The following is a 57671-nucleotide window of genomic DNA, read 5'->3' on the forward strand; positions in this document are numbered from 1 at the left end:
CTCACCCATGTAGGTCCAGTGGGTTCCGGCATCCGGAGCCGGCAGGTTACGCAGCTGGTACTGTTTGATGGTGTATTCCGGCGTTTGATACTGCGCCGGCGCCGTGTCGCCAATCTTGAATTTCGTAAAGTCAGCGATGAACTCTTGTTCTTCATAGGCCTTGATGCCCGATGGCGCAGCGGCCGTTTGCGGGGCAGCGAATGCGGATCCCGCCAGAGACAGTAATACACCCAGAAGCAGCAATTTACGCTTAGCCATTTTTTCTCCAGTGATATCGTTACAGATACTTTTCGTCTGCAGGTCGTGCAAAGCGGAGCAGACAGTCCATTTTAAGTATCAACGCAGGGTATGTTTGAAAAAAAATGTAACAAAAGTGGACGGTGTTGTGTAGTCAAACTGGATGATGTTTATCATTGTGGTGAATATTTTCTGTGTTATGTATTTTTAATATTTATTATTTCATTCATTAATTCTGAAAATAACTTTCTAAGTCAAAATTGGACTTCTATACGAATGCTTTCTCACTCAACAAGATTTAATATCGTCGTCGGGTGAAACGTACTCACTTACTTTTTAGAAGGCTGAGTATTCTCATTGTTTTTACTAGAGAGCTGATGGGTTGCGGTTAATTATGCCATAAACTCATGTTAAGAAAAATAAATAATTAAATTTCATGGTGTTAGCTCGAATCTCTTTGCGGGTTTAACAATAAACATAACGTTAAAAAACTAATATTTATATAAATGAAAAATATAACTGCGTTTTCTCTGTTATTTCTCACTGTTAGTCAGTTGGCAGGGTGTGTTTTTTCCTCAGGTCAGAACTTAAGCGTATCCGGGAAAAAAGTCATTTCTGTGGAAGAGAACAATTATCAGCTTGATAAGCGCGTGGAGATTTTTCCACTGACGCCGGGATTAATTGAAAAACTACTTCCGACCGTGTCGAAATCTCAGGCAAATCCTAATCTGGATGAGCAGATCAAAAACTGGGAATACCGTATTGGCACAGGCGACATCCTGACGGTCACCGTCTGGGATCACCCTGAATTAACGACGCCCGCGGGACAATATCGTAGTGCGAGCGATGCCGGCAACTGGGTCAACGCCGATGGTACGCTCTTTTATCCCTACGTCGGTAAGCTGCGGGTGGCGGGAAAAACGGTTTCACAGGTACGTGAAGAGATTACATCTCGACTGGATAAAGTCATTGAGAGCCCGCAGGTGGACGTCAGCGTTGCCGCCTTCCGTTCCCAAAAAGCCTATGTCACCGGAGAGGTCGAAAAATCAGGCCAGCAACCCATAACCAATATTCCGCTGACGGTGATGGATGCGGTTAACGCCGCTGGCGGTCTTTCTGCGGATGCCGACTGGCGTAACGTCGTGCTGACGCATGATGGCAAGGACTCCCGCCTTTCGCTCTATGCACTGATGCAGCATGGCGATTTGATGCAAAATAAGCTGCTTTATTCAGGCGATATCCTGTTTATTCCCCGAAACGACGCGCTGAAAGTGTTCGTGATGGGCGAGGTGGTTAAACAGAGCACGCTTAAGATGGATCGTAGCGGCATGACGCTGGCCGAAGCCCTGGGCAATGCCGGTGGGCTTAACCAAAATATGGCTGATGCAACCGGCATTTTTGTTATCAGGCAGGTAACGGAAAAAGGCGACACGGGCAAAATTGCCAACATCTATCAACTCAATGCGGAAGATGCCTCAGCCATGGTGCTGGGTACGGAATTCCAGCTGGAACCGTATGACATTGTCTACGTCACCACGGCACCGTTATCACGCTGGAATCGCGTGATCTCCCAGCTGGTGCCTACCATCAGCGGCGTCCATGACCTGACCGAAACCGTTCGTTACATCAGATCGTGGCCGCAGTAATGTTCCAGTCAATCTTAGTGGTCTGCACCGGCAATATTTGCCGTTCACCGATTGGTGAGCGGCTGTTGCGACAGCAATTACCCGGCAAGCAGGTGAACTCGGCAGGTATTTTGGGGCTTGAGGGGCATCCGGCGGATGCGGCTGCGCAGGCTGTGGCCCGGCGTCATGGCGTTTCGCTGGAGGGGCATATTGCCCGCAAGGTGACGCGTAACCTGTTGCAACAAGCCGATTTGATCCTGGTGATGGGGCCGGAACACCTCCGTTTCATTGCCACAATGGCCCCGGAGAACCGGGGAAAATCGCTGCTCTTTGGACAATGGCTGGACATCAGGGACATTCCCGACCCTTACAACAAAAGTCGTGAAGCCTATGAATATGTTTTCGAGCAATTGGGAAAAGCCAGTCAGGAATGGGCTCGTCGTTTGAGTCAATAAGGAATGATGCCGTTATGTCGTCTTCTAAATCAGAGAAATATAAGGCTGCGACACCGCAGAATAATGAGATCGATCTTCTTCAGTTGCTTGCTGAGATGTTTGATCACCGGATGACGATCGCGTGTGTCACGCTCCTGCTCACGGTATGTGCGGGGATATATGCGTTCAGCGCCACGCCAGTTTATCAGGCTGATGCCCTGATACAGGTTGAAGCGAAGCAGAATAACTCACTGCTCAAGAACCTGACTCCGTTCGGGCCCGATCTCTCACCTGACGTCGCGCCGGAACTTTTACTCCTTAAATCACGGATGATCCTGGGAGAAACCATCGATCAATTAGGGTTGACGTACTACGTCAGGCGGCGCGTGTTTCCCGTCATCGGGCCTTTGTTAGAATACGTGCAGGGACGTAAATCCGCTGAAATAACGATCGGCGCGCTGACTATTCCCCTTCTGGAAGGTAAGCCACAAACGCTTTTACTCACCGTACGGGAAAAAGGGCGATATCGTCTTGAGGGAAAAACGCTTGAAGCAGACGGCATCGTGGGGAAAACGCTGGTTAAAAATGGATTATCGCTTCTGGTGACATCCCTCAGCGCGGAACCAGGCACCCAATTTACCCTCGAAACCGTCTCAAGGCTTGACGCCATCAACGCCATTCAGAACAGGCTTACGGTTGTTGAGTCGGCGAAACAAAGCGGTATGATCGCATTAACGTTAATGGGTGAAGACCCCGCCAGGATCGCCACGGTACTTAATACCATTACTGAAAATTTTCTCAGCCAGAATATTGCGCGCCAGGAAGCGAAAGATTCCCGCAGCCTCACGTTCTTACAGGAGCAATTACCTAAGATCAGCCGGGAGCTGGATGAATCCGAAGCGAGACTGAATGCCTACAGAGAGCAACGCGATTCTGTCGACTTATCTCTGGAGGCAAAGTCAGTGCTTGATCAGGTGGTTAACGTGGAAAACCAGCTTAACGAACTGACGTTTCGCGAAGCAGAGGTTTCCCAGCTTTTCAAAAAGGACCATCCCACCTACCGTGCCTTGCGGGAGAAGAAACAAACGCTTGAGCGGGAGCGTGCGCGCCTGAATAACCGCGTCTCATCCATGCCTTCCACGCAGCAGGAAATCTTGCGCCTGAGTCGTGACGTTGAATCCGGGCGTACCATATATCTGCAGCTGCTGACGCGTCAGCAAGAGCTGAGTATATCGCGCTCCAGCGCTATCGGGAACGTGCGGATCATTGACCCCGCCATGACGCAGCCAGAGCCGATCAAACCGCGCAAAGCACTCATTATCGTACTGGGCATGCTGATCGGGTTGATGCTTTCTGCCGGAACGGTTTTAGTGCGCTCAGCCTTTAGGCAGGGCATTACCTCGTCTGAACAACTGGAAGCGCAGGGGATACCGCTTCTGGCGACGCTTCCGCGCTCGGTATGGCTCTGGAAAAAAACGCACCTGCGCAGGAAAACCCTGTTTGCTTCCCGATGGAAGCACAGGACGTCGAATGTTCCTTTTTTGCCCGTTGACCGCCCGGCAGATATGTTTGTCGAGGCAGTGCGCGGGCTGCGCACCAGTCTGCATTTTACCATGATGGATGCCACAAACCGGATCGTCGTGGTGTCTGGCCCCACGCAGGACTGCGGAAAGACGCTGGTCAGTACTTCACTGGCGTCGATTGCCGCTCAGGCCGGACAGCGAGTGCTGTTTATTGACGCTGATATGCGCAAGGGATATGTCCACAATGTTTTCCAACTGCGCAATCATCGGGGATTATCCTGCGTGCTCGGAGGAGCCGCTGAGTGGCAGGAGGCGGTTCAACGCGTTGAAAAAGGCGGTTTTGATGTATTGACCTGCGGACCCCAACCTTCACATCCCGTGGAGCTGCTCATGAGTGAACGCTTCCAGGCCGTAATGTCGCAGATAGACAAACTGTATGACATCGTGATTGTCGACACCCCACCCGTGCTTGCCGTAACGGATGCCTTGCTGATAGCCAGAGCAGCGGCTACCACGCTTCTGGTCGCCCGCTTTGGTAAAACCAGCGTCAAGGAGATCGAGAACTGCCTGAAACGTCTGCAGCAGATGGGTGTGCAGGTGAATGGCGCGATCCTCAATGATATCGTGAAATCGGCTGCGCTCTATTACAACTCGGGATATAGCCATTACGACTACGGTTATACCCAGGAATAAACCTGACGCGACATTTCTTTACAGCGTGATGGCGTATTGCCCGTTAAGATGACCTTCGTTAAAACATGAGGTCACAATGGATAACCGCAAAATCAGTCGACTGCGCCGCTGGGTGCGGGAAGGGATCATATTCGTTCTGCTGACGCTGGCCGTAGTGTGGGGTGTTGATCGGTACCGAAAACCGACACTCCCCGCCAGTTTTAGTGCAACACCGATGCAGAGCATCGACGGCAATATTCACGATATCGCGGCGCTGAGCCAGGAACGCCCGCTGCTGATTTACGTCTGGGCCACCTGGTGCAGTATATGCCGTTACACGACGCCTTCGGTCAATAAACTGGCGAAAGAGGGGGGCAACGTCGTAAGCATTGCCATGCGTTCCGGCGATAACGCAAAGCTTGCGCGCTGGGTTGAAAAGAAACAGCTGAAAATGCCGGTGATCAACGATGAAAACGGTGCGTTGTCGCAGCAGTGGCAGGTGAGCGTAACGCCGACGCTGGTCATTGTGTCGAAGGGTAATGTGGTCAGCACCACGACGGGCTGGACGAGTTACTGGGGATTAAAATTAAGGATGTGGTGGGCAGGCGTATAAAAATAACCCCTCTCCCGGCGGAAGAGGGGTGTTGTATTACTTAGCCAGAACTTCCTGCGCGGTGCGCTCAACCAGAGACAGCAGGATTTTAATATCTTCCAGCGTCACGGTTGGGTTCAGCAGCGTCAGCTTCAGGCAGGTGACGCCGTTGTGCTCGGTCACACCAACGTTCGCACGGCCGGATTCCAGCAGCGCATCACCAATTTTCTGGTTCAGCAGGGCGATGCCCGCGTCATCCATCTGCACCTTTCCGCGGAAGCGGAACAGAACGCTTGCCAGCTGTGGCTGCATAACCAGTTCCAGAGCAGGCTGCTCTTTCACGTAGGCTGCAACCTGCTGCGCCAGGGTCACGCCGTGGTCGATGATCGCCGCGTATTGCTCCTGACCCAGCGCTTCCAGGCTCATCCACAGCTTCAGCGCGTCAAAACGACGGGTGGTCTGCAGAGATTTGGACACCAGGTTAGGCACGCCGGCTTCTTCGTCGAATTCGGAGTTCAGGTAGGCCGCCTGATAGCGCATCAGCTCATAGTGACGTGCTTCTTTCAGCAGGAACGCGCCGCAGCTGATGGTCTGGAAGAACTGCTTGTGGAAGTCCAGGGTGACGGAATCCACCAGCTCGATGCCGTCCAGGTAGTGACGATACTGCTCAGACATCAGCAGCGCGCCGCCCCAGGCCGCATCAACGTGTACCCAGATGTTCTGCTTCGCGGCCAGCTCTGCAATCGCACGCAGCGGGTCGATAGCACCGGCATCGGTGGTGCCTGCCGTTGCGACGATCGCCAGAATCTGCTCGCCGTTCGCGTTGCACTGTTCGATTTTCACCGCCAGATCGGTCAGAGCCATGCGGGAGAATTCGTCCGTTTTCACCTGCACGACGGACTGGTAGCCGAGACCCATCAGCGCCATGTTTTTCTGCACGGAGAAGTGTGCGTTTTCAGAGCACAGTACGCGAATTTTGCGCAAATCGCCGACCAGGCCGTCCTGCTGAACGGAGTGACCCTGACGCGCAAAGAACGCATCGCGAGCCAGCATCAGGCCCATCAGGTTGCTCTGGGTGCCGCCGCTGGTGAAGACACCGGCGTCGCCGGCCTGATAACCCACGCGGGTACGCAGCCACTCGATCAGCTTGATCTCGATAATGGTTGCGGACGGGCTTTGATCCCAGGAGTCCATACTCTGGTTAGTGGCGTTGATCAGCACTTCCGCCGCCTGGCTTACGACCAGGCTTGGGCAGTGCAGGTGCGCCACGCACTGCGGGTGATGAACGGACAAGCTGTCTTTCAGAAAGAACTCCACGGCGCGTTCAATCGCCGCTTCGTTGCCCAGCCCTTTCGGGTTGAAATCCAGCTTAATACGCTCGCGCAATTCCGCGACCGTTTTGCCCTGGTACATCTCAGGCTGTTTCAGCCACTGCATCACAGCCTGAGTGCTTTGTTCGATCGCCTGCTGGTAAGCTTCAATGCTCTGCGCAGAGGAGAACAAAATTGGGTTTGAATCAGACATCGTAATCAATAACTCCGGTTACGCCGGGCGAACGCCCGCAGCAAGCAGTGCCTGCTCAAATTTATCCAGGAAGATTTTCAGCTCTTCGTCGCTGATCAGCAGAGACGGCAGCAGACGCAGAACGATACCGTTACGGCCACCGCGCTCCAGAATCAGACCGGCTTCGAAGCACTTCTTCTGAATCAGTGCAGACAGCTCGCCGTCGCCCGGGAAGCAGCCCATGTGGTCAGCGGCTTCGTGTGGCTTAACGATCTCAATACCGATCATCATGCCCAGACCGCGCACGTGGCCGATAACAGGATAGCGTTTCGCCATCTCTTTCAGCTGGCCTTTCAGCCATTCGCCCTGAGCGGCAACTTTGCCCGCGATGTTCTGATCTTTCAGGATTTTCAGCGTCGTCAGACCGGTTGCCATCGCCAGCTGATTGCCGCGGAAGGTACCGGTGTGGTGGCCTGGCGCCCATGCGTCGAACTGCTTTTTGATACCGAGCACGGCCAGCGGCAGACCGCCACCTACGGCTTTAGACATCACAATAATGTCTGGCTCAATGCCCGCGTGTTCGAAGGCGAAGAATTTACCGGTACGGGCAAAGCCAGCCTGAACTTCGTCGAGGATCAGCAGAATGCCGTGTTCCTGAGTCACTTTACGGATGCGCTGCAGCCACTCAGCCGGAGCCGGGTTCACGCCGCCTTCGCCCTGAACGGCTTCCAGAATCACCGCAGCAGGTTTACGCACGCCGCTTTCAACGTCGTTGATCAGGTTATCGAAGTAGTACGTCAGCGCTTTCACGCCCGCTTCACCACCGATACCCAGCGGGCAACGGTACTCGTGCGGGTAAGGCATGAACTGCACTTCTGGCATCATACCGTCAACCGCTTCTTTCGGAGACAGGTTGCCGGTCACGGACAGCGCGCCGTGGGTCATACCGTGGTAACCACCAGAGAAGCTGATGATACCGCTACGACCGGTCACTTTTTTCGCCAGCTTCAGCGCCGCTTCAACGGCGTCAGCACCGGATGGACCGGTGAACTGCAGGCAGTACTCTTTGCCCTGACCAGGCAGCAGAGAGAGCAGGTATTCAGAAAACGCGTCTTTCAGAGGCGTAGTCAGATCCAGGGTATGTAACGGCAAGCCGCTGGTAATGACATTTTGGATGCTTTTCAGCACATCAGGATGGTTATGGCCAAGCGCAAGGGTCCCCGCGCCTGCTAAACAGTCAAGGTATTCTTTATTATCTGCATCGGTGATCCACACGCCTTCTGCTTTAGTTATGGCTAAAGGCAGTTTGCGCGGATAACTCCTGACGTTAGATTCAAACTCGGCCTGACGGGCCAGATAGGTTTCGTTGCTTTTGTGGGCATCTACGGTGTCAATACGGACTTTATCCGTCATCATATCACTCCTACAACCGCCGCTTCGTTATGAGCCACGATTGAATAAAAAGTTAAAAAACAGATGGGGGCCTGAAAAAAACGCCGCCAATATAGAGCCTTTTGCCACGGGGCTCAATGGTTAATTTGTTTACTGTTTTGTGACATGGCGCTCAGGGGAGGGTATATCCCCTTTTTAAGAAAGAAAATTGCACTTTATGGTAAACAAAAACAGACTGTTACGTGTGTTCTGTCCTGACTGTAAATTCATAAAAAAGAGTGTGACAAATCGTGCCATTCGCTGACCGAAAAGGAGGCAGACGGCCTCCTTGTTCGCTTTATTTCTGCGACACCTGCAAAATGCCGTGGTTACGCCCCGTCGTCTTATTCCAGGACGCCGCCGTAATGCCGTTCTCATTAAGGCTTAGCGATATAACAAAACCATTACCGTGAATCTCATAGAAATGAGCATTCAGACATTTCACGATGGCCTTTTTGCCGTTAATGGTGGCGTTAAAAAAGCCGTTTGAAATCGTGGCGTTAACCGCATCCGATGTGAAAGTGGCTTCACGCAAAGGGTCGTGGACCGCAGCAGTTGTGTGCTGTGCCGTATTTTGGGCTTTTGTTTTGTGAATATCACAAGAGCCGTCATTCGCGTTCATCTCAGTACATCCTGAACGTTCTAATTGAGCACGATAATGCGCGTTAATCGCATGAGCCGGTGTTGTCGCTACCGTTAACATCAGTGCAATCCATATTAATTGAGTTTTCATGGCTAAACTTTTGTTCACCTTATAAAACGCACAGATAATAGGAGACGTACATCATGCCGATCCAAATACCGACGCCAATGAGCATCAGATACAGGGTCGCTGAAATAATGATATGTCTGAGCATGTTTTTTCTGTCATCGCTATTCTTGCCGGAGGCAAGGGGGTTATTAACGTAATGGCGCCAGTTAATAATGCTTAAGTTCTATATCGTTAAAAGCCCATTCCGACGCCAACTGACGCTCCCATATTATTGGCGGTATCATCAGAGAAGCTCACTTTCGCGATCACATGTGAACTAAAGTTAACGGATGCCCCAACGGCAAGGGCGCTTTCACTATTGTATGTGGCTCCGCCAGCAGAGAACATAACATGCTGATTCGTTTGTACCTGCGGTAATCCAGCCATCGCCATGGCACCTGAAATACCGGCATTAGCTTGCTTCTTATTATTATCTACTTCATCGTGCAGTGATTTAAATTGCTGGTTGGTATTGTTATTCATTGCCTGTAACGTCTGTTTCGTTGCCAGCAGATCCTGTGCGGTGGCGGTAACTGCCTGGGTATTATTAGCCACTTTAGTTTGTGTTGCTGCGTCTACCTGCATGTGCGTCACGGTGGTCGTCACGCCATCTTTGCCATCTACGCCGTTAGTGGGTTTAGGAGCACTTTCCAGGCTATCAAGACGGTTATCTTGCACTTTGTTAACGTTTTCCATATTGATAATTTCTGTGCCGTTCGTCATGACGCCCTGTAAAGCCGCATCGCTTTTTTGATTGGCGGTATCTGCAAGCGCACCAGCAAGCAAGGCTTTTTGATAAGCGTCATTTGTGGCTTGCTCAATAACCAAAACACCTAATTTAGTGGATTGAAGGTCGCTATCCACCTGCGTTAAGCGATTTTCAGTTGAGAGATCGCGAGCAATGCTATCGACCCTGTTTTGCGTAATTTGGTCTTGATGGTCATTCACAATATCTGTGATTGATGCGTCATCCCAAACGGCAGCAGCAGCGTTGGTAATATTCACGGCGCTACCGGCGACCACCCCAAATACAAAAACAGGAATAACAGATTTATTGAAAATTTTCATTCGAAGGACTCACATCATTAACGTATTAAAAAACAAAATTAAGCAGAACAGTTTTGGCTTTAGTGGCATGTGGATATCTGTATTTCCATATCTCAATACAGGATATTCAATGCCCGGACCTTTTTTAGTAGCGTGAATAAACTATCGATTAAACCCAAATTGATGATTTTGATCTAAATCATAAATGATATGAATAAATGAAAGGGCAGGGTGCGGTATCGAGGAGGTTTATTTAATGTATACATTAACTTATGGATTATGCGATAAATCCAGGGGAGCGTTAAGCTATTGATCAAAGTACAAATGTTTAATAGAGTTAAATAAATTAATACTGTCTTATTCTTTCATGCGAAAGAAGTTTCCCTATCTTATAAAAGCGTAATGAGCACGTAATAAAAAATAAAAATAATAGTCTCAGTAAAAGTACGTAATAAAGTTTTTCAATAACGTATTAACAATTACTGAACCAGAATTAACTAAAGCGTAATAAATGTTGGCAAATAACGGGAAAGAGCGCCTGGAGATTTCCGCGGTGACAACGGCGTGATAAATCGAAACTCCTTGCGCCTGGCCTGGGGCCGCGGTTACACTACATAACGTTAATGAGTTTCATAACTCACTGTTTTAAAAGTATTTTGACTCGGGGTGCCCTTCCTTGTGAAGGCTGAGAAATACCCGTATTACCTGATCTGGATAATGCCAGCGTAGGGAAGTCAGATGCCTTCCAGGTCATCGCTTCTTCACGCAAGGCAGGAGCGAAACCATGCAGCCTGACCTGCTCGATTTACACGTTTTACACCACTTCCGAACCCGTTCTCCGCTGACCCACTGTATGACCAACGATGTCGTACAGACTTTTACGGCCAACGTTTTGCTGGCGCTTGGCGCCTCACCCGCGATGGTGATTGAGGCCGAAGAGGCTGAACAGTTTGCCGCGATTGCCGATGCGCTGCTGATTAATGTTGGCACGCTGACCTCGCCGCGCGCCCAGTCGATGCGTCGGGCAATAGAAAGCGCGGTGGCGGCAGGCAAGCCCTGGACGCTGGACCCGGTTGCCGCGGGCGCCCTGACGTTCCGCACCCGTTTTTGCCATCAAATCCTTGCCCTGAAACCGGCTGCTATTCGCGGCAATGCCTCCGAGATTCTGGCCCTTGCCGGAATGAGCGCGGGCGGGCGCGGCGTCGATACAACCGATACCGCAGCCAGCGCGGTGCCTGCTGCGCAGGCGCTGGCGCGCCAGACCAATGCCGTTGTGGTCGTCACCGGTGAGGTGGATTACATCACTGACGGGCAACGCACCCGCACGGTAACGGGCGGCGATCCGTTGATGACGCGCGTAGTGGGAACGGGATGCGCGCTTTCTGCCGTTGTGGCGGCGAGCTGCTCGCTGCCGGGCGACCGGATGGATAACGTCGCTGCCGCCTGCGGATGGATGAAGCGGGCCGGAACGGTGGCCGTTGCGCAGTCACGTGGGCCTGGCAGTTTTGCCAGCGCGTTTCTGGATGCGCTCTATACGCTGGAGGAGCAGGCATGAAGCGGATTAACGCCCTGACCATTGCCGGCACCGATCCCAGCGGCGGCGCGGGTATCCAGGCCGATCTCAAAACCTTCTCGGCCCTTGGCGCGTACGGCTGCTCGGTCATTACCGCGCTGGTGGCACAAAACACGCGCGGCGTTCAGTCGGTCTACCGTATCGAGCCGGATTTTGTTGCCGCGCAGCTGGATTCAGTGTTCAGCGATGTGCGCATCGATACCACCAAGATCGGCATGCTGGCGGAGACGGATATTGTGGAGGCGGTGGCCGAGCGGCTTAAACGCTATCAGGTGCAAAACGTGGTGCTGGATACCGTCATGCTGGCAAAAAGCGGCGACCCGCTGCTCTCCACCTCCGCCGTGGAGACGCTGCGTACAAAGTTACTGCCGCAGGTGGCGCTTATCACGCCCAATCTGCCGGAAGCCGCCGCGCTGTTAGGCACATCGCATGCGCAAACTGAACGCGAGATGAAAGCGCAGGGAAACGCGCTGCTGGCGATGGGCTGCGGGGCGGTGCTGATGAAGGGCGGTCATCTGGATGATGCTGAAAGCCCGGACTGGCTCTTTACCCGCGACGGCGAAGTACGTTTTACCGCTCCGCGCGTGCAGACCAAAAACACCCACGGCACGGGCTGTACGCTCTCCGCCGCGCTGGCGGCGCTGCGCCCGCGGCATGACGGCTGGGCCGATACGGTGCGCGAAGCGAAAACCTGGCTCTCGGCGGCGCTGGCAAAAGCCGATACTCTGGAAGTGGGTCACGGTATTGGACCGGTTCATCATTTTCATGCATGGTGGTAACCCAGTATACTGGCAGGAAACACCACGCCTGAGAAAACAGAGATGGAACAAGCGCATACCCGGTTAATCGCTCAACTGAATGAACGGATCGCCGCGCCTGACAACACGCCGCTGTACCTGAAATTTGCCGAAACGGTAAAAAACGCGGTGCGCAGCGGGGTGCTGGAGCACGGGAATATTTTGCCCGGCGAGCGCGATCTGAGCCAGTTAACCGGTGTGTCGCGCATCACCGTACGAAAGGCGATGCAGGCGCTGGAGGAAGAGGGCGTAGTTACGCGCTCTCGTGGCTACGGCACGCAAATCAACAATATCTTTGAATATTCGCTGAAAGAGGCGCGCGGTTTTTCCCAGCAGGTAGTGCTGCGCGGCCAAAAGCCTAATACGCTGTGGGTCAACAAGCGGGTGGTGAAGTGCCCGGAAGAGGTCGCAAACCATCTGTCGGTCCCTCCGGACAGCGAGGTCTTTTTGCTCAAGCGCATTCGCTATGTGGATGACGATGCGGTGTCGATTGAAGAGTCCTGGGTGCCGGTTGGCCTCATTCCCGATCCGGATGCGATTGGCATTTCGCTGTACGATTACTTCCGTAGTCAGAATATTTTCCCGCAGCGCACCCGTTCACGGGTTAGCGCCCGCATGCCGGACAGCGAGTTTCAGGCGCACATTAAGATGGACGAAAAAATACCGGTGCTGGTGATCAAGCAGGTCGCGCTTGACCAACAGCACCGGCCGATTGAGTACAGCATCAGCTACTGTCGCAGCGATCTATACGTCTTTGTGTGCGAGGAATAATTCGTCGCGAGTCGGGGCGCAGTCCCCGCCGCGGTGGCTGACTACCCAGGACGCCACGGCATTCCCCAGCAGAACGGCGTCTGCCAGCGACCATCCCGCCGCCAGCCCGGCAAGCGTGCCGCCCGCGTGGCTGTCGCCAGCGCCAATGGTGTCCACAACCGTCGCCGGGAACGCCGGAACAACGCCCGCATCGTCGCCGTCATACCACGCGGCACCGTCTTTATCATGACGCACAATCAGCGCGGCGCCGAAGCGCTGCTGCCACTCCGCACCCAGGTTGTCAGCCGCTACGCCCAGTCGTTCGGCTGCGATCTCTGCTTCCTGACGATTAAGCGACACGATCGGCCTGCAGGCCATAATCCGCGCCATCAGAGCGTCGGGAATATCCGCGATGCGGGGGCCGAAATCGATAAAGGCCGTCACGTCCTGTAATCCCTCCAGCCAGCGTGTCAGCAGTTCGCCGCACGGCGAGGCGAGCTGATAGCCGGATAAATAGACCAGGCTGTTCGACGGGATGTTAAGCACATCAAGCCAGCGCTGCTGCCACTGGTTCTCCACGCCGCTAAAGGACATAAAGGTGCGCTCGCCGTCTGGCTCCACCAGCGCCAGGCACCAGCCGTTGTCGCCGGTTTCGGCCTCAATGGCGCTGTGCAGATCCTGCTTCGCCATCGCGTTGCGGATAATATCCGCCCAGACGCCGTGGCCGACGGGCAGGGCGTTTTGCGACGCAATGCCGAGCCGTTTCAGAGCGATGGCAATGTTCAGCGCGCAGCCGCCGATATTCACGCCCTGCTGTTTGAGTTCGATATCGCACCCGCGCCAGGGCAGGGCGTAGGCGTCGGCGATGACGTCAATCACCGCCGCGCCCAGCACCGTCACCGGCCGCGCGGCGTGCAGAGTGTCGAGACGTTGGGCAAACGAATTCATACGCCCTCCCTTTGCTCCCGGTAGTGCAGCAGTTTCGCGCAATAGTGGCCGAAATCGAGCCGGTTAACGGCGTCGAGCTCGGCCTTCAGCGCCGGGTCAATGGCCTGGACGCCGTGGAGCGCGCCGCAGATGGCCGTCGCCATCGCGCCAATGGTGTCGGTGTCGCCGCCCAGATTGGCGCATAAAACCGCGCAGCGGTTCGGGTCGGTTCCCGCCAGTTCGACCATCGCAATGGCCGCCGGAACGGACTCAATGGTGCTGGTTCCGGCCCCCACGAGCTGGTACACCTGCTCGCTGGCGGACTCAACCCCGTTGGCTTCCCGCACGGTCTTAAGCGCCAGCTCAATACGTGCCGCCAGCGATGCGCTGAAGGTGGTGGTTTTCGCCTCCTGCGCATAGCGGGCGATACCCGGCAGCGCATCGACGATGTTCTGCCAGCTTTCGCCGTCGATAGCGCGGGAAACCGCCCAGGCAATCACCACCGCGCCGGCAATGGCGAGGTCGGATTTATGGGTCGGGCTGGAGGCCAGCGCCACCTGCTCAACAAAGTGTTCCAGACGCGTGGCCGGGAGCAGGCAGCCCAGCGGGGAGGCGCGCATCGCTGCCCCGTTAGTCACGCCGTTGTTGTCCAGTTCGCTAACCGGCTTGCCGTCGCGAATCGCGTTAAGCGCGATTTTGGAGGTCGGGCCGAGCACGTTCTTATTAAACGCGTCGAAATCGAGCGCCCAGCGCAGAATATGCTTGCCGATAACGTCTGCGTTAATCTCCCCGTCGCACTCGATGAGCGCGTCCGCCAGGCACAGCGCCATTGAGGTATCGTCGGTGAACTCTGCCTGTTTGAAATAGCAGGCCGCATTATTCTCTGCCGGGCCGGGTAAAAAGCGGTCGATCCAGCCGAAGTGCGCCTTGACGCGCTTTCTCGGCCACAGCTCCGACGGCATGCCCATCGCATCCCCTAACGCCTGCCCGTAAAGGGCACCGAGAACACGTTCTTGTTTCATTTAACTTCCCCTTGTGTCAGCGCGGCATCGCCATCAACCACCGCAATGGCGGCGATCTCTTTATCCGATTCGCGGAAAAACAGCATAAACAGCACGGCAATCACGGCAATCATGATTGCACCAAACGTCCACATTCCGGCCCAGTTGAAGGTCAGCCCATTCACCGGCTCTTTGTATGCGAACATTTTTTCCATCATCACGCCGCCCAGGCGGTAACCCAGCAGGCTACCAAAGCCCTGACAGCACAGCGTAATCAGGCCCTGCGCGGCGGTGCGCATGTGCACCGGCGCTTTTTTGTCCACGTAGATGTACGCGGTGACGTAATAGAAGTCGTAGCTCACGCCGTGCAGCAGAATGCCGAGGAACAGCAGGGCGTAGGTAAAGTACTGTTCCGCTCCGCCGTAAACAAAGAACCCGTAGCGGATGGCGGCGGTAATCAGGCCCAGCAGTAAGACCTTCTTAATACCAAAGCGTTTGGTAAAGAACGGCAGGGCGAGCATAAAGAAGATTTCGGAGAACTGGCCGAGCGTCATCCAGCCGGTGGCGTTTTTCATCCCCACTTCGGTGAGATAGCCGTTGGCGAAGATGTAATAGAAGGCCAGCGGCATGGCGAACAGGAACGAGCAGAAGAAGAATACCAGGAAGTTTCTGTCGCGCAGCAGGATCAGCGCGTCCAGCCCGAGCATCACTTTGAAATCCAGCTTGCCGGTACTTTTCGGCGGCGTATTCGGCAGGAACAGGGCAAACACGCCGAGCAGGGCGGAGCTGGCTGCCGTCATCAGCAGCGGGATATTGGTATCGGAAATATCGCTGTAGCCCAGCATCTGCGGCAGGAATCCGCACGCCAGCCCGGAGGCGATCCAGCCGATGGTACCCATCACGCGGATGCGCGGGAAATCGGCCTCAACGTCGTCCACGTTGGCAAAGGCGATACTGTTGGTCAGCGCGATGGTCGGCATATAGGTCAGGGAGTAAACCAGCAGCAGCGGGAAGAAGGTGCTGAACTGGGTTTGCTGCGCGGCGAAGTACATCAGAATGGCTCCGGCGAACATCAGCACTGACAGCACTTTCTGCGCGGCGAAGAAGCGGTCCGTCAGCGAGCCGACCAGAATCGGGGAGAGGATCGCGGCAATGGCGGTACAGGCGTAAGACCAGCCGATTTCCCCGGCGGTAAAACCGCTTTTGCTCAGCCACAGCCACAGCGGCACAAACCACGCGCCCCAGATAAACCATTCAACAAACATCATGAATGACAGTTGGACTTTCGTTTTCATTTTTTAATCCTGCATGTCAGAGAGGGTACGCCTTTAACATACCACTCAATAATACCTTTTAAATACCTTTGTGGCGATTGTTTGATCAATGTAACAGTTTTGTTGTACACGAATCGAGCCAGCAGATTGTGCTGAAAAAAAAAGCAAAGAGTGGAAAATCTGTTAAGTCGGTACCAGGCTTAGTCTGCCCATAAAAGATGGGACTGGATAAACACACACCGACACGACGTCGGACTTACGGGAGTATCACATGACTGATATTGCGCAGTTGCTTGGCAAAGACGCCGACAGCCTTTTACAGCATCGTTGTATGACCATTCCAGCCGACCAGCTGTATCTGCCTGGTCACGACTACGTTGACCGCGTGATGATCGATAACAACCGTCCGCCTGCGGTCCTGCGAAATATGCAGACGCTTTACAACACCGGGCGGCTCGGCGGCACCGGGTATCTCTCTATTCTGCCGGTGGACCAGGGCGTGGAACACTCTGCGGGCGCCTCTTTTGCGGCGAACCCGCTCTACTTCGATCCGAAGAACATTGTTGAGCTGGCGATTGAAGCGGGCTGTAACTGCGTGGCGTCCACCTACGGCGTGCTGGCCTCGGTTTCGCGTCGCTATGCCCACCGCATTCCGTTCCTTGTGAAGCTGAACCATAACGAAACCCTTAGCTACCCAACCGAATATGACCAGACCCTCTACGCCAGCGTCGAGCAGGCGTTCAACATGGGCGCGGTGGCGGTAGGGGCGACGATTTACTTCGGCTCCGAACAGTCCCGTCGTCAGATTGAAGAGATCTCCGCGGCGTTTGAGCGCGCGCACGAGCTGGGCATGGTCACCGTGCTGTGGGCATATCTGCGCAACAACGCGTTCAAGAAAGACGGCGTGGATTACCATGTATCCGCCGACCTGACCGGGCAGGCGAACCACCTGGCGGCGACCATCGGCGCGGATATCGTGAAGCAGAAAATGGCCGAGAATAATGGCGGCTACAAAGCGGTGAACTTTGGCTACACCGATGACCGCGTTTACAGCAAGCTGACCAGCGATAACCCGATCGACCTGGTGCGCTACCAGCTGGCGAACTGCTACATGGGCCGCGCGGGGCTGATCAACTCCGGCGGCGCGGCGGGCGGTGATACCGACCTGTCAGACGCGGTGCGTACGGCGGTGATCAACAAACGCGCGGGCGGCATGGGGCTGATCCTTGGCCGTAAGGCGTTTAAGAAATCGATGGCCGACGGCGTGAAGCTGATCAATGCGGTTCAGGACGTCTATCTGGACAGCAAAGTCACGATTGCCTGACGGCTCCATCTCCCTCTCCCCGGTAAGAGAGGGTTGGGTGAGGGCATCATTGCTCACCGTGTGATACATCAGCGCAAAAGCACGCAGTCCGGCGGTAGCCGGCACTGCAGCGCGCCGGGCAACACCTCAATGCGGAACTGCGTTCCGCTCAGCGGCTCTCCGTCGAGGTTAAAGGTCATCCCGTGCGGCGCATTCACTTCAAACCACGCCGATTTCCCGGCGATGATATTTGGACTCTCTTCCGGCTGCGTCAGCGTGGTAAACAGCGCGGGCAGCAGGCCGTCGCCCGTGAAAATACGCAGCTGGAGCTGACCGTCATTGATCAGCGCCTCCGGGCAGAGCTGCTGTCCGCCGCCCGCCTGACGCCCGTTGCCAATCCCAATCACCAGCGCATCACCCTGCCACTGAAAATCCTCGCCGCGAATTTCGCAGCGGTCAGGCTTGAGGGTGTCCATGCGCATCAGGCCGTGGATCAGGTATGACACGCCGCCCAGCGCCGCCTTCAGCTTTTCCGGCGTTTCGCTGGTGATGCGCGTGCCAAACCCGCCCGTCGCCATATTGATAAAGCAGGTTTTATCATTCACCTGCGCAATATCCACAGCGGTGGCCTTGCCGAGGATCGCCAGCTGGAGCGCTTTCTCCAGCTCTTCCGGGATCCCGGCGCTGGTGGCAAAATCATTGGCGGTGCCGAGCGGTAAAATACCCATCACCGGCCGGTTTGCCGGGGGCAGGTCGATAAGCGCTGACGCAATCTCATTGATGGTGCCATCGCCGCCGCCGGAAATGATGGTGCTGACGCCAAGCCCGAGGGCTTCATTGATATAGCGTGCCGCGTCGCCTTTTTCCCACGTCACCCTGACGTGAATGCGCGCGCCGTCATCGCGCAAACCCTGAATTGCCTGACGCAACAGATCGTTGCCCGCGCTTTTGCCATTGAGAATCAATAAACTGTCTGGATAGGTTGCCATCCGCGCTGCTCCCTTTTTTAGCGTTAGTAAGAGTGTATAGCAGAGAGGAAAAAAGCGGGTAAGAACAGGATGAAAGGAACAAAATATGCCCGAAAGCGCGTTACACTCCAGCGATGATAGTAACGTAATCACAGGAAAGTGATGATGAATAAAATTTTGGTAAGCGCGTGCCTGATGGGCTTTAAGGTTCGTTATAACGGAAGTGAAAAAGCGCGAATGAACGAGCTGCTCGCTCGCTGGCAGCAGGAAAAGCGTCTGGTGATCCACTGCCCTGAACTTGCGGCCGGGATGCCTGTCCCTCGTCCTCCGGCAGAGATTATGTCCGCTGATGGCAAAGACGTAATGCACGGGCAAGCCAGAATTAGTGAAAATACAGGGCAGGATGTGACTGAGCAGTATCAGCTTGCAGCCTGGCTCGCGCTACGCGCTGCTCAGGAGTCGGGGTGTAGCGCAGCGCTATTAACCGATGGCAGCCCCACGTGCGGCAGTCAGTTTATTTATGACGGATCTTTTCGCGGGATCCATAAAGCGGGGAGGGGTGTGGCTGCATCGTTGCTCGCAGAGCATGGGATAACCGTGTTCTCTGAGGGGCAAATCGACGAGCTTATTGCCTGGATTGAGGAGAGAGAAGGCAAAAAATAAGCCCGCGTAAGGGAGATTACGCAGGCTAAGGAGGTGGTTCCTGGTACAGCTAGCATTTATGGGTTATGTTTTTCAGCGGGGGGATAATACCCGTATTGAACGAAGCGGTATGTGATCCGATTCTAAGAATTATCCCAGCGCGAAAAAATTTCCCTGATTAACTATTTGCCGTGTGGGTTTCGGGTGCTTTCACCGTTGAAGTTACGCATCAATAGCGCAAACTTCAGCTCCACCTCTTCCGGAACCGGCAGCCAGACGGTATGACCATCACCCGGCGCCACGTCAATCGCTTCGCCTTTGCCGTTTTCCAGATGTTCCAGCGTAAAGTTCATGTTGCCCTGCGGGGTCATCAGCTCCAGGCTGTCGCCTTTGGTGAACTTGTTTTTCACCGCGACGGCCGCCAGCGCGCCTTTGCGCTCGCCGGTGAAGTCGCCGACAAACTGCTGGCGCTCGGAAACGGAGTAGCCGTGCTCGTAGTTCTGGTAGTCATCGTGAGTATGACGACGCAGGAAGCCCTCGGTATAGCCGCGGTGCGCCAGGCCTTCCAGGGTTTCCAGCAGGCTGGTATCGAACGGTTTACCGGCCGCCGCATCGTCGATGGCTTTGCGGTACACCTGTGCGGTACGCGCGCAGTAGTAATAGGATTTGGTGCGGCCTTCGATCTTCAGGGAGTGCACGCCCATCTGCGTCAGACGCTCGACGTGGGCGATGGCGCGCAGATCTTTCGAGTTCATGATGTAGGTGCCGTGCTCGTCTTCAAAGGCGGTCATGTACTCGCCCGGACGTTTGGCTTCTTCAATCATAAACACGCTGTCGGTTGGCGCGCCGATGCCCAGCGTCGGCTCAACGTTGGTTACCGGAATAGGCTCGTGCTTGTGCACGATATTACCGACGTCATCCTCTTTGCCTTCCTGGACGTTATATTCCCAGCGGCAGGCGTTGGTGCAGGTGCCCTGATTCGGGTCGCGCTTGTTGATATAGCCGGAGAGCAGGCAGCGGCCGGAGTAGGCCATGCACAGCGCGCCGTGAACGAAGATTTCGATTTCCATATCCGGCACCTGGGTGCGGATCTCTTCGATCTCTTCTAGCGAAAGCTCGCGGGACAGGATGACGCGGGTCAGCCCCATCTGCTTCCAGAATTTCACCGTTGCCCAGTTGACGGCGTTAGCCTGTACGGAGAGGTGAATATCCATCTCCGGGAAGTTCTCCCGAACCAGCATGATTAAACCCGGGTCCGACATGATCAGCGCGTCCGGCCCCATATCCACCACCGGCTTCAGGTCACGGATGAACGTTTTCAGCTTGGCGTTGTGCGGCGCGATGTTCACGACCACGTAGAATTTTTTGCCCAGGGCATGCGCTTCGTTGATGCCGAGCTGCAGGTTCTCGTGGTTGAATTCGTTGTTGCGCACGCGCAGCGAGTAGCGCGGCTGGCCCGCATAAACGGCGTCGGCACCATAGGCGAAAGCGTAACGCATATTTTGCAGCGTTCCCGCCGGGGAAAGGAGTTCCGGTTTAAACATGTTTGTTCTCGTTCTGATGACAGGTCAGATCCGCGTGCACCAGGTGCAGCGGTAAGGGGAGATCCCCCACTTTAAGGGCGGGCATTGTAGCGCCGCGGGGCAGGGAGGTAAAGCGTCGAGTCGTATCACCGCCCATCCGGCGTTTACGCATATTTTTAGGTATTGTCTTTACCATCTGGCTTGAAAGACCGAGGCAATGCCGTTTCCCGCTTTCAGTACAAGCGTGGACTGAACGTCATTGCTTTTGCTTAATTCGAATCAACCAGATACAGGAAAACTAACTGATATTGAGATCGTGTATAACTTTTGAGCGTCATCAAGTCGTCTGTTCAGGAACCTATCTGAATACGTAGCTTGATTAATGAAGAGAAAAAGACGGAATCTGTTTATGAACCGTTACCATTTGTCAGGGGAAGAGTATGGCGAGGCTGGATTTCTGTGAACTTGCTTCTGCAAGCGCAGATACTGCAGATAGCGACCAATTTGAGAAGTTCGCAAAAATATTCATGGAAAAAATTTTGGGAGGGATTGTAACTAAAGGCCCAAGCCGGGGGGCGGATGGTGGCATAGATATACGGGTTGAGTTTGATATTGCCGGATGTCGAATTGCCAAACTTGTTAGCTGCAAACACTACGCTCCTTCTAAAAAGTCCGTTGGTCGCAGTGATGAAGAGGACATTCAGGACAGACTTGCTGAATTTGAATGTGATGAGTTTGTTGGATTTTATTCCACCATTGCATCGTCCGGACTTGAGCAAAAACTGGAGCGACTGAAAGCTAAAAAAGGGATTTTGTACCAGATTTATAATTCAGAGGATATTGAAACCTTATTACTGGAAAATCATGCGGGCTTTCAGTTAGCAAAGCGTTTTTTTCCTCGTTCAGTACAAAATATATTACCACAATTTATTGCTCTACTGCCCACCTTCACATCCTGTGACGCAGTGCGTCATTCTTCAGGTTGGATAGTCCCGGATGTTTATAGTGACTACGAGCCACGGGTCTACGCCTGTAATGCTAATTTAGCTGCACAGTATGCAAATGAGAAGGCGATGAATGATATCCATGAACCTATGTTCTTGCAGGCATGGAAAGATGCCGTCCATATGTTTTCAGATTATTTCATTATCCCTGCTGCCGGTATTAACAGTGTAAGCAATATTAATGAATTACCACCGGACTGGGATACTTCAGACGATATAATAAATTTATCCGCCGGGAAACGATGGGCACTTTTGGCTATCTGGAGTTTTTTTGATGATAAAAAGGTTAATGCTATTTTGAAGAAAATGCATAAACATCCTTCTCAGCAAGATTTGAACGTTATTAGCTTCGCTTTCCTGGCGATGATAACTGGCACCGAGCGTCGCGATGTATTAGCGCGACTTTTTGCTTATGCTACACCTTTTCGTTCCTGGTAAGGCCACAGTTTTAATGTCTGGAGTCTCTGCCCCGCAGTGCTGCGGGGCAATATTCTCACATTATCCTGCACGCATCCGCTTCCCAGCGATACCCTACGCCATACACCGCGCGGATAAACGACTGCTCGGCGTCCAGCGCCTCCAGCTTGCGGCGCAGGTTTTTGATGTGGCTGTCGATGGTGCGGTCGGTCACGACGCGGTAATCGTCATACAGGTGGTTCAGCAGCTGCTCGCGGGAGAACACTTTTCCCGGCTCGTGGGAGAGGGTTTTCAGCAGGCGGAACTCCGCAGGCGTCAGGTCCAGCAGCTTGCTGCGCCAGCTCGCCTGGAAGCGGCTTTCGTCGACAATCAGCGGGCTTTCGGCATCGAGCACCTGAAGCTCGCGCTGCGGCCTGCAGCGGCGAAGAATGGTTTTCACGCGGGCGACCACTTCACGCGGGCTGTAGGGTTTGCAGATGTAATCGTCCGCACCAATTTCGAGCCCCAGCAGGCGGTCAATCTCTTCAATTTTGGCGGTGACCATGACGATCGGCACGTCGGAGAAGCGACGAATTTCCCGGCACAGGGTCAGACCGTCAACGCCCGGCAGCATCAAATCCAGCAGGATCAGATCCGGCGGGGTCTGGCGCACGTATGGCAGCACCTGGTCGCCGTGGCTTATCAGCGATGGAGCGTAGCTGGCCGCACGTAAATAGTCGATCAGCAGCTGCCCAAGCTTCGGCTCGTCTTCCACAATCAAAATGCGCGGCGTGTTTTCGTCAATCGGTAACTCGGTCATACTTCTCTCGATAAATCCCGTTCCAGAGGTAACTCTACTGTAATGCTAACCCCGCCAAAAGGCGAATGGGCGGCGCGGATCGTGCCATTATGCGCCTCGACGATGTTAACGCAAATCGCCAACCCCAGTCCGGAACCGCCGCTGGCGCGGTTACGGGAGCCTTCGGTACGGTAGAAACGTTCAAACAGTTTTTCCAGCTGCGCGTCCTGCACGCCGGGGGCGGAGTCCGCGAAGGTGAGGGCAAAGCGCCCGTTTTCCTGCCTGCCGGAGATATGCAGCCCGCCGCCGCTGTCGGTGTAGCGCAGGCTGTTTTCCAGCAGGTTATTGAACAGCTGCATCAGCCGGTCTTTGTCGCCAAACACCACCGCGCTGTCCGGCAGGGAGAGATCGATTTTCAGGTTGCGGCTGGCAAACCGCTCGCGGAAGGCGCCGCTGATCACTTCCAGAATGTTAATCACGTCCACCGGCGCCTTCTGGTAGGCCAGCGCGCCTTCATCGGACATGGAGAGCTGGTGGAGATCGTCCACCAGCTTGGTGAGCGTGCCCACCTCCGCCTGCAGAGAGGCCACCGATTCAGGCGTAAACTGGCGCACGCCGTCCTGGATGGCCTCCAGCTCGCCGCGCAGCACCGCCAGCGGCGTGCGCAGCTCGTGGGAGATATCGGCCATAAAGTCGCGGCGCATCTGCTGGTTCTTCTCCAGCGTGCTGGCAAGCTGGTTAAAATCCTGCGCCAGCTTGCCCAGTTCGTCCTGGCTGCGGGTATCGACGCGGGTGGTAAAATCCCCGGCGGCCAGCTTGTGCGTGCCTTCCACCAGTCTTTTCACCGGGGCGAGCAGACCGCGCGCCAGCGGGAAGGTGGCGAGCGCGGCGAGCAGGGTGGAGAGGGCGACAATCAGCCAGCTTGTCCGACGCTGCTGGCGGTCAAAGTTGATGTCGGTATTGCGCGTCAGGCGCTCCACCGGAGAGGCGATAACCCAGCCGACAGTCGCATTGTTGACTTTAATCGCACGACGGGTGCCGTCCGGCGGGATCGGCGCACGCGGACCCACCAGCGTGCGCATGTCCTGGTCAATCACCCAGAACTGGGTGCGCCAGCCGTGCGGCGGCATGCCCGGCCCCGGGCGATCGTCACCGGTATCGTGCTCCAGCGAGCGCAGGATCTGGAAAATAAAGCGGTCGTTATTGCGCAGAAAACGCCAGTTGCCGTGCTGGGCGTACTGTTCACTCAGCGCATCGCTTAAGCCCTGTAAACGCTGTTCATTGCCATGCTTGATGTAATCAATAAAACCGCGCTCAAAGCTGATCCGCACCGCCCAGTGCATGGTGATCAGCAGGACGATACAGGTGGCAAATATCGCCACGAAGAGCTTGCCGGTAATGCCCGGACGCCAGAATTTCATGAGCCACTCCTTTTGCCGCGCCTAATCACGACGTTCTTGCTGGTATCATCCGGCACTCTGGCGAAGATGAAAGCGGGCAGGGCGATGATGACCGCCATGCTGAGATAGGTATACAAAAAGACCTGATGCGCCACCGGCGTGTCGACGCTGAGATGGTGCTGGCCGTACATGCCGAGCAGTAAACCCGCGATGGTCACCCCGACGCTCATCGAGAGCTGCATGATCATCGACAGCAGGCTATTGCCGCTGCTTGCCAGATCGTCCGGCAGGTCCTTCAGCGTCAGGGTATTCATCGACGAAAAGCGCATGGAGTTGACGATCCCCTGGCAGAACAGCACCAGCGGCAGAACGTAGTACCAGCCCATCAGCGCCACGGCCATAAACAGCAGACTGACCAGCGCCAGCCCCAGCGTGGCGGTTACCAGCACGTGACGATAGCCAAAGCGGTTCACCACCTGCACCACGATGCGCTTCATTCCCATGCTGCCGAGCACCATCGGGATCATCATCAGGCCCGCGTGGAACGGCGAAAATCCCATTCCGATTTGCAGGAAAACGGGCGTCATAAACGGTAGCATGCCGCTGCCGACGCGCCCGGCGAAGCTGCCAAACAGGCCAAGGCGATAGGTGGGGTTTTTAAACAAGCTCAGGCTGAACAGCGCCTTATCGTTGCCTCTGGCATGCCGCAGATACCACAGTATGGCGGTAACGCCGATAACGACCAGCATCCCCAGCGTCAGGGGCGAAATCCCCAGCCCTTTTTGCCCGTCGAGCGCCAGGGTAAGCGTGGCCATGCCCGCCGCCAGCAGGATAAAGCCGAAGAAATCAAAGCGCCGCGTCTGCATTTTGTAGTTCGGCATCAGCGTCAGGGTGGCGATGGCGCCGATGATGCCAACAGGAAGATTGATTAAGAAGATCCAGTGCCAGGAGGCGTACTCCACCAGAATGCCGCCGAGCGCCGGGCCCAGCAGCGGCCCCACCTGACCGGGCAACGTCACAAAGGTCATCGCCGCCATGTACTGCTCGCGCGGCACGATCTTCATCACCGTTAGCCGCCCGACGGGCACCATCATCGCCCCGCCGACGCCCTGCAGCACGCGTGCCATCACCAGCTGGTCGAGGGTGTTGGCCTGGGCGCAAAACAGCGAGCCGGTGGTAAACAGCACGATGGCGGTAAAGAAGATATTCCGCACGCCCACTTTGTCCGCCAGCCAGCCGCTGGCTGGCAGCATGACGGCCACCGTCAGCACGTAGGAGACAATCACCATATGCATATGCAGCGGGCTCTCCCCCAGGCTTTTCGCCATGGAGGGGAGGGCGGTGTTGACGATGGTCGTATCCAGCGACTGCATAAAGAAGCCGAAAGCGACTATCCATAGCTGCCAGCGAACGTTAGCGGGGAGATCGGTCATTTACTCGGTCACCGTGGTTCTGTTTTTACGCGAAAAGCGCAGCCGCAGGCGGTCGAAGAACAGATAGACCACCGGCGTGGTGTACAGCGTCAGCAGCTGACTCATGACCAGGCCGCCGACGATGGTGATCCCCAGCGGCTGGCGCAGCTCCGAGCCGTCGCCGCCCGAAATAACCAGCGGCAGCGCGCCAAACAGCGCCGCCAGAGTGGTCATCATGATCGGACGAAAACGCAGCAGGCAGGCCTGGAAGATGGCCTCTTCCGGCGACAGATTGCCGTTGCGCTGGGCGTCCAGGGCGAAATCCACCATCATGATCGCGTTTTTCTTCACGATGCCGATCAACAGCATGATCCCGATGAGCGCGATCAGGCTGAACGGCGCGCCGAACAGCTCCAGCGCAAGCAGCGCCCCCACGCCCGCCGACGGCAGCGTCGAGAGAATGGTCAGCGGGTGAACGTAGCTCTCGTACAGCACGCCCAGCACAATATAAACCGTGGCGATGGCGGCCAGAATCAAAATCACCTGCGAGTTCATCGTCTCCTGGAACACCTGCGCGGTGCCGGCAAAGCTGCCGCGCACGGTGGACGGCACGCCAAGCTGCGTCATCGCGCGGTTGATTGCGTCGCTGGCTTCAGAAAGCGACGAACCGGCGGGCAGGTTAAAGGAGATGGTCGACGCCGCCGACAGCCCCTGATGGTTCACCGACAGCGGCGCGTTGGCAGGCTGCCAGCTGGCAAAGTAGGAGAGCGGAATCGCCTTGCCGTCGTTGTTAATCACAAACATTTTGTCCAGAGCGCTGATGTCCTGGGTGTAGCGCGGGTCAACCTCCATCACCACCTTATACTGGTTCATCGGCTGGTAGATGGTGGAGATCTCGCGCTGGCCGAAGGCGTTGTTCAGCAGGCTGTTGGCGGCTTCAACGTTAATGCCCAGACGCGACATGGTTTCGCGGTCGTAGGTCAGGGCCATCTCGGCGCCGTTGTCCTGCTGATCGGAGTTGACGTCCGCCAGCTGCGGCAGGGCGGCCAGCGCCTTGCGGATCTTCGGCTCCCACTCGCGCAGGGCGGCTAAATCGTCCGAGAGCAACGTGTACTGATAGCTGGCGTTCGCCTGACGGCCGCCGACGCGGATATCCTGAACGGCCATCAAAAACAGGTTTGCCCCCGGCTCTTTGGCGAGCTTCACCCGCAGGCGGTCAATCACCTGCTGGGCGGTTTCGTTGCGTTCGCCGCGCGGTTTCAGGGTAATAAACATCATCCCGCTGTTAACGCGTGACCCGCCGGTAAAGCCGGTGACGTTATCCACGGCTTTGTCTTCACGAATGATCTTCATAAAGTCCTGCAGCTTGCCGCGCATCGCCTGGAACGAAATGCTCTGGTCCGCCTGAATCCCCCCCATCAGCACGCCGGTGTCCTGCTCCGGGAAGAAGGTTTTCGGGATGGTGATGTACATCCAGACGTTCAGCCCAATGGTGGCGATAAGCACCAGGCCGACTAGCCGGGTATGGTTCAGCACCCACTTCAGCGATTTGCCGTAGCCTTCCTGCATGGCCATCAGGAAGCGACCAAAGCCTTTACGGCGCGGCTGCGAATGGGGTTTGCTGCGCTTGAGCATCCAGCCGCACATCATCGGCGTCAGCGTTAAGGAGATCGCCAGCGAAATCCCGATGGCGACGGAGAGGGTGACGGCAAACTCGCGCAGCAGCCGGCCCGGCAGCCCGCCCATCAGCAGCAGCGGCAGGAATACCGCCACCAGCGACAGGCTCATGGAGAGCACCGTAAAGCCCACCTCGCGTGTGCCCTGCAGCGCGGCCTGCAGCGGCTTCACGCCCGCTTCCAGGTGGCGGGAAATGTTTTCCAGCACCACGATGGCGTCATCCACCACGAAGCCCGTCGCTATCGTCAGGGCCATCAGCGACAGGTTGTTGAGGCTAAACCCGCACAGGTACATGGCGGCAAAGGTACCGATCAGCGAGACCGGCACGGCCACCGCCGGAATAAGCGTCGCGCGGCCGGATCGCAGGAACAGGAAGACCACCAGGATCACCAGCGCGACGGAGATAATCAGCGTTTGCTCCACCTCTTCAAGCGAGGCGCGAATGGTCGGGGAGCGATCCTGGGCAATTTGCAGATCGATTGCTGCCGGGATGGTCTCCTGCAGGTCCGGAAGACGGGCGCGAATGCTGTTCACCGTCTCAATAATATTCGCTTCCGGCAGCTTGCGGATCATCAGCAGAATGGCCGGTTTTGCATTGGTCATCCCGGCGTTGCGCACGTCCTGCACCGAGTCGGTGACGCTGGCAACGTCGCTTAAGCGCACCGCCGCGCCGTTGTTGTAGTGAATAATGAGCGGCTGATATTCCGCGGCGGTTTTCAGCTCGTCGTTAGTGTGGATCTGCCAGCGGTGGCTACCGTCCTCAATCGCCCCCTGCGGCTTGCGGACGTTGGCCGTGCTGATGGCGGAGCGCACGTCATCCAGCGACACGCCCTGGTTGAACAGCGCCTGCGGGTTTAGGCCCACGCGCACGGCGGGCAGGGAGCTCCCGCCGACGCTCACGTCACCGACGCCGTTAATTTGTGAGATGGTCTGCGCCAGCTGGGTAGACGCAAAGTCGTAAAGCTGCCCCTGCGAGTACGTATCCGAGGTCAGCGTCAGGATCATGATCGGCGCATCGGACGGGTTGGCCTTGCGGTAGGTTGGGCGGCTCGGCATCCCGCTCGGCAGCAGGCTTTGTGCGGCGTTGATGGCCGCCTGCACGTCGCGCGCTGCACCGTTAATATCCCGGTCGAAGCTGAACTCCAGAATGATGCGCGTGCTGCCCAGCGAGCTGCTGGAGGTCATCTCGTTGACCCCGGCAATTCGCCCAAGGGAACGCTCCAGCGGCGTGGCAACCGACGAGGCCATGGTTTCCGGTGACGCGCCCGGCAGCGAGGCGCTGACCATGATCACCGGGAAATCCACCTGCGGCAGGGGCGCTACCGGCAGCAGCCGGAAGCCCAGCACGCCGCAGAGGGTAATGGCGAGCGAGATTAAAATCGTCGCCACCGGGCGATAAATGAAGAGGGCGAAAAACTTCACTTATGCCTCCTCTTCACGTTTCGGGAAGCGGCTTTTGGTCCACAGCGCCAGGCGGTCAAACAGCAGGTAGATAACCGGCGTAGTGAAGAGCGTTAGCACCTGGCTTACCAGCAGACCGCCGACCATGCCGATACCCAGCGGACGGCGCAGCTCCGCGCCGACGCCGGTGCTGAGCATCAGCGGCAGCGCGCCCAGCAGGGCGGCCAGCGTGGTCATCAGGATTGGACGAAAACGCAGCAGACAGGCCTGGAAGATGGCGTTGCGCGGCGACATGCCCTGCTCGCGCTCGGCGGCCAGGGCAAAGTCGATCATCATGATGGCGTTTTTCTTCACGATCCCGATAAGCAGGATAATGCCGATGATGGCAATGACGTCCAGCTCGCTGCCCGCCAGCATCAGTGCCAGCAGCGCCCCCACGCCCGCCGTCGGCAGGGTAGAGAGGATGGTGATCGGGTGGATAAAGCTTTCGTATAGCACGCCGAGCACGATGTACATCGCCACGACCGCCGCGACGATAAGCCAGATGGTGTTACCCAGCGCGGCCTGAAACGCCAGCGTGCTGCCCTGGAACTGGGTCTGAATATCGGACGGGAAGCTGAGCTCTTTTTCAGCAGCCTGAATGGCCTCCACCGCTTCGCCGAGAGAATAATTGTCCGGCACGTTGAAGGAAATGGTGGTGGACGGGAACTGATCCAGATGGTTAATCGACAGCGGGGTATAGCGTTCTTCCACCGTGGCGATAGCGCTCAGCGGCACAATGCCGCCGTCTTTGCTGGTCAGGCGCACCGAGTCCAGCCCCGCCAGGCCGGGCGTATTCTCCGTGTTGTGCTCCAGCACCACGCGATACTGGTTCGCCTGGGTGTAGATGGTGGAGATCAGGCGCTGACCGAAGGCGTTGTACAGGGCGTTGTCCACATCCGACATGGTAATGCCCAGGCGGCTGGCGGTATCGCGGTTGACGTTCACGTATGCCGCCAGCCCTTTGTCCTGCCAGTCGCTGCTGACGTCGGCGAGCTGCGGCAGGGTGTTAAGCTTATTCACCAGCTGCGGCACCCAGGTGCTGAGCGCGTCCAGCGAGGTGGCCTGCAGCGTGAACTGGTACTGCGTGCGGCTGACCTGGGTATCAATGGTCAAATCCTGAATCGGCTGCAGGTAAAGCTCAACGCCCGGCACGCGCGCGACGGCGTTTTGCAGACGCTCAATGACGGCGTTGACGCGATCGTCACGTTCATCCAGCGGCTTAAGGTTGATCTGCAGACGCGCGCTGTTGAGCGACGGGTTGGTGCCGTCGACGCCCACGTAGGAGGTCAGGCTCTCAACCGCCGGATCCTTCATGATGATTTCAGACACCTGCTGCTGGCGCTGGGCCATACTGGCGAAGGAGACCGACTGCGGGGCCTGCAGCGTGCCCTGAATAATGCCGTTGTCCTGAATCGGGAAGAAGCCTTTCGGAATGAAAATCCACAGCATCACGCTGAGCGCCAGGGTTCCCAGCGCCACGCCGAGCGTGGCCCACGGATGGTTAAGGACTTTCGCCAGCAGGCGACCGTAGGCGGCAATAATCCGCTCGAACATGCGCTCGGAGGCGCGCGAGAAGCGGTTTTGCTTGCGCAGGGACTCGTGGCTCAGCATGCGGGCGCACATCATCGGCGTCAGGGTCAGCGACACCACGGCGGAGATCAAAATGGCGACCGCCAGCGTCACGGCAAACTCGCGGAACAGCCGCCCGACGATATCGCCCATAAACAGCAGCGGGATCAGCACCGCAATCAGCGAGAAGGTCAGCGAGATAATGGTAAAGCCGATTTCGCCCGCGCCCTTCAGCGCGGCCGCCAGCGGTTTTTCACCTTTCTCGATATAGCGCGAAATGTTCTCAATAACGACGATGGCGTCGTCCACCACGAACCCGGTGGCGATGGTGAGCGCCATCAGCGTCAGGTTGTTAATCGAAAAATCGAGGAACACCATCACCGCAAAGGTCCCGACCAGCGAGAGCGGCACGGCGACGGCGGGAATAATGGTGGCCGGAACGTTGCGCAGGAACAGATAGATGATCATGACGACCAGCGCAATCGCCAGCATCAGCTCAAACTGGGTGTCGGTGACCGACGCGCGAATGTTCGTGGTGCGGTCGGAAAGCACCTTCACGCTGACCGATTTCGGCAGGCTTTCGATCAGCTGCGGCAGCATGGTGCGGATGCTGTCGGCGGTTTCGATGATGTTAGCGCCCGGCTGGCGCTGCACGTTCATCACGATCGCCTGCTGCCTGTTGGCCCAGGCGCCGAGCCAGCTGTTTTCAGCACCTTGTTCCACGGTCGCCACGTCGCCCAGACGCACCGGCGCGCCGTTCTGGTAAGCAATTATCAGCTGGCGGTATTCATCGGCGGACTGCATCTGATCGTTGGCAGAGAGCGTCACGGCGCGGGTAGGGCCGTCCAGCGAGCCTTTTGCCGAGTTAACGTTGGCGCTGCTGATGGCGGTGCGGATGGTTTCGCTGGTCAGCCCCAGCGCGGCAATCGCCTGCGCGTTAAGCTTCACGCGTACGGCGGGGCGCTGGCCGCCCGCCAGGGTGACGAGGCCGACGCCGGAGACCTGAGAAATTTTCTGCGCCACGCGCGTTTCGACCATGTCTTCGACCTGGGTCATCGGCATGGCGGAGGAGGTGACGGCCAGCGTCATGATCGGCGGATCAGCCGGGTTCACCTTGCTGTAGACCGGCGGGTTGGGCAGGTCGGACGGCAGCAGGTTGGTGGCGGCGTTGATGGCGGCCTGTACTTCCTGCTCGGCGACGTCCAGCGACAGCGTCAGCTGGAACTGCAGCGTCACGACGGATGCCCCGCCGGAACTCTGGGAGGACATCTGTTTTAGTCCGGACATCTGGCCGAACTGGCGCTCCAGCGGCGCGGTAATGGCGGACGTCACCACGTCCGGGCTGGCGCCGGGATAGAGTGTGACAACCTGAATCGTTGGGTAATCCACCTCCGGTAGCGCCGACACGGGCAGGAAGCGATAGCCGATAATCCCGGCGAGCAGGATCGCCACCATCAGCAGCGTGGTGGCGACAGGACGGAGGATAAACAGGCGTGACGGCCCGCCTGTAGAGCCTGGGGGCATAACCTGCATCAGGATTTCTCTCCCTGTTTCGCAGGTTCAACCACTTCCACTTTAGCCCCTTCGGTCAGACGGTCAATGCCGTCGGTGACCACGCGGTCGCCTGCGGAAAGGCCGGCGGCGATGACCACCGTCTGGCTGTCCTGGATACCGGTTTTCACCAGGTGCTTGCTGACCTTATTGTCGCTGTTAAGTACCCAGACGAAGTTACCTTCGTTACCCATCTGCAGGGCAGCCGTTGGGATCACCACCGCGTTCTCTTCGGTGGCGACCAGCATGCGCGCGTTGACGAACTGGTTCGGGAAGAGGGCATCGTCCTGATTGTTAAAGCGCGCCTTCAGCTTGATGGTGCCGGTGGTGGTGTCGATCTGGTTATCCAGACTGAGCAGGGAACCTTCGCTCAGCTTCTGCCTGTTGCTGCGGTCCCAGGCTTCCACCACCAGACCTTTACCGGCTTTTTGCGCCTGCACCACGGTCGCGATTTCGCTTTCCGGCAGGGTAAAGACTAAATCAATCGGGTGAGTCTGGGTGATCACCACGATGCCCGTGGTGTCGCCGCTGGAGATCTGGTTGCCGATATCGACCTGCTTCAGGCCCACGCGTCCGTCAATCGGCGCGGTGATGCGGCTCCAGTCCAGCTGCAGCTGTGCGCTGGCGACGGCGGCCTCGTCGGCTTTGATGGTACCCTGCGTTTCGCTGACCAGCGACTGCTGGGTGTCCAGCTCCTGACGAGACACGAGGTTGGTTTTCACCAGCTGCTGGTAGCGGGCCAAATCGCGACGGGCGTTGGCGAGCGTGGCTTTGTCCTTCGCGAGCTGCCCCTGCGCCTGGGCGAGGGCGACCTTAAACTGGCTCGGGTCGATTTCCGCCAGCAGATCGCCCGCTTTGACCTGCTGACCTTCCTGGAAGTGAATGGCCTGAAGCTGACCGTCGACGCGGCTGCGTACCGTCACGGTGTTGGCGGCAGTAATGGTCCCAAGGCCCGTTAGATAGCGAGGAACGGCTTTATTCACTGCCGTCGCCGCCTGTACCGGCGCCAGCGCGCCGCCGCGCATGCCGTGACGCCCTCCGCCTGCCGGGCGCTGTGCCTGACTATTGGCACCGGCGGGGGCTGCGGTGTTCGCGGATTGACTGTGCCAGTACCAGGCGGCGGCAAGGACCACCACAATGATGCCAGCGGCGATTGCCCAGCGGGATTTGTTACTGCCTTTCATCGTTGTACGTTCTCATCCTGAAGACTTCGGGGAATGATACTAGTTTAGTCAGCTAACACAGCGGAAAAATGGAGGAAATATGGAAGACTGTCAGGAATGGTCTGAATGGAGGTAAACGCAAAACGGCAACATCCGTTGCCGTTTTTGGTGTTTTCTCCCTCTCCCTGTGGGAGAGGGCACCAGACCGCACCGCAACAACGCTAGCTAAACATCACCTGCGCCCAGCGCGCCAGACCAGCGGTAACGGAGCCAAAGTCATCGCCACCGGCAATCGGAATGCCCGGCAGCTGTTCCGCCAGTGCTTTCTTGATCAGCGGCGAACGGGCGCTACCCCCGGTCAGGTAGATAACGTCCGGCTTCTCTTTACCGTTCTCCAGCGCCAGCTGCACCTGCTCCAGAATACGCTGTAGCGGCTGCGCGAGGGCCGTCTCCAGCCCGTCTTGCGAAATCGCGGTGGCCAGATTGTCGCTGATAAACGGCAGGGAGACCGCATGCTCGGTACGATCGGAAAGGGCAATTTTGCTCTCTTCGGCAGTACGCACCACGCGGTAGCTCAGGCGCTGACGCCACACTTTATACAGCAGGGCAACTTTTTCGGCGTCCTGCGCGTCGCGCACCAGATCGTTCAGGAAGCGGCCATTCGCGGTGCTGTAAAAATCACTCTGCGCAGGTACGTCGTTAATGGCAATCGCGTTCCACCACGGCAGGATCGGCAGGGCGATGCCTTTTTCCGTCTGACCGCCCATGCCGAGCAGCGGCATCAGGCTCTTGAATGCCAGCGCGATATCGAGATCGTTACCGCCTACGCGGCAGCCGCTGTGCCCGAGCAGGCTATTTTCGCGATCGCGACGGTTATGCCACTGCGGTCCCATCAGCAGCAGCGAGCAGTCCGTTGTGCCGCCGCCGATATCCACGACTAATACGCGCTTCTCTTCCGTCAGCGTGGCTTCAAAATCCAGCCCCGCGGCAACCGGCTCGTACTGGAACACCACGTCGCGGAAGCCTGCCCGGTGCGCCGCGCGTTCAAGGATCCCCTGCGCCTGCTGGTTGGCCTCATCGCCGCCCAGCCCCTGGAAGTTGATCGGGCGGCCAATGACCGCCTGGGTAATCGCATCGGAGACCTGTGTCTGCGCCTGAGTGCGAATATGCAGCATCATCGCGCACACCAGGTCTTCGAACATCGCCACCTGCTGCGGCTTCAGGCCGCTGGCGCCGAGGAAGGATTTTGGCGACTTAACGAAGTAAACTTCTTCAGGATCTTCAATGTAGTGCCCGAGCGAAGAGAGGCCGAACTGCACGCTGGACGGCGTAACGTCGATGTCTTCCTCGCGGTTAAAGCTGACCGCCCGGCGCAGCAGCGCCTGGGTCTCCGCCGCCGTGGCCGGAACCTGATGGTGGCGGAACAGCCATTCGCTTACCGCTTCACGCGTCGGTGCGCAGAGCATTGACGGCAGCAGCGTGCTCTCTTTTTCCATTTTCAGAAGCTGTGGCTGCCCGTTTTGCATAATCGCAACCGAGCAGTTTGCCGTACCGTAGTCGAATCCAATAAACACGATTAATCCCCATGCCAGTGAGAAGGGGCGAGACTTTAACGAAATGTCCGCATGGCGACAACAGGAATATGAAAGCAAGGCAATACAAGGTCTTTCCGTTTATGCTGATATACCCGTCATACTTCAAGTTGCAGGTGTGTTGGCTGCGCTCGCTCACCCCAGTCACATAGTTATCTATGCTCCTGGGGATTCGCTCTCTTGCCGCCTTCCTGCAACTCGAATTATTTAGGGTATAAGAATGAAAAAGGAGCAACGATGTACACCCTGAACTGGCAACCCCCTTACGACTGGCAGTGGATGTTTGGCTTTCTCGGCGCGCGTGCGGTGACGGGCATCGAAACCGTCACCCACGACTACTACGAGCGCAGTTTTGCCTGCGAAGGGCATCAGGGGATATTTCGCGTAACGCCGGATATCGCCACCCATACGCTGACCGTGACGCTCAGTCCGGGATTAGTTCCGGTTGCGCAGACGTGCCTTGAACGCATCGAGCGCCTGTTCGATCTCGCCTGCAACCCGCAGCACATCGCGGATACGCTGGGCGATCTCGGTGCTGCCCGGCCGGGCTTGCGTTTACCGGGGGCGATGGACGCGTACGAGCAGGGCGTGCGGGCGATCCTCGGGCAGCTGGTGAGCGTGGCGATGGCGGCGAAACTGACGTCGCGCGTGGTGGCGCTGTGCGGTGAGCCGATCGCGGAGTGTCCGGGGTATCTCTGTTTCCCCACGCCGGACGCGCTGGCGGCAGCGGACCCGCTGGCGCTGAAAGCGTTGGGCATGCCGGTAAAACGCGCGGAGTCGTTAATTCATCTGGCGCAGTCGGTCATCGACGGGACGTTTCCGCTTTTCCCACCCGAGAATATTGAGGCCGGGATGAAGGCGCTACAGCAGCGGCCGGGAATAGGGCGCTGGACGGCAAACTACCTGGCCCTGCGCGGCTGGCAGGCGAAAGATGTCTTTCTGCCTGATGATTATCTGATTAAGCAACGCTTTGCCGGGATGACGCCCGCGCAGATTCGGCGTTATGCCGAACGCTGGCAGCCGTGGCGCTCTTACGCGCTGCTGCACATCTGGTATACCGACGGCTGGACGCCGTCAGTTGATGGCGAAATAGCTGGTGTTGAGCAGTAGATCCAGCGGCTGCGGCTCGGCGATGGTGTCGCCATAGATGAAATCAATGCCGATGCCGGAGAGCGTATCCATCATGATGGGCTGATTGCACGGGCCCGCGATGGTTTTCATCCCCAGACGCTGGGCGTGGCCCTGAACAATGGTCACCATCATCTCATCCATCAGGTTGCCATACACGTTGCTTACCACCTCTGCGTCCAGCATCAGATAGTCGGCCATATTGGCGGTCAGGTGGGTGAAGACGTTCATGTCGCGGCCCACCTGGCTGAAGATCACGCGGCAACCCGCCTGGCGAAGCTTTTGCAGACTCCGCTGCAGGTTTTTATCCTGGCTACACACCACGTCGGCAGAGATAACCAGATGCAGGAGACGACCCGGCATCGGGCTTTTATCCAGCAGGTCGAGAAGCTCATCGACCAGCGTTACGCTGGCTAAACCGGCCTCAGAAAGCGGCAGCGCCACCCCCATGCCTTTACTGGCGACCTGTGCGGCAGAGGCGCGGAAAAACTCATTAAAAATACGCCTGTCGAGGGCGTGCAAAAGCTCAGGCTCGGCCAGACCCGAGCGGAAGGCATGCTCTTCCTGGACTTCGCCCTGGCTGGTCCACAGGCGTAACGAGAGCAGCCAGAAATTACTGCTTTCCGGGATGCGCGGGGAGGCGACGCTGCGGGCAATCATCATCAGGTGATTGTCTTTAATCATGTGCCACTGTTCATCAAGCGACATCATGCTGCGCGTGTTGTGATCCCGCTCCTGCTGGGGTTCGTAAACCGTCACCATGCCGCGCCCGCTGTTTTTCGAGGCATAACAGGCTATATCCGCCTGCGACATCACCTCCGACGCCTGATGGTTATTTTCATCAATCAGCGTGATGCCTGCGCTGGCGCCGATCCGGTGCAGGCGGCCTTCCCACATAAAGTGATAGTCATTGATCGTGTGGATCAGGCGCCCGGCGATATAGCGCGCGCTTTCAATATTGCAGTCCGGCAGCAGTAACCCGAACTCATCTCCGCCCAGACGCGCCAGCACGTCGCTGGAGCGGAGCATGGTCAACATCAGGGAGGAGAGCTCCCGCAGCAGGGCATCCCCCGCCGCATGGCCTGCCGTATCGTTGACGGCTTTAAAGCGATCGAGATCGATAAAGACCAGAGCATGACGCTGGCGCGTTTCGCGAACGGTCTGCAGGAGGCGTTTAAGATGATTTTCGAAGCTGACCCGGTTTGCCAGATGGGTCAGGGCATCGTGGGAGGCGCTGTAGCTCAGCTGACGCAGCATTTTGCGCGACTCGGTCACGTCCTGAATCACGATAACCGAGCCAATATTCTGCCCATCCAGCGTGCTGAGCGGCGTAATGCTGTAGTGAATATCAAAATTCCCGCCGGTCCGGCAGTTCAGCACCACGTCCTGATCGATATCGGAACGGGACATATCGCCGCTGTGAATATTCTCCATCAGCGGCCCTTTTTCACCAAAGGTGATGTGCAACACCTTGAGGATCGGCTGGCCGATAGCCTCGGTCTGCAGCCAGCCGCTCATTTTCTCGGCTACCGGGTTCATGAAGGTGACGTTCATGTTGATATCGGTGCACAGCACCGCTTCACCGATAGAATCGAGGGTGATGTGCAGACGCTCTTTTTCCTGGAAGAGGGCCTCGTTGAGCTGCTTCACCTCGGTCATGTCCATGTTGATCCCGAGCAGCCGTTCGACTTCACCCTGCTTATTGAGCACCCGGTTCGCCAGGGAGCGAATGTGGCGCACGCCTTCCTTCACGCGGATGCGGAATTCCAGCTTAAACGGCAGACGGGAAATCAGCGAGTCCCGCAGCACCTGCTCAGCGTGGGCACGATCTTCCGGCAGCATCGTGTCATGCCAGAGCTGCCAGGTAGGCTTGATGTGCGGCGGGATTTCATACAGCTCAAACATCCGCTTGTCCCAGCTGATAATGTCTGGCTCCAGATCCCACTCCCAGATGCCGATGCCGCCCGCTTCGTTAGCCAGCGTAATGCGCTCCATCAGGCGTTTGTTGACCCACTCGGTCTGCTTTAGATCGTTAATGTCTTCAATCTGGGCGATAAAATAGAGCGGCGAGCCGTCGGCATGGCGCACGACGGAGACGGCAAGGAGCGCCCAGACCACTTCCCCGTCGCGAGTGTAATAGCGCTTCTCAAGGGTATAGGTATTGATGTCGCCGTTGACCAGCTGTTCGAGCTGTTCCAGGTCGGTGTGCAGATCTTCCGGCCAGGTGAGCTGCTGGAAGGTCAGAGACTGGAGCTCCGTCTGGCTGTAACCGAGGAAATTGCACAGCGCCTTGTTAGCCTGCAGCCATTTGCCCTCAATGCTGACCAGCGCCATACCGATGGCGGAATACTCCATCGCATTGCGGAAACGCTCCTCGCTTTCGGTGATGTGTTTGCGCTCGGCGCGGAAGGCATACATCACCATGGTCATCACGTTGGCAGGCAGGAGCAGCATCAGGAACGGCAGCCAGGGGGCGTTCAGCATCGCCCCGACGTGCTGGGTTGTCAGCGCCACAGGATTTCGGGCAATCATCAGCGACACAACCATCACGGTGACCAGAAACACCAGGAACGCTTCCATTCGCGGCAAGCGCACGGCGCTCCACATAAGCAAAACGATAACGCAGGTGAAAGGCCACGGCAGCCAGGTGATGGCTGCCCAGCTGAGGGCCAGCGTTACGGCCAGCGTGGTCAGGGTTTCCAGCAGCAGTCTCGGGTCACGGTGGCGCAGCAGATAATGCGGTTTAAACAACAGCCCCAACGGTACCACCGCCAGCGCGCCGATGGCTTCGGACAGCACCCAGACGAAGAAATTACGCAGGGGTTCAGGGCCGGGAGCCAGCAGGGACACCAGCAAGCCGCCCACCAGCGGCGGGATCACCGCGCTGCCGATGGCCACGCGGATCCAGTCATTCAGATTCTGCAGCGGGTTGTACCATGGGAGCAATTTGCGCAGCAATAGCGCACCGGTAAAGGCTTCAACCACGTTAATCGAGGTATAGGTGAGGCTTATCGATCCCCACGAAAAGAGCATCCAGGTGGCCAGAATATTGCCGAACGAACAGGCCAGGGCAATTCCCGGCCACATTTTTCCTGCATGGCGATAAAACGCCACCATCATAATGGCGGTGGGGAACCAGAGCGGGGCCAGCAGGGTGCCGAACCGGGTAAGCTCCAGGGAAAATAAGGTAAAGATAAAGGTGACCAGGCCCAGACAGACAAGTCGTATTAAAGGATGTGGGGTGGTAACCAAAACCCGCTGGTATTGTTTATTCATTACCGCTTTATCCAGAGACGCCATGCCGTCAGGGAAGATGTCCGAACGCGTGAATTTGATAATTTGGTTTATGCTAGTACAAACAATTTACAATTCATATGGTGACCGCTCAGAATTTGACACCACAGACTTATTAAATAGAGGCTCCGTGAAAAAAAACGGTTAAACGCTGAAAAAACGCTCATTTAAATTTCACTCAGGGAATAAGACGTCACTTTTCGGCCAGTCTCGCAGAACCTGTGCTTTCGACTGGTATCACGCCCGTGAAATCCCTATAATTGCCGCGTTTGACGCTCCGGCGTCGTCCTTTCTTAACATCCAGGTTAATCAGGTCGCTAAATTTATGACTGATAAGTCTCATCAATGCGTCATTATAGGCATCGCCGGCGCATCGGCTTCAGGTAAAAGTCTAATTGCCAGTACGCTTTATCGCGAACTGCGTGAACAAGTAGGTGATGAGCATATCGGCGTCATTCCCGAAGACAGCTATTACAAAGATCAATCCCATCTGTCGATGGAAGAACGCGTCAAAACCAACTATGACCATCCAAATGCAATGGATCACAGCTTGCTGTTCCAGCATTTAGAAGCGCTTAAGAGCGGCCAGGCCATTGAACTGCCCGTTTACAGTTACGTAGAACACACCCGCACGCAGGAAACCATCCGCATCGAGCCGAAAAAGGTCATTATCCTTGAAGGCATCCTGTTGCTGACCGACGCCCGCCTGCGTGAATCCATGAACTTCTCGATTTTCGTCGATACCCCGCTGGATATCTGCCTGATGCGCCGCATCAAGCGTGACGTGAATGAACGTGGCCGTTCGATGGACTCCGTCATGGCGCAATACCAGAAAACGGTCCGCCCGATGTTCCTGCAGTTTATTGAGCCATCCAAACAATACGCCGATATCATCGTGCCGCGCGGGGGTAAAAACCGCATTGCTATTGATATCTTAAAAGCGAAAATCAGCCAGTTTTTTGAATAACCCGCGTGAATTGTGTACCGTTCAGAGATAACCTGGTTTTACCCTAAGCGCTTACCGCCTCAGGGTACGATGCATGAAAGGAGAAAGTGGCATGCGTCTTTGCGATCGCGATATTGAAGCCTGGCTGGATGAAGGCCGTTTGTCTATTACCCCGCGCCCGCCCGTTGAGCGTATCAATGGCGTGACCGTTGATGTCCGCCTGGGGAATAAATTCCGCACCTTTAGTGGCCACACTGCGCCGTTCATTGACCTCAGCGGGCCGAAGGACGAAGTCAGCGCCGCGCTCGATCGCGTGATGAGTGACGAAATCGTAATCGATGAAGGCGAAGCTTTTTATCTGCATCCGGGTGAACTGGCCCTGGCGGTGACGTTTGAATCCGTCACTCTGCCTCCGGACCTGGTCGGCTGGCTTGATGGTCGTTCTTCGCTGGCGCGACTGGGGCTGATGGTTCACGTGACCGCGCACCGTATCGATCCAGGCTGGTCGGGGCGTATCGTGCTGGAATTCTTCAATGCCGGTAAATTGCCGCTGGCGCTGCGTCCGGGCATGATGATCGGCGCGTTAAGCTTTGAACCGCTGTCAGGCCCGGCAGATCGTCCTTATAACCGTCGGCAGGACGCAAAATATCGCGACCAGCAGGGCGCGGTTGCCAGCCGTATTGATAAAGACTGATCGTTAGTCCATTGAGGATGCCATGAGAAGAGTTCTGACGACGCTGATGATTTTGCTGGTGGTGCTGGTGGCTGGCCTTTCGGCGTTGGTTCTGCTGGTTAACCCCAACGATTTCCGCGCTTACATGGTGCGGCAGGTCGAGGCGCGCAGTGGTTATCAACTGAAGCTTGACGGGCCGCTGCGCTGGCACGTCTGGCCGCAGCTCAGCATTCTCTCTGGCCGCATGTCGCTCACGGCACCGGGGGCGTCCCAGCCGCTGGTGTCCGCAGACAACATGCGCCTCGATGTGGCGCTGATCCCGCTCATTTCCCATCAGCTGCAGGTTAAGCAGGTGATGCTGAAAGGCGCGGTGATTCAGCTCACCCCGCAAACCGAAGCCGTGCGTGATGCCAGTGCGCCGGTTGCGCCGCGCGAAAATACTCTGCCCGATGAACCGTCCGATACCGGCTGGTCCTTTGATATCGGCAAGCTGAAAGTTGCCGACAGCGTGTTGGTTTTCCAGCATGAGCACCAGGAGCAGGTGACCATTCGCAACATTAACCTGCAGATGGAACAGGATGCTCACCATCTTGCGTCGCTGGAATTTAGCGGGCGCGTGAACCGCGATCAGCGCGATTTGACCCTGTCGCTGAATGCTAATGTGAACGCCTCGGACTACCCGCATCAGCTCACGGCCGACATCCAGCAGCTGAACTGGCAGCTGACGGGTGCCGATCTCCCCACCCAGGGGATAACCGGGCAGGGAACGCTGCAGGCCGTGTGGCGCGAAGAGCAAAAGCAGCTCGAGCTGGATAATCTCAACCTGCAGGCAAATGACAGTAGCCTGAAGGGGCAGGCGAGCGTCACGCTCGAAGAGAAGCCGAAGTGGGTGCTGAATCTGCAGTTTGACAAGCTCAATCTGGAAAATCTGCTGCCGCCTCTGCCGGCCAGCGCCACGGACAACGATGCCACCCAGACGGGGCAAAGCCAGGCACCGGCATCACGTCCGGTTATCTCGTCTAATCTCGATCAGCCTGACTATAACGCGCTGCGCGGATTCACGGCGGATATTCTGCTGAAAGCCAATAGCCTGCGCTGGCGCGGCATTGATTTTACCGACGTGAGCAGCCAGATGTTTAACCATAACGGTTTGCTGGTGATCTCCGAACTGAGCGGGAAGATGGGCGCAGGAAACCTCTCGCTGCCCGGCACGCTGGATGTCCGTAAAGACGTTGCCAGCGCCGAATTCCAGCCGCGTCTCGACAACGTTGAGATAGGCACCATCCTGAACGCGTTCAACTATCCGATATCCCTGACGGGGCAGTTGACGCTCGCGGGTGACTTCTCAGGCACGAAAATTGATGCCGATGCTTTCCGCCGCGAGTGGCAGGGGCAGGCGCATCTTGAACTGAAGAATTCCCGTATGGAAGGGCTTAACTTCCAGCAGCTGGTGCAGCAGGCGGTTGAGCGCAGCAGCGATGTGAAGGCCCAGGATAACTACGACAGCGCCACGCGCCTCGACAGCTTCACCGCGGACCTGACGCTGGACAACGGACAACTTACTCTCGACGGAATGCAGGGCGCCTCTTCACTTTTATCAATGACCGGTGAAGGTAAGCTGGATCTGGTGAAAGAGACGGCGGATACGCGCTTTAACGTGCGGGTACTTTCCGGCTGGCAGGGTGAAAGCAAGCTCATCGACTTCCTGAAAGAGACGCCGGTCCCGCTGACCGTATACGGCAAATGGCAGGCCCTGAATTACAGCCTGCAGGTGGATCAGATCCTGCGCAAGCATCTGCAGGATGAAGCGAAACGTCGGCTTAGCGGCTGGGCGGATCGTAATAAAGATTCACAGGACGGTAAGGACGTGAAGAAGCTGCTGGATAAGCTTTGATGTCCGTTGCGCCGGGTGGCGTTGCGGCCTGATGCCCTCACCCCGGCCCTCTCCCACGGGAGAGGGCGCAAACACTAAAAACGGCAACCGGGTTGCCGTTTTGTTTTACCTAAACCTCAAAATCCAGCTCTTCCTCATCCCGCAGCGGAATGAGCTGAACCTTCTGCACGCGATGGTTTTCAATCTGCAGCGTTTTGAGCAGATAGTCGCCCACCTGAACCTCTTCTCCCGGCTGCGGGATACGCTGTAAATACTCCATCAGCAGGCCGGCAATCGTGTGATATTCCCGTTTTTCATCCAGCGGCAGCGGCACGTATTGCACCAGGTCTTCCAGCGGCATGTGGCCGTTAGCCGTCCACGACCCGTCTGCATTTTTCTGAATGTCATGGCGGGCGTCAATCTCATCCACCTCGTTAGGCAGATTACCGGCAATGGTTTCCATGACGTCGCTGAGCGTGACCAGTCCTTCCACCGAACCAAACTCATCCACCACAAAGGCAAAGTGCGTGCGCGCGTTACGGAATTGCTCAAGGGCGGAAAGCAGCGGTAGCCCCTCAGGGAAGACCAGCGGCTGGCGCACCAGAACGCGCAGGTTGAGCGCCTCGCCGTGAAGCTGCTGCTGGAGCAGGTCAATAACGTGCACCACGCCCAGCAATTCCTCTTCCTCTTCACCGCCGGTCACCACCACGCGAGTGTGCTGGTTTTTATCCAGCAGGGCGCGAATGTGCTCTTCCGGTGCCGTCAGGTCGATATGCTCAATGTCGTGCCGCGAGGTCATGATGCTGCTGACCGTCCGCTGATTCAGATTAAGCACCCGCTCGATCATACGTCGTTCCTGCGGGTCGAAGATCAGCCCGTCGCTGTGATCGGCCAGCATGGCGGAGGATTCGGCATCCAGCTCCGCATCCTCTTTCTTACCGCTTAGCAGGCGCATAACCGTGTCGGCCGTGCGCTGACGCAGGGTCTGATTCGCGGACAGGAAGCGGCGGCGGTTAAATATCGCCAGCTGGTTGAGCGCTTCAATCATGACGGAGAAGCCGATGGCGGCGTACAGGTAGCCTTTCGGAATATGGAAGCCAAAACCGTCGGCCACCAGGCTAAAGCCAATCATCAGCAGGAAGCTCAGGCAGAGGATCACGATAGTCGGGTGACTGTTCACAAAGCGGGTCAGTGCCTTGCTGGCCATGACCATCAGCGTGATGGCAATGATCACCGCGGCCATCATCACCGCAAGGTGGTCGACCATCCCGACGGCGGTGATCACCGAGTCGAGGGAGAAGACCGCATCCAGCACCACGATTTGCGCCACCACCGGCCAGAATTTCGCCCCGCGGCGCTGGGTTGGATTCTCGCTGTCTTTGCCCTCCAGCCGCTCGTTGAGCTCCACCGTGGCTTTGAACAGCAGGAACAACCCGCCGAAGAGCATGATCAGATCGCGGGCGCTGAAACTCAGGCCGTGAATGGAGAACAGCGGCTGAGTGAGCGTTACCAGCCAGGAGATAGAGGCCAGCAGCAGTAAACGCATCACCATCGCCAGCAGCAGACCCGTCACGCGCGCGCGGTCGCGCTGGGAAGGGGGAAGTTTTTCAGCGAGGATGGCGATAAAGACCAGATTATCAATCCCGAGCACCAGCTCGATGACGACCAGCGTAACCAGCCCGGCCCAGATTGAGGGATCGGCAATCCATTCCATAGTAATAGCAATACCTTCTGTTATATGACGAATGTCACACTTCGATCATGGATAAAGCTGGGGGAAATTGCAATGCCGGGCTGAGATTTCTCTTAATACGAGGGGTAAAAAAGAGAGCATTCTCAATAGGGTGTAAATAAGCGAAATACGTATATTTAATTACAAGGAATGCATTTTAGGATATATCGCAGGTGATGATTTTTACTGTCATTTTGTCAATATAAAGAAATTCCTAAAAGGTCAAAAATTTGCTCTTAATATTAATCTTAAAAACCGATATTAGGACGGTTGTCTCCTTGCCTGCTATTAGGTTAGCTGCAACAATTCTCCCAGCATCAAATGTTAAATCTCGGTGTTGCTATTAATGTTCGGTCTTCAGGGGTGGTTATTCATTATCCGTCGGGTTTCTCAAGCGACTGATATATTTCCAGAAGACCTTGCTCAAGAGGGTGTCTATCCATAACACATTGTTTAGTCAGTGGATTGGTAACTGAAAGCCAAGGGCGGTAGCGTGCCTGAAAGCGTGTGAATCAGCCTCGATTATTCTGTCAATAGCCAATGGATGAATAAGCTTTTTTTAGGACTGATGCCAGTTATATTTCTATTTGATTAACTGCATGCTGAAACCCAATACGACTCGAGCTTATTTAAATTGCACAGGATAATTACTCTGCCAAAGTGATAAATAATCAATGATGAAATCCAAAATGAAATTGATGCCATTATTGGTGTCTGTGACCTTGATGAGTGGTTGCACGGTCTTTCCCGGCAGCAATATGTCAACAATGGGTAAGGATGTGATCAAGCAACAGGATGCCGATTTTGATCTCGACAAAATGGTGAATGTTTATCCACTTACGCCTCGTCTGGTCGAACAATTACGTCCACGTCCGAATGTTGCCCAGCCGAATATGTCGCTGGACCAGGAAATTGCGTCCTACCAGTACCGCGTGGGGCCGGGTGACGTGATCAACGTGACCGTCTGGGACCACCCTGAACTGACCACGCCAGCGGGCCAGTACCGTAGCTCAAGCGACACCGGTAACTGGGTGCAGTCAGATGGCACTATGTTCTATCCCTACATTGGTAAAGTCCATGTTGCAGGGAAAACGCTTGCCGAGATCCGTAGTGATATTACCGGCCGCTTAGCGCAGTACATCGCCGATCCGCAGGTGGACGTTAATATCGCCGCATTCCGCTCGCAAAAAGCCTATATCTCCGGCCAGGTGAACAAATCCGGCCAGCAGGCCATCACCAACGTTCCTCTGACCGTCCTGGATGCCATCAACGCCGCGGGCGGGTTAACCGACGGTGCCGACTGGCGCAACGTGGTGCTCACCCACAACGGGAAGGAGCAGCGTATTTCGCTGCAGGCGCTGATGCAAAACGGCGATCTGACCCAGAACCGCCTGCTCTATCCGGGCGACATCCTCTACGTGCCGCGCAATGACGATCTGAAAGTCTTCGTGATGGGTGAAGTGAAGAAACAGAGCACCCTCAAAATGGACTTCAGCGGTATGACGCTGACCGAAGCGCTGGGCAATGCTGAGGGTATCGATCTGACGACCTCTAACGCGACCGGTATCTTCGTTATCCGTCCGCTGAAAGGTGAGGGCAGTGCGAAAGGCAAGATTGCCAACATCTACCAGCTGGATATGTCCGATGCGACCTCTCTGGTGATGGCAACGGAGTTCCGTCTCCAGCCATACGATGTGGTGTATGTCACTACCGCGCCGGTTGCCCGCTGGAACCGTCTGATCAACCAGTTGCTGCCAACCATCAGTGGCGTTCGCTACATGACGGATACGGCGCGCGACATTCATACCTGGTAATCCGCGATGTTTAACAAAATTCTGGTGGTATGCGTGGGGAACATTTGCCGTTCCCCTACGGCTGAACGGTTGTTGAAACACTACCAGCCCGAACTGACCGTTGATTCGGCAGGGCTGGGTGCACTGGTCGGTAAAGGTGCCGATGAACGCGCAACGAGCGTGGCGCGGGATCATCACCTCTCTCTCGACGGCCACGTGGCCCGCCAGGTCACTGGCCGCATGTGCCGGGAGTATGACCTGATCCTGACGATGGAAAAACGCCATATTCATGCGCTGTGCGATATCGCTCCGGAGATGCGCGGCAAGGTGATGCTGTTTGGTCACTGGGACAATGAACGTGAAATCCCCGATCCGTATCGCAAAAGCCATGAGGCCTTTGAGGCGGTTTACACCTTACTTGACCAGTCTGCCCAACAGTGGGCGCAGGCACTGAAAGTTCAGCAGGGATAACAATGACAGAAAAAACAAGACCTTCTGCCGCCCCGACTTCGGGCAGTGATGAAATTGATATTGGGCGCCTGGTCGGCACTGTTGTAGAGGCAAAGTGGTGGGTGCTGGGCATTACCGCCGTGTTCGCCGCGGCGGCCGTCGTCTATACGCTATTCGCCACCCCTATCTACAGCGCCGATGCGCTGGTGCAGATCGAGCAGAACACCGGCAACTCGCTGGTGCAGGACATTGGTTCCGCGCTGGCGAACAAGCCGCCGGCATCCGACGCCGAAATTCAGCTCATCCAGTCACGCCTGGTGCTGGGTAAAACGGTTCACGACCTCGGGCTCGATATCTCCGTCACCAAAAATACCTTCCCAATCTTTGGTGCCGGCTGGGATCGGCTGATGGGGCGCAACAACGACACGGTGAAAGTCACTGACTTCGTGCTGCCGAAAGGGGCGGCCGATCAGACGTTTACCCTGACGGTGCTTGGCCCGAAACAGTATCAGCTAACCAGTGACGCAGGCTTTAGCGCCCGCGGTGAAGTGGGGCAGATGCTGACCAAAGACGGCGTCAGCATGATGGTTAGCGCCATCAACGCTCAGGAGGGCGGCGAATTCACCGTCACCAAATTCTCCACCCTGGGGATGATCAACAATCTGCAAAACAACCTGACCGTCACCGAAAACGGTAAGGACACCGGCGTGCTGAGCATGACCTTTACCGGTGAAGATAAGGATCAAATCCGAGACATCCTGAACAGCATTACACGCAACTATCTTGAGCAGAACGTTGAGCGTAAGTCGGCGGAAGCGGCGAAAAGCCTGGCCTTCCTCGCGAAACAGCTCCCGGAAGTGCGCGCTCATCTGGATGATGCCGAGAACAAGCTGAACGCCTATCGTCAGGATAAAGACTCCGTTGACCTGCCGCTGGAGGCGAAATCGGTCCTCGATTCGATGGTCAACATTGATGCGCAGCTCAACGAGCTGACCTTCAAAGAGGCGGAGATTTCCAAGCTTTATACCAAACGTCACCCGGCCTACCGCACGCTGCTGGAGAAACGCCGTACCCTGGAAGAGGAGAAGGCGAAGCTCAATGACCGCGTGACCGCGATGCCGAAAACGCAGCAGGAGATCGTGCGTCTGACCCGCGACGTGGAGTCAGGACAGCAGGTTTACATGCAGCTGCTGAACAAGCAGCAGGAGCTGAAAATCACCGAAGCCAGTACCGTCGGTGACGTGCGCATCGTCGACCCGGCCATTACCCAGCCTGGCGTGCTGAAACCGAAGAAAGCGCTGATTATTCTCGGCAGCATTATTCTCGGCCTGATGCTCTCCATCGTGGGCGTGCTGCTGCGTTCCCTGTTCAACCGCGGTATCGAAAGCCCGCAGGTGCTGGAAGAGAGCGGTATCAACGTCTATGCCAGCATTCCGCTGTCCGAGTGGCAAAAATCCCGTGACAGCGTCAAAACCATCAAGGGCGTCAAGCGTTACAAACAGAGCCAGCTTCTGGCGGTGGGTAACCCGACCGACCTCGCCATCGAAGCGATCCGTAGCCTGCGTACCAGTCTGCACTTCGCCATGATGCAGGCCAAAAACAACGTCCTGATGTTAACCGGCGTCAGCCCGTCAATCGGTAAAACCTTCGTCTGCGCCAACCTGGCGGCGGTGGTCAGCCAGACCAACAAGCGCGTGCTGCTGATCGACTGCGATATGCGTAAGGGCTACACCCACGAGCTGCTGGGCACCAACAACGTGAACGGTCTGTCGGAAATCCTGCTCGGCAAAGGTGAAATCAGCCAGAGCGCGAAACCCACAACGGTGCCGAAATTTGACCTGATCCCACGCGGTCAGGTGCCGCCTAACCCGTCCGAGCTGCTGATGAGCGAGCGCTTTACCGAGCTGGTGGAGTGGGCGAGCAAAAATTACGACCTGGTGCTGATCGATACGCCGCCAATTCTGGCCGTGACCGACGCAGCGGTTGTTGGCCGCCACGCTGGCACCACGCTGATGGTGGCGCGTTACGCGGTCAACACCCTGAAAGAGGTGGAAACCAGCCTGAGCCGCTTCGAGCAGAACGGGATTGAGGTGAAAGGGGTGATCCTGAACTCCATCTTCCGCCGCGCGACCGGGTACCAGGATTACGGCTATTACGAGTACGAATATAAGTCTGACAGTAAATAACAAAACATACCCCACACCCCTCACCCTAACCCTCTCCCCAAAGGGGAGAGGGGACTGTTCGGTGCTGGATGTGGGGGACGAACGTAATGATAACCACTGGCTGCCTTTCACCCTCTCCCCTTTGGGGAGAGGGCCGGGGTGAGGGGAAAAGATGACCACACAACGCCCTTTAGTTTCAATCTATATGCCGACATGGAATCGTCAGCAGCTGGCGATCCGCGCAATCAAATCCGTCCTGCGACAGGATTACGATAACTGGGAGCTGATCATCGTTGATGACTGCTCTTCCTCGTATGAACAGCTGCAAAAGTTTGTGACTGACCTCAACGACCCGCGGGTGGTCTATACGCATAACGCCATTAACTCCGGCGCGTGCGCGGTGCGTAATCAGGCGATTATGCAGGCCAAAGGGCAGTATCTGACCGGGATCGACGACGATGACGAATGGACGCCGAACCGCCTGTCTATCTTCCTGTCGCATAAAGAACAGCTGGTCACGCACGCTTTCCTGTATGCCAACGACTATGTCTGTCAGGGCGAGGTTTACTCGCAGCCCGCGAGTCTGCCGCTGTACCCGAAATCGCCGTATTCTCGCCGCCTGTTCTACAAGCGCAACATTATTGGTAACCAGGTCTTCACCTGGGCGTGGCGCTTCAAAGAGTGCCTGTTCGATACCGAACTCAAGGCCGCGCAGGATTACGATATCTTCCTGCGCATGGTGGTGGAATACGGCGAGCCGTGGAAAGTGGAAGAGGCCACCCAGATCCTGCACATCAACCACGGGGAGATGCAAATCACCTCCTCGCCGAAGAAGTTCTCCGGCTACTTCCATTTTTACCGCAAGCACAAGGACAAGTTTGACCGTGCCAGCCGTAAATATCAGCTCTTTACCCTCTATCAGATCCGCAATAAGCGCATGAACTGGCGCACGCTGCTGACGCTGCTTTCCGTGCGTAACGGCAAGCGCCTGGCTGATGGACTTCGGGGGAAATAATGTTTCTGGAAGATTGCCGCGCTAACAGCTGGAGCCTGCGTCCGTGCTGCATGGTTCTGGCGTACCGCATCGCGCATTTTTGCTCGGTGTGGCGTAAGAAAAACGTGCTGAACAATATCTGGGCGGCGCCCGTGCTGGTGCTGTACCGCATCATCACCGAATGCTTTTTTGGCTATGAAATTCAGGCCGCTGCCACCATTGGCCGCCGCTTTACCATCCATCACGGCTATGCGGTGGTGATCAATAAGTTTGTGGTCGCCGGCGATGATTTCACTATTCGTCATGCGGTCACCATTGGCAACCGCGGGCCTGACAGCCTGGCCTGCCCGGTCATCGGCAATAACGTCGAGCTGGGCGCGAACGTGGTGATCGTCGGTGACATTACGATTGGTAATAACGTCACGATAGGTGCTGGCAGCGTGGTGCTGGACAGCATTCCGGATAACGCGCTGGTGGTGGGGGAAAAAGCCCGCGTGAAGGTGATTAAATGAACATTCTGCAATTTAACGTACGCCTCGCAGAAGGCGGAGCGGCAGGCGTGGCCCTGGATCTGCACCAGCGCGCGCTGCAAAAAGGACTTCAGTCTCGGTTTATTTACGGCTACGGCAAAGGCGGCAAGAAAAGCGTCAGCCACGATAATTTCCCGCAGGTGCACAAGCACACGCCGCGTCTGACCTCGATGGCCAACATTGCGCTTTTCCGTCTGTTTAACCGCGATCTGTTTGGCAACCTGAACAATCTTTACCGCACGGTTACCCGCACCGCGGGCCCGGTTGTGCTGCATTTTCACGTTCTGCACAGCTACTGGCTGAATCTGGAAGAGGTGGTGGCGTTTTGCCAGAAGGTGCAGGCCCACAAGCCCGACACCCGCTTTGTCTGGACGCTGCACGATCACTGGAGCGTGACCGGACGCTGCGCGTTTACCGACGGCTGTGAAGGCTGGAAAGATAACTGCCAGAAGTGCCCGACGTTAAGCAACTACCCGCCGGTGAAGGTGGATCGCGCGCATCAGCTGGTGGCCGGAAAGCGTCAGCTGTTCCGCGACATGCTCTCGCTCGGCTGTACGTTTATCTCTCCGAGCCAGCACGTGGCCGATGCCTTCAACAGCCTGTACGGGGCAGGGCGCTGTCAGATTATCAACAACGGCATCGACGTGGCGACGGAAGCCATTCTTGCCGAGCTAACCCCGGTGGCGGAAACCGCGGGCAAACCGAAAATCGCTATCGTTGCGCATGACCTGCGTTACGACGGTAAAACCAACCAGCAGCTGGTGCGCGACATGATGGCGCTGGGTGACAAGATAGAACTTCACACCTTCGGCAAGTTTTCGCCGTTCGAAGGGGCCAACGTGGTGAACCACGGGTTTGAAACCGACAAGCGCAAGCTGATGAGCGCGCTGAATGAAATGGACGCGCTGGTGTTCAGCTCCCGCGTGGATAACTACCCGCTGATCCTCTGCGAGGCGCTCTCTATCGGCGTGCCGGTGATTGCCACCCACAGCGATGCGGCGCGCGAAGTGCTGGAAAAGTCCGGCGGGAAAACCTTCACGGAGCAGGAGGTCCTGCCGCTGGTACAGCTGCCGAAGGCGCAGATTGCTGAGACCGTTTTTGGCACTGACCTGGAATCGTTCCGCAACCGCAGCCGCAAGGCCTACAGTGGACAACAGATGCTGGAGGAATATGTCTCGTTCTATCAGAATCTGTAGTTATCTGCTGCTGCCGCTGATCTACCTGCTGGTCAACGTCAAAATTGCCCAGCTCGGCGAAAGCTTCCCGATAACCATCGTAACCTTCCTGCCCGTTCTGCTTCTGCTGTATGTCGATAAAATCAACCTCAAGAAGCTGATGATTGCCCTAGGGCTGGGCACGGGCCTGACGCTGTTTAACTACATCTTTGGCCAGTCGCTGGATGCGAGTAAATACGTCACGTCGACCATGCTGTTTGTTTATATTGTCATTATTATCGGTATGGTCTGGAGTATTCGGTTTAAAACTATTTCTCCGCACAATTATCGGAAAATCCTTAGGTTCTTTTATATTGCCGTTGCGTTAATTGTTATGCTTGCCGCACTGGAGATGGCGCAAATTATTCTCACCGGCGGCAGCAGCCTGATGGAGATAATTTCGAAATATCTCATTTACAGTAACAGCTATGTATTGAACTTCATCAAGTTTGGCGGGAAGCGTACTACAGCCCTCTATTTTGAACCGGCGTTTTTCGCTCTGGCGTTAATCTCAATTTGGCTCAGCATCAAACAGTTTGGTATCAAAACGCCTAAGACCGATGCTATGATTCTTGCAGGAATTGTTCTGTCTGGATCGTTCTCAGGGGTAATGACATTTATCCTGTTTTACCTGCTGGAGTGGGTGTTCCAGTACCTGAACAAAGATGCGATTAAGAAAAAACTGCCGCTGGCGATTATCTCCCTGACGGTATTTATGGTAGGCGTGATATTTGCCTTCCCGTACATCTCAGAACGTCTGGGAGATTTGGGAACGGAAGGGTCTTCATCCTATTATCGCATCATTGGGCCACTGGTGATGGTGGGTTATTCCTTAACCCATATTGATGGGGTAGTAAGATTCGGCTCACTTTACGAATATGTTGCATCATTCGGAATCTTTAACGGTGCGGATGTCGGTAAAACCATAGACAATGGTCTGTATCTGTTAATTATTTATTTTTCGTGGTTCGCCGTACTGTTGACCCTGTGGTATCTGTTTAAAGTTTTCAAAATGATGATTAACGCGTTTGGTGATAACCAGAACTTTCGCGTTCAGCTTTATCTGTTTACTCCGGTGTCGCTCTTTTTTACCGGGTCAATATTTAGCCCGGAATATGCTTTCTTGATTGTCTGTCCGTTTATTCTGCGCAAGGCGCTTAATATTACGAACGTATGACGAAATGAGGTGATTTATGTTTCTTAGCGTCATTACTGTCGCTTTTCGTAATTACGAAGGGGTGGTAAAAACCTGGCGCTCGCTGCGCAACCTGGCGCGCGATCCAAGCCTCACCTTTGAGTGGATTGTGGTCGACGGCGGCTCGAACGATGGCACGGCGGAGTTTCTGGAAAAACTCAACGGTGAGTTCAACTTACGCTACATCAGCGAGAAAGATAAAGGCATCTACGATGCGATGAATAAAGGCATCAACATGGCGCAAGGCCGTTATGCCATCTTCCTGAACTCGGGCGATATTTTCCATGAAGACGTGGCGCTGTTTGCCCGTCAGCTGGCTCGCCAGAAAGAGGACGCCATGTATATTGGCGACGCGCTGCTCGATTTTGGCGACGGGCATAAAGTGTGCCGCAGCGCGAAGCCAGGCTGGTATATCTATCACAGCCTGCCGGCCAGCCATCAGGCCATTTTCTTCCCGGTAAAAGGTCTGAAAAAACAGCCTTACGATTTGCAGTATAAAGTGTCTTCCGATTATGCGCTGGCAGCCAGCCTGTATAAATCAGGTTACCCGTTCCGTCGAATTAAAGGGCTGGTGTCTGAATTCTCAATGGGCGGCGTGTCAACGTCTAATAATCTGGAATTGTGCCAGGATGCCAAAAACGTGCAGCGTAAAATATTACGCGTGCCGGGGTTCTGGGCGGAATTGTCTTATTTATTACGCCTGCGTACCACAGGCAAAACGAAAACCTTATATAACAAAGCCTGAATATAAGGAAACGCAATGCAGGATTTAAAAGGTTTCTCCGTGCCGAAAGGTTTTCGGGGCGGGAACGGTATTAAGGTACAGCTGTGGTGGGCCGTTCAGGCAACATTGTTTGCCTGGTCGCCGCAAATAATGTACCGCTGGCGAGCTTTTTTATTGCGCCTGTTTGGCGCAAAAATCGGAAAAAACGTAGTCATCCGACCTTCTGTGAAAATTACCTATCCGTGGAAATTAACGCTGGGAGATTACGCATGGGTTGGGGATGACGCGGTGTTATATACCCTGGGCGAAATTACGATTGGCGCAAATTCGGTGGTTTCACAGAAATGTTATTTGTGCACCGGCAGCCACGATTTTATGAGTCAGCATTTTGATATTACCGCTTCGCCTGTTGTGATTGGCGAAAAATGCTGGCTGGCAACGGATGTTTTTGTTGCACCGGGTGTTTCTGTTGGCGATGGCACGGTAGTCGGTGCCCGCAGCAGCGTTTTTAAATCGCTACCGGCAAATAAAATTTGCCGTGGCAACCCCGCAGTGGTGATACGCGAACGCGTTGAAACGAAGAGCCTTGTTAAGTAGGCGTAATCGTTGCAGGCAGTTTGAACGCGGACTGCGCGGAGAAACCGGAACGTACTTAGGTACGTGAGGATTTCGAGCACAGCCCACGTTCAAAATGACAAAAAAGATAGCCTACTTAACGGCTCTGATTAAATTCATAAGTAGAGGAATAAAACATGTCTAAAGTCGCTCTCATCACCGGCGTTACCGGGCAGGATGGTTCTTACCTGGCAGAGTTCCTGCTGGAAAAAGGGTATGAAGTACACGGTATTAAACGTCGTGCGTCTTCATTCAACACCGAACGTGTGGATCATATTTATCAGGATCCTCACGCGGCGAACCCGAAATTCCATCTGCACTACGGCGACCTGACCGATACCTCCAACCTGACCCGTATCCTGCAGGAAGTACAGCCGGATGAAGTCTACAACCTGGGCGCGATGAGCCACGTAGCGGTCTCCTTCGAATCCCCGGAATACACCGCTGACGTTGATGCCATGGGTACGCTGCGTCTGCTGGAAGCAATCCGCTTCCTCGGCCTTGAGAAGAAAACTCGCTTCTACCAGGCATCCACCTCCGAGCTGTACGGCCTGGTGCAGGAAATCCCACAGAAAGAGACCACGCCGTTCTACCCGCGCTCTCCGTATGCGGTAGCAAAACTGTACGCCTACTGGATCACCGTGAACTACCGTGAATCCTACGGCATGTACGCCTGTAACGGCATCCTGTTCAACCACGAATCTCCGCGTCGCGGCGAAACCTTCGTGACCCGCAAAATCACCCGCGCTATCGCCAACATCGCGCAGGGTCTGGAGTCTTGCCTGCACCTCGGCAACATGGATTCCCTGCGTGACTGGGGCCATGCCAAAGACTACGTGAAAATGCAGTGGATGATGCTGCAGCAGGAACAGCCAGAAGACTTCGTCATCGCGACCGGCGTGCAGTACTCCGTTCGTCAGTTCGTAGAAATGGCCGCGGCACAGCTGGGCATCAAGCTGCGCTTCGAAGGTACCGGCGTGGAAGAGAAAGGTATCGTGGTTTCCGTGACCGGCCATGACGCACCGGGCGTGAAGCCAGGTGACGTGATTGTCCAGGTTGACCCGCGCTACTTCCGTCCTGCTGAAGTGGAAACCCTGCTGGGCGACCCAACCAAAGCGCACGAGAAGCTGGGCTGGAAACCAGAAATCACTCTGCAGGAAATGGTTTCCGAGATGGTAGCCAAAGATCTTGAAGCAGCGAAAAAACACTCCCTGCTCAAGTCTCATGGCTACGAGGTTGCCATCGCGCTGGAGTCCTGAGAATGACAAAACAACGTATTTTTGTCGCCGGTCATCGCGGAATGGTGGGTTCCGCGATTGTTCGCCAGCTGGAGCAGCGCGGTGACGTGGAAGTGGTTGTCCGCACGCGTGACGAGCTGAACCTGCTCGACAGCCGTGCGGTACAGGACTTCTTTGCTAACGAACGCATTGACCAGGTGTATCTGGCGGCGGCGAAGGTGGGCGGCATTGTCGCTAACAACACCTACCCGGCGGATTTCATCTACGAAAACATGATGATCGAGAGCAACATCATTCACGCGGCGCATCTGCACAACGTGAATAAGCTGCTGTTCCTCGGATCGTCCTGTATTTACCCGAAAATGGCGAAACAGCCGATCGCCGAGAGCGAACTGCTGCAGGGCACGCTTGAAGCGACCAACGAGCCGTACGCGATTGCCAAGATTGCCGGGATCAAGCTGTGCGAGTCCTACAACCGTCAGTACAACCGCGACTATCGCTCGGTGATGCCGACCAACCTGTACGGACCGCACGACAACTTCCACCCGAGCAACTCGCACGTGATCCCGGCGCTGCTGCGCCGCTTCCACGAGGCGACCGCCGAGAACGCGCCGGACGTGGTGGTGTGGGGCAGCGGTACGCCGATGCGTGAATTCCTGCACGTGGACGACATGGCTGCCGCCAGCATTCACGTGATGGAGCTGGATCGCGAGGTGTGGCAGGAGAACACCGAGCCGATGCTGTCGCACATCAACGTCGGTACCGGCGTGGACTGCACCATTCGCGAGCTGGCGCAAACCATCGCGCAGGTAGTGGGCTACAAAGGCCGCGTGGTGTTTGACGCGACGAAACCGGACGGCACGCCGCGCAAGCTGCTGGACGTGACCCGTCTGCATCAGCTGGGCTGGTATCACGAGGTGTCACTGGAGCAGGGGCTGGCCAGTACCTACCAGTGGTTCCTGGAAAACCAGCACCGCTTCCGGGGGTAACGATGTTTTTAAGTCAGGAAGATTTTGCCACGGTAGTGCGTTCCACTCCGCTCATCTCAATTGATTTGATCGTGGAGAACGAACGCGGCGAGTTCTTGCTGGGGAAACGAACCAACCGTCCTGCACAGGGCTTCTGGTTCGTGCCCGGCGGGCGCGTGCAGAAGGATGAGCGGCTCAGCGATGCGTTTGAGCGTCTCACTCTGGCGGAACTGGGCCTGCAGCTGCCGATGGCAGCGGGCCAGTTTTACGGGGTCTGGCAGCACTTCTATGACGATAACTTTTCAGGCACCGGGTTCACCACGCACTACATCGTGCTGGGGTTCCGCCTGAAGGTGAGTGAGGCAGACCTGCGTCTGCCTGATTCTCAGCATGACGACTACCGCTGGCAGACGCCAGAGGCGCTGCTTGCCAGCGACAATGTGCATGACAACAGTCGTGCCTATTTCCTGGCTGAACGTCAGGCCGAGGTGCCGGGCATATGAAGATCCTCGTATACGGAATCAACTACTCGCCGGAATTAACCGGCATCGGGAAATACACCGGCGAGATGGTCGAGTGGATGGCGAGCCAGGGACATGACGTGCGGGTCATTACCGCGCCGCCGTACTACCCGGAGTGGAAAGTCGGGGAGCGCTACTCAAGCTGGCGCTACCGTCGCGAAGAGGGCGCAGCGACCGTCTGGCGTTGCCCGCTGTATGTGCCTAAGCAGCCCTCGACGCTGAAGCGGTTACTTCATCTGGGCAGCTTTGCCCTGAGCAGTTTCTTCCCGCTGATGGCGCAGCGTCGCTGGAAGCCGGATCGCATCATCGGCGTGGTGCCAACGCTGTTTTGCACGCCGGGCATGCGCCTGCTGGGCAAACTCTCCGGCGCGCGCACCCTGCTGCACATTCAGGATTACGAAGTTGACGCCATGCTGGGCCTGGGGATGGCAGGCAAAAGCAAAGGCGGCAAGGTGGCGAAGCTCGCCAGCGCGTTTGAGCGCAGCGGCCTGCATAACGTGGATTACGTCTCGACTATCTCGCGCTCGATGATGAACAAGGCGCAGGAGAAGGGCGTTCCGGCAGAGAAGGTGATCTTCTTCCCGAACTGGTCCGAAGTGGCGCGTTTTCGCGATGTGACTGAGCAGGACGCTCAGGCCCTGCGCGCGCAGCTCGGTTTGCCTGAAGATCAAAAAATCATTCTTTACTCAGGCAACATCGGCGAAAAACAGGGGCTGGAGAGCGTGATTGAAGCGGCCCAGCTGCTGAGTGAACATCCGTGGACGTTTGTGATTGTCGGGCAGGGCGGTGGAAAGGCGCGGCTGGAAAAAATGGCCGGGGAACGCGGCCTGACCAACGTGAAATTTTTCCCGCTTCAGTCTTACGAGGCATTGCCTGCGCTGCTGAAGATGGGCGACTGCCATCTGGTGGTCCAAAAACGCGGCGCCGCGGACGCGGTGCTGCCGTCCAAGCTGACCAACATTCTGGCAGTGGGCGGTAACGCGGTGATCACGGCAGAAGCCGAAACAGAATTAGGCCAGCTGTGCGACAGCTATCCGGG

Annotated in this window: 46 protein-coding genes and 1 riboswitch (2 of these 47 cut by a window edge); of the genes, 27 read left to right on the forward strand and 19 right to left on the reverse strand. The window is 56.2% G+C overall.

From position 1 onward, the window contains the following. Positions 1–258, reverse strand: the 5' portion of a protein-coding gene (locus USF70_RS19245; protein ID WP_023336316.1) for an RcnB family protein. 75 nt of this gene lie to the left of the window's left edge; 258 of the gene's 333 nt are visible here — the first part of the coding sequence; its start codon is at positions 256–258; the stop codon falls past the left edge of the window. A gap of 485 nt (positions 259–743) precedes the next feature. Between USF70_RS19245 and USF70_RS19250 the strand changes: the two genes are divergently transcribed. The 4 genes from USF70_RS19250 (at position 744) to USF70_RS19265 (ending at position 5104) form a co-directional block, all read left to right on the forward strand. Continuing rightward, positions 744–1883 carry a polysaccharide export protein gene (locus tag USF70_RS19250; RefSeq protein WP_033146007.1) on the forward strand — a complete coding sequence of 380 codons (1140 nt, stop codon included), beginning with the start codon at positions 744–746 and terminating at the stop codon, positions 1881–1883. Then, positions 1883–2317 (forward strand): protein-tyrosine-phosphatase, encoded by a 435-nt coding sequence (locus tag USF70_RS19255; protein WP_033146006.1) that lies wholly within the window; start codon positions 1883–1885, stop codon positions 2315–2317. Before USF70_RS19250 ends, USF70_RS19255 begins: the two co-directional genes overlap by 1 nt. A gap of 14 nt (positions 2318–2331) precedes the next feature. Continuing rightward, positions 2332–4512, forward strand: coding sequence for a polysaccharide biosynthesis tyrosine autokinase (locus tag USF70_RS19260; RefSeq protein WP_320735919.1), 2181 nt, complete (start codon positions 2332–2334; stop codon positions 4510–4512). A gap of 76 nt (positions 4513–4588) precedes the next feature. Then, the gene (locus USF70_RS19265; protein WP_194304618.1) at positions 4589–5104 is read left to right on the forward strand and encodes a protein disulfide oxidoreductase; all 516 of its coding nucleotides are present in this window, start codon (positions 4589–4591) and stop codon (positions 5102–5104) included. Positions 5105–5140: 36 nt separating this feature from the next. Here the strand turns inward: USF70_RS19265 and USF70_RS19270 are convergent, their stop codons facing one another. The 4 genes from USF70_RS19270 to USF70_RS19285 all read right to left on the reverse strand — a co-directional run bounded on the left by USF70_RS19270 (position 5141) and on the right by USF70_RS19285 (position 9836). After that, a complete protein-coding gene (locus USF70_RS19270; protein ID WP_320735920.1) occupies positions 5141–6607 on the reverse strand; it encodes an aspartate aminotransferase family protein in 1467 nt (488 codons plus the stop codon). Between the two features lie 18 nt (positions 6608–6625). After that, positions 6626–8002 (reverse strand): diaminobutyrate--2-oxoglutarate transaminase, encoded by a 1377-nt coding sequence (locus USF70_RS19275; RefSeq protein ID WP_014884533.1) that lies wholly within the window; start codon positions 8000–8002, stop codon positions 6626–6628. A gap of 313 nt (positions 8003–8315) precedes the next feature. Next, the gene (locus tag USF70_RS19280; RefSeq protein ID WP_047060507.1) at positions 8316–8750 is read right to left on the reverse strand and encodes a hypothetical protein; all 435 of its coding nucleotides are present in this window, start codon (positions 8748–8750) and stop codon (positions 8316–8318) included. Between the two features lie 210 nt (positions 8751–8960). Further along, positions 8961–9836, reverse strand: a complete 876-nt coding sequence (locus tag USF70_RS19285) for a YadA C-terminal domain-containing protein (protein WP_320735921.1) — start codon at positions 9834–9836, stop codon at positions 8961–8963. 631 nt (positions 9837–10467) lie between these two features. Beyond that, positions 10468–10564: riboswitch (TPP riboswitch) on the forward strand. 35 nt (positions 10565–10599) lie between these two features. On the opposite strand from USF70_RS19285, the gene thiM reads away from it, so the two are divergent. Genes thiM through USF70_RS19300 form a run of 3 tightly spaced genes read left to right on the forward strand, consistent with a single transcriptional unit; the run spans position 10600 to position 12956 of the window. After that, positions 10600–11370, forward strand: coding sequence for a hydroxyethylthiazole kinase (thiM, locus tag USF70_RS19290; RefSeq protein WP_045887884.1), 771 nt, complete (start codon positions 10600–10602; stop codon positions 11368–11370). Continuing rightward, positions 11367–12167 carry a bifunctional hydroxymethylpyrimidine kinase/phosphomethylpyrimidine kinase gene (gene thiD / locus USF70_RS19295; protein WP_320735922.1) on the forward strand — a complete coding sequence of 267 codons (801 nt, stop codon included), beginning with the start codon at positions 11367–11369 and terminating at the stop codon, positions 12165–12167. The genes thiM and thiD overlap by 4 nt, the downstream gene beginning before the upstream one ends. A gap of 42 nt (positions 12168–12209) precedes the next feature. Next, positions 12210–12956 (forward strand): GntR family transcriptional regulator, encoded by a 747-nt coding sequence (locus USF70_RS19300; RefSeq protein ID WP_033146000.1) that lies wholly within the window; start codon positions 12210–12212, stop codon positions 12954–12956. On the opposite strand, the gene USF70_RS19305 is transcribed toward USF70_RS19300, so the two are convergent. Genes USF70_RS19305 through USF70_RS19315 form a run of 3 tightly spaced genes read right to left on the reverse strand, consistent with a single transcriptional unit; the run spans position 12930 to position 16158 of the window. Next, positions 12930–13883: a PfkB family carbohydrate kinase gene (locus USF70_RS19305; RefSeq protein WP_320735923.1), complete on the reverse strand. Its 954-nt coding sequence runs from the start codon at positions 13881–13883 to the stop codon at positions 12930–12932. The two genes, USF70_RS19300 and USF70_RS19305, sit on opposite strands and share 27 nt — an antisense overlap. Continuing rightward, entirely contained in the window at positions 13880–14884 is a 1005-nt protein-coding gene (locus tag USF70_RS19310; protein WP_221702081.1) for an ADP-ribosylglycohydrolase family protein, read from the reverse strand. The genes USF70_RS19305 and USF70_RS19310 overlap by 4 nt, the downstream gene beginning before the upstream one ends. Further along, the gene (locus tag USF70_RS19315; RefSeq protein WP_033145997.1) at positions 14881–16158 is read right to left on the reverse strand and encodes a nucleoside permease; all 1278 of its coding nucleotides are present in this window, start codon (positions 16156–16158) and stop codon (positions 14881–14883) included. The genes USF70_RS19310 and USF70_RS19315 overlap by 4 nt, the downstream gene beginning before the upstream one ends. 250 nt (positions 16159–16408) lie before the next feature. On the opposite strand from USF70_RS19315, the gene fbaB reads away from it, so the two are divergent. Next, positions 16409–17461 carry a class I fructose-bisphosphate aldolase gene (fbaB, locus tag USF70_RS19320; RefSeq protein ID WP_023312424.1) on the forward strand — a complete coding sequence of 351 codons (1053 nt, stop codon included), beginning with the start codon at positions 16409–16411 and terminating at the stop codon, positions 17459–17461. 68 nt (positions 17462–17529) lie between these two features. Here the strand turns inward: fbaB and yegS are convergent, their stop codons facing one another. Then, on the reverse strand, positions 17530–18429 hold the full coding sequence (yegS, locus tag USF70_RS19325; protein ID WP_033145995.1) for a lipid kinase YegS: 900 nt from the start codon (positions 18427–18429) through the stop codon (positions 17530–17532). A 141-nt stretch (positions 18430–18570) separates the two neighbouring features. Here yegS and USF70_RS19330 point away from each other — a divergent pair, with 141 nt between their 5' ends. Further along, entirely contained in the window at positions 18571–19071 is a 501-nt protein-coding gene (locus USF70_RS19330; protein ID WP_064672814.1) for a DUF523 domain-containing protein, read from the forward strand. A 161-nt stretch (positions 19072–19232) separates the two neighbouring features. Here the strand turns inward: USF70_RS19330 and yegQ are convergent, their stop codons facing one another. Beyond that, entirely contained in the window at positions 19233–20594 is a 1362-nt protein-coding gene (yegQ, locus tag USF70_RS19335) for a tRNA 5-hydroxyuridine modification protein YegQ (protein ID WP_023312421.1), read from the reverse strand. 419 nt (positions 20595–21013) lie between these two features. Here yegQ and USF70_RS19340 point away from each other — a divergent pair, with 419 nt between their 5' ends. Next, the gene (locus tag USF70_RS19340) at positions 21014–22015 is read left to right on the forward strand and encodes a hypothetical protein (RefSeq protein ID WP_048976170.1); all 1002 of its coding nucleotides are present in this window, start codon (positions 21014–21016) and stop codon (positions 22013–22015) included. A 55-nt stretch (positions 22016–22070) separates the two neighbouring features. Here USF70_RS19340 and baeR read toward each other — a convergent pair whose 3' ends face one another. The 7 genes from baeR to yegD form a co-directional block, all read right to left on the reverse strand. Then, the gene (gene baeR / locus USF70_RS19345; RefSeq protein ID WP_023312418.1) at positions 22071–22793 is read right to left on the reverse strand and encodes a two-component system response regulator BaeR; all 723 of its coding nucleotides are present in this window, start codon (positions 22791–22793) and stop codon (positions 22071–22073) included. Further along, positions 22790–24193: a two-component system sensor histidine kinase BaeS gene (gene baeS, locus USF70_RS19350; protein WP_023312417.1), complete on the reverse strand. Its 1404-nt coding sequence runs from the start codon at positions 24191–24193 to the stop codon at positions 22790–22792. The genes baeR and baeS overlap by 4 nt, the downstream gene beginning before the upstream one ends. Then, on the reverse strand, positions 24190–25605 hold the full coding sequence (locus USF70_RS19355; protein WP_214579563.1) for an MFS transporter: 1416 nt from the start codon (positions 25603–25605) through the stop codon (positions 24190–24192). Before USF70_RS19355 ends, baeS begins: the two co-directional genes overlap by 4 nt. Beyond that, positions 25606–28683: a multidrug efflux RND transporter permease subunit MdtC gene (gene mdtC / locus USF70_RS19360; protein ID WP_248233420.1), complete on the reverse strand. Its 3078-nt coding sequence runs from the start codon at positions 28681–28683 to the stop codon at positions 25606–25608. It lies immediately after the preceding gene. Then, positions 28684–31806, reverse strand: coding sequence for an MdtB/MuxB family multidrug efflux RND transporter permease subunit (locus tag USF70_RS19365; RefSeq protein ID WP_320735924.1), 3123 nt, complete (start codon positions 31804–31806; stop codon positions 28684–28686). Continuing rightward, entirely contained in the window at positions 31806–33008 is a 1203-nt protein-coding gene (locus USF70_RS19370) for an MdtA/MuxA family multidrug efflux RND transporter periplasmic adaptor subunit (RefSeq protein WP_320735925.1), read from the reverse strand. Before USF70_RS19370 ends, USF70_RS19365 begins: the two co-directional genes overlap by 1 nt. Positions 33009–33208: 200 nt before the next feature. Then, positions 33209–34561 carry a molecular chaperone gene (gene yegD, locus USF70_RS19375; protein WP_033145988.1) on the reverse strand — a complete coding sequence of 451 codons (1353 nt, stop codon included), beginning with the start codon at positions 34559–34561 and terminating at the stop codon, positions 33209–33211. 255 nt (positions 34562–34816) lie between these two features. Between yegD and alkA the strand changes: the two genes are divergently transcribed. Then, on the forward strand, positions 34817–35689 hold the full coding sequence (alkA, locus tag USF70_RS19380) for a DNA-3-methyladenine glycosylase 2 (protein ID WP_320735926.1): 873 nt from the start codon (positions 34817–34819) through the stop codon (positions 35687–35689). On the opposite strand, the gene USF70_RS19385 is transcribed toward alkA, so the two are convergent. Continuing rightward, the gene (locus tag USF70_RS19385) at positions 35654–38983 is read right to left on the reverse strand and encodes a diguanylate cyclase (RefSeq protein ID WP_320735927.1); all 3330 of its coding nucleotides are present in this window, start codon (positions 38981–38983) and stop codon (positions 35654–35656) included. The two genes, alkA and USF70_RS19385, sit on opposite strands and share 36 nt — an antisense overlap. Positions 38984–39326: 343 nt before the next feature. Between USF70_RS19385 and udk the strand changes: the two genes are divergently transcribed. The 3 genes from udk (at position 39327) to asmA (ending at position 42514) form a co-directional block, all read left to right on the forward strand. Further along, positions 39327–39968, forward strand: a complete 642-nt coding sequence (gene udk / locus USF70_RS19390) for a uridine kinase (protein WP_008500855.1) — start codon at positions 39327–39329, stop codon at positions 39966–39968. A gap of 91 nt (positions 39969–40059) precedes the next feature. After that, positions 40060–40641 carry a dCTP deaminase gene (gene dcd, locus USF70_RS19395; protein ID WP_023312408.1) on the forward strand — a complete coding sequence of 194 codons (582 nt, stop codon included), beginning with the start codon at positions 40060–40062 and terminating at the stop codon, positions 40639–40641. Between the two features lie 22 nt (positions 40642–40663). Further along, positions 40664–42514 (forward strand): outer membrane assembly protein AsmA, encoded by a 1851-nt coding sequence (asmA, locus tag USF70_RS19400; protein ID WP_112778158.1) that lies wholly within the window; start codon positions 40664–40666, stop codon positions 42512–42514. 109 nt (positions 42515–42623) lie between these two features. Here asmA and USF70_RS19405 read toward each other — a convergent pair whose 3' ends face one another. Beyond that, positions 42624–44207: a TerC family protein gene (locus USF70_RS19405; protein ID WP_023312406.1), complete on the reverse strand. Its 1584-nt coding sequence runs from the start codon at positions 44205–44207 to the stop codon at positions 42624–42626. A gap of 692 nt (positions 44208–44899) precedes the next feature. On the opposite strand from USF70_RS19405, the gene USF70_RS19410 reads away from it, so the two are divergent. From USF70_RS19410 to wcaI, 13 genes are all read left to right on the forward strand, one after another. Beyond that, complete coding sequence (locus USF70_RS19410; RefSeq protein ID WP_014170829.1) at positions 44900–46039, forward strand: polysaccharide export protein; 1140 nt, start codon at positions 44900–44902, stop codon at positions 46037–46039. A gap of 6 nt (positions 46040–46045) precedes the next feature. Then, on the forward strand, positions 46046–46489 hold the full coding sequence (gene wzb, locus USF70_RS19415; RefSeq protein WP_023312405.1) for a low molecular weight protein-tyrosine-phosphatase Wzb: 444 nt from the start codon (positions 46046–46048) through the stop codon (positions 46487–46489). 2 nt (positions 46490–46491) lie between these two features. After that, complete coding sequence (gene wzc / locus USF70_RS19420; protein WP_048976159.1) at positions 46492–48654, forward strand: tyrosine-protein kinase Wzc; 2163 nt, start codon at positions 46492–46494, stop codon at positions 48652–48654. A 151-nt stretch (positions 48655–48805) separates the two neighbouring features. Further along, positions 48806–49648 carry a colanic acid biosynthesis glycosyltransferase WcaA gene (wcaA, locus tag USF70_RS19425; RefSeq protein ID WP_023312403.1) on the forward strand — a complete coding sequence of 281 codons (843 nt, stop codon included), beginning with the start codon at positions 48806–48808 and terminating at the stop codon, positions 49646–49648. Beyond that, positions 49648–50139, forward strand: coding sequence for a colanic acid biosynthesis acetyltransferase WcaB (gene wcaB / locus USF70_RS19430; RefSeq protein ID WP_032642828.1), 492 nt, complete (start codon positions 49648–49650; stop codon positions 50137–50139). The genes wcaA and wcaB overlap by 1 nt, the downstream gene beginning before the upstream one ends. Next, positions 50136–51353, forward strand: coding sequence for a colanic acid biosynthesis glycosyltransferase WcaC (gene wcaC, locus USF70_RS19435; protein WP_320735928.1), 1218 nt, complete (start codon positions 50136–50138; stop codon positions 51351–51353). The genes wcaB and wcaC overlap by 4 nt, the downstream gene beginning before the upstream one ends. Then, complete coding sequence (wcaD, locus tag USF70_RS19440) at positions 51328–52548, forward strand: colanic acid polymerase WcaD (protein WP_320735929.1); 1221 nt, start codon at positions 51328–51330, stop codon at positions 52546–52548. Before wcaC ends, wcaD begins: the two co-directional genes overlap by 26 nt. Before the next feature lie 16 nt (positions 52549–52564). Further along, entirely contained in the window at positions 52565–53311 is a 747-nt protein-coding gene (gene wcaE, locus USF70_RS19445) for a colanic acid biosynthesis glycosyltransferase WcaE (protein ID WP_033145980.1), read from the forward strand. A 15-nt stretch (positions 53312–53326) separates the two neighbouring features. Continuing rightward, entirely contained in the window at positions 53327–53887 is a 561-nt protein-coding gene (gene wcaF, locus USF70_RS19450; protein ID WP_033145979.1) for a colanic acid biosynthesis acetyltransferase WcaF, read from the forward strand. A 155-nt stretch (positions 53888–54042) separates the two neighbouring features. Then, entirely contained in the window at positions 54043–55164 is a 1122-nt protein-coding gene (gene gmd, locus USF70_RS19455; protein WP_014884502.1) for a GDP-mannose 4,6-dehydratase, read from the forward strand. Positions 55165–55166: 2 nt separating this feature from the next. Then, positions 55167–56132, forward strand: a complete 966-nt coding sequence (fcl, locus tag USF70_RS19460; protein WP_013097874.1) for a GDP-L-fucose synthase — start codon at positions 55167–55169, stop codon at positions 56130–56132. Between the two features lie 2 nt (positions 56133–56134). Beyond that, positions 56135–56614 carry a GDP-mannose mannosyl hydrolase gene (locus USF70_RS19465; protein WP_039263102.1) on the forward strand — a complete coding sequence of 160 codons (480 nt, stop codon included), beginning with the start codon at positions 56135–56137 and terminating at the stop codon, positions 56612–56614. Beyond that, positions 56611–57671 carry the 5' portion of a colanic acid biosynthesis fucosyltransferase WcaI gene (wcaI, locus tag USF70_RS19470; RefSeq protein WP_048980170.1) on the forward strand. 163 nt of this gene lie beyond the right edge of the window, so the window shows 1061 of its 1224 coding nt (coding positions 1–1061); its start codon is at positions 56611–56613; its stop codon lies off the right edge, out of view. Before USF70_RS19465 ends, wcaI begins: the two co-directional genes overlap by 4 nt.

Source organism: Enterobacter sp. 237C8, assembly GCF_034106865.1.
GTDB lineage: Bacteria > Pseudomonadota > Gammaproteobacteria > Enterobacterales > Enterobacteriaceae > Enterobacter > Enterobacter asburiae_B.

Bases quoted from the DNA above. Each gene is read 5' to 3' on its own strand.
- USF70_RS19310 (WP_221702081.1), bottom strand. From the start codon at position 14,884: ATGAAACAAGAACGTGTTCTCGGTGCCCTTTACGGGCAGGCGTTAGGG.
- USF70_RS19405 (WP_023312406.1), bottom strand. From the start codon at position 44,207: ATGGAATGGATTGCCGATCCCTCAATCTGGGCCGGGCTGGTTACGCTG.
- USF70_RS19260 (WP_320735919.1), top strand. From the start codon at position 2,332: ATGTCGTCTTCTAAATCAGAGAAATATAAGGCTGCGACACCGCAGAAT.
- gmd (WP_014884502.1), top strand. From the start codon at position 54,043: ATGTCTAAAGTCGCTCTCATCACCGGCGTTACCGGGCAGGATGGTTCT.
- USF70_RS19365 (WP_320735924.1), bottom strand. From the start codon at position 31,806: ATGCAGGTTATGCCCCCAGGCTCTACAGGCGGGCCGTCACGCCTGTTT.
- yegQ (WP_023312421.1), bottom strand. From the start codon at position 20,594: ATGTTTAAACCGGAACTCCTTTCCCCGGCGGGAACGCTGCAAAATATG.
- fbaB (WP_023312424.1), top strand. From the start codon at position 16,409: ATGACTGATATTGCGCAGTTGCTTGGCAAAGACGCCGACAGCCTTTTA.
- fcl (WP_013097874.1), top strand. From the start codon at position 55,167: ATGACAAAACAACGTATTTTTGTCGCCGGTCATCGCGGAATGGTGGGT.
- USF70_RS19355 (WP_214579563.1), bottom strand. From the start codon at position 25,605: ATGACCGATCTCCCCGCTAACGTTCGCTGGCAGCTATGGATAGTCGCT.
- USF70_RS19370 (WP_320735925.1), bottom strand. From the start codon at position 33,008: ATGAAAGGCAGTAACAAATCCCGCTGGGCAATCGCCGCTGGCATCATT.
- USF70_RS19315 (WP_033145997.1), bottom strand. From the start codon at position 16,158: ATGAAAACGAAAGTCCAACTGTCATTCATGATGTTTGTTGAATGGTTT.
- USF70_RS19270 (WP_320735920.1), bottom strand. From the start codon at position 6,607: ATGTCTGATTCAAACCCAATTTTGTTCTCCTCTGCGCAGAGCATTGAA.
- USF70_RS19275 (WP_014884533.1), bottom strand. From the start codon at position 8,002: ATGATGACGGATAAAGTCCGTATTGACACCGTAGATGCCCACAAAAGC.
- wcaC (WP_320735928.1), top strand. From the start codon at position 50,136: ATGAACATTCTGCAATTTAACGTACGCCTCGCAGAAGGCGGAGCGGCA.
- wcaA (WP_023312403.1), top strand. From the start codon at position 48,806: ATGACCACACAACGCCCTTTAGTTTCAATCTATATGCCGACATGGAAT.
- USF70_RS19255 (WP_033146006.1), top strand. From the start codon at position 1,883: ATGTTCCAGTCAATCTTAGTGGTCTGCACCGGCAATATTTGCCGTTCA.
- USF70_RS19385 (WP_320735927.1), bottom strand. From the start codon at position 38,983: ATGAATAAACAATACCAGCGGGTTTTGGTTACCACCCCACATCCTTTA.
- baeR (WP_023312418.1), bottom strand. From the start codon at position 22,793: ATGACCGAGTTACCGATTGACGAAAACACGCCGCGCATTTTGATTGTG.
- baeS (WP_023312417.1), bottom strand. From the start codon at position 24,193: ATGAAATTCTGGCGTCCGGGCATTACCGGCAAGCTCTTCGTGGCGATA.
- USF70_RS19305 (WP_320735923.1), bottom strand. From the start codon at position 13,883: ATGAATTCGTTTGCCCAACGTCTCGACACTCTGCACGCCGCGCGGCCG.
- thiM (WP_045887884.1), top strand. From the start codon at position 10,600: ATGCAGCCTGACCTGCTCGATTTACACGTTTTACACCACTTCCGAACC.
- udk (WP_008500855.1), top strand. From the start codon at position 39,327: ATGACTGATAAGTCTCATCAATGCGTCATTATAGGCATCGCCGGCGCA.
- wzc (WP_048976159.1), top strand. From the start codon at position 46,492: ATGACAGAAAAAACAAGACCTTCTGCCGCCCCGACTTCGGGCAGTGAT.
- USF70_RS19340 (WP_048976170.1), top strand. From the start codon at position 21,014: ATGGCGAGGCTGGATTTCTGTGAACTTGCTTCTGCAAGCGCAGATACT.
- thiD (WP_320735922.1), top strand. From the start codon at position 11,367: ATGAAGCGGATTAACGCCCTGACCATTGCCGGCACCGATCCCAGCGGC.
- wzb (WP_023312405.1), top strand. From the start codon at position 46,046: ATGTTTAACAAAATTCTGGTGGTATGCGTGGGGAACATTTGCCGTTCC.
- USF70_RS19410 (WP_014170829.1), top strand. From the start codon at position 44,900: ATGATGAAATCCAAAATGAAATTGATGCCATTATTGGTGTCTGTGACC.
- USF70_RS19330 (WP_064672814.1), top strand. From the start codon at position 18,571: ATGATGAATAAAATTTTGGTAAGCGCGTGCCTGATGGGCTTTAAGGTT.
- USF70_RS19265 (WP_194304618.1), top strand. From the start codon at position 4,589: ATGGATAACCGCAAAATCAGTCGACTGCGCCGCTGGGTGCGGGAAGGG.
- USF70_RS19465 (WP_039263102.1), top strand. From the start codon at position 56,135: ATGTTTTTAAGTCAGGAAGATTTTGCCACGGTAGTGCGTTCCACTCCG.
- USF70_RS19300 (WP_033146000.1), top strand. From the start codon at position 12,210: ATGGAACAAGCGCATACCCGGTTAATCGCTCAACTGAATGAACGGATC.
- wcaD (WP_320735929.1), top strand. From the start codon at position 51,328: ATGTCTCGTTCTATCAGAATCTGTAGTTATCTGCTGCTGCCGCTGATC.
- wcaB (WP_032642828.1), top strand. From the start codon at position 49,648: ATGTTTCTGGAAGATTGCCGCGCTAACAGCTGGAGCCTGCGTCCGTGC.
- asmA (WP_112778158.1), top strand. From the start codon at position 40,664: ATGAGAAGAGTTCTGACGACGCTGATGATTTTGCTGGTGGTGCTGGTG.
- dcd (WP_023312408.1), top strand. From the start codon at position 40,060: ATGCGTCTTTGCGATCGCGATATTGAAGCCTGGCTGGATGAAGGCCGT.
- USF70_RS19250 (WP_033146007.1), top strand. From the start codon at position 744: ATGAAAAATATAACTGCGTTTTCTCTGTTATTTCTCACTGTTAGTCAG.
- USF70_RS19285 (WP_320735921.1), bottom strand. From the start codon at position 9,836: ATGAAAATTTTCAATAAATCTGTTATTCCTGTTTTTGTATTTGGGGTG.
- yegS (WP_033145995.1), bottom strand. From the start codon at position 18,429: ATGGCAACCTATCCAGACAGTTTATTGATTCTCAATGGCAAAAGCGCG.
- wcaF (WP_033145979.1), top strand. From the start codon at position 53,327: ATGCAGGATTTAAAAGGTTTCTCCGTGCCGAAAGGTTTTCGGGGCGGG.
- USF70_RS19280 (WP_047060507.1), bottom strand. From the start codon at position 8,750: ATGAAAACTCAATTAATATGGATTGCACTGATGTTAACGGTAGCGACA.
- alkA (WP_320735926.1), top strand. From the start codon at position 34,817: ATGTACACCCTGAACTGGCAACCCCCTTACGACTGGCAGTGGATGTTT.
- wcaE (WP_033145980.1), top strand. From the start codon at position 52,565: ATGTTTCTTAGCGTCATTACTGTCGCTTTTCGTAATTACGAAGGGGTG.